The 57,671-nt window shown below is 55.9% G+C and carries 46 protein-coding genes (1 of these 46 running past the window's edge); 14 read left to right on the top strand and 32 right to left on the bottom strand.

Annotated elements, in window-relative coordinates; genetic code table 11:
* A protein-coding gene (locus tag E1J53_RS14945; RefSeq protein ID WP_134274555.1) for a prolyl oligopeptidase family serine peptidase crosses the window boundary here: on the top strand, positions 1 to 793 show its 3' portion. The gene continues 1,982 nt to the left of window position 1, outside the view; the window shows 793 of its 2,775 coding nt (coding positions 1,983-2,775); its start codon lies off the left edge, out of view; it ends in the stop codon at positions 791 to 793.
* Between the two features lie 449 nt (positions 794 to 1,242).
* Here E1J53_RS14945 and E1J53_RS14940 read toward each other — a convergent pair whose 3' ends face one another.
* Complete coding sequence (locus E1J53_RS14940) at positions 1,243 to 2,025, bottom strand: biotin--[acetyl-CoA-carboxylase] ligase (RefSeq protein ID WP_154640211.1); 783 nt, start codon at positions 2,023 to 2,025, stop codon at positions 1,243 to 1,245.
* 115 nt (positions 2,026 to 2,140) lie between these two features.
* Between E1J53_RS14940 and rsfS the strand changes: the two genes are divergently transcribed.
* The 3 genes from rsfS (at position 2,141) to E1J53_RS14925 (ending at position 5,410) form a co-directional block, all read left to right on the top strand.
* On the top strand, positions 2,141 to 2,533 hold the full coding sequence (rsfS, locus tag E1J53_RS14935; protein ID WP_154640210.1) for a ribosome silencing factor: 393 nt from the start codon (positions 2,141 to 2,143) through the stop codon (positions 2,531 to 2,533).
* A gap of 66 nt (positions 2,534 to 2,599) precedes the next feature.
* A complete protein-coding gene (ftsH, locus tag E1J53_RS14930) occupies positions 2,600 to 4,609 on the top strand; it encodes an ATP-dependent zinc metalloprotease FtsH (protein ID WP_134274553.1) in 2,010 nt (669 codons plus the stop codon).
* Positions 4,610 to 4,735: 126 nt separating this feature from the next.
* Positions 4,736 to 5,410: a nitroreductase family protein gene (locus E1J53_RS14925; RefSeq protein ID WP_134274552.1), complete on the top strand. Its 675-nt coding sequence runs from the start codon at positions 4,736 to 4,738 to the stop codon at positions 5,408 to 5,410.
* A 301-nt stretch (positions 5,411 to 5,711) separates the two neighbouring features.
* Here the strand turns inward: E1J53_RS14925 and E1J53_RS14920 are convergent, their stop codons facing one another.
* Positions 5,712 to 6,530, bottom strand: a complete 819-nt coding sequence (locus E1J53_RS14920; RefSeq protein ID WP_134274551.1) for a transposase — start codon at positions 6,528 to 6,530, stop codon at positions 5,712 to 5,714.
* Between the two features lie 36 nt (positions 6,531 to 6,566).
* Here E1J53_RS14920 and argH point away from each other — a divergent pair, with 36 nt between their 5' ends.
* Positions 6,567 to 7,910, top strand: coding sequence for an argininosuccinate lyase (argH, locus tag E1J53_RS14915; RefSeq protein ID WP_134274550.1), 1,344 nt, complete (start codon positions 6,567 to 6,569; stop codon positions 7,908 to 7,910).
* Between the two features lie 2 nt (positions 7,911 to 7,912).
* Here argH and E1J53_RS14910 read toward each other — a convergent pair whose 3' ends face one another.
* The 11 genes from E1J53_RS14910 to rnr form a co-directional block, all read right to left on the bottom strand.
* Entirely contained in the window at positions 7,913 to 8,899 is a 987-nt protein-coding gene (locus E1J53_RS14910) for an MBL fold metallo-hydrolase (RefSeq protein WP_134274549.1), read from the bottom strand.
* A gap of 5 nt (positions 8,900 to 8,904) precedes the next feature.
* Positions 8,905 to 9,912 (bottom strand): NADP-dependent oxidoreductase, encoded by a 1,008-nt coding sequence (locus E1J53_RS14905; protein ID WP_134274548.1) that lies wholly within the window; start codon positions 9,910 to 9,912, stop codon positions 8,905 to 8,907.
* 31 nt (positions 9,913 to 9,943) lie between these two features.
* Positions 9,944 to 11,086 (bottom strand): Fic family protein, encoded by a 1,143-nt coding sequence (locus E1J53_RS14900; RefSeq protein ID WP_173021503.1) that lies wholly within the window; start codon positions 11,084 to 11,086, stop codon positions 9,944 to 9,946.
* A 257-nt stretch (positions 11,087 to 11,343) separates the two neighbouring features.
* Complete coding sequence (pnp, locus tag E1J53_RS14895) at positions 11,344 to 13,617, bottom strand: polyribonucleotide nucleotidyltransferase (RefSeq protein WP_134274546.1); 2,274 nt, start codon at positions 13,615 to 13,617, stop codon at positions 11,344 to 11,346.
* A gap of 465 nt (positions 13,618 to 14,082) precedes the next feature.
* Positions 14,083 to 16,488 carry a hypothetical protein gene (locus E1J53_RS14890; protein ID WP_134274545.1) on the bottom strand — a complete coding sequence of 802 codons (2,406 nt, stop codon included), beginning with the start codon at positions 16,486 to 16,488 and terminating at the stop codon, positions 14,083 to 14,085.
* 313 nt (positions 16,489 to 16,801) lie between these two features.
* Positions 16,802 to 17,269, bottom strand: coding sequence for a DinB family protein (locus E1J53_RS14885; protein ID WP_134274544.1), 468 nt, complete (start codon positions 17,267 to 17,269; stop codon positions 16,802 to 16,804).
* 26 nt (positions 17,270 to 17,295) lie between these two features.
* Positions 17,296 to 18,129: a glutamate racemase gene (gene murI / locus E1J53_RS14880; RefSeq protein WP_134274543.1), complete on the bottom strand. Its 834-nt coding sequence runs from the start codon at positions 18,127 to 18,129 to the stop codon at positions 17,296 to 17,298.
* Positions 18,130 to 18,136: 7 nt separating this feature from the next.
* Positions 18,137 to 18,643, bottom strand: coding sequence for an OmpH family outer membrane protein (locus E1J53_RS14875; RefSeq protein WP_134274542.1), 507 nt, complete (start codon positions 18,641 to 18,643; stop codon positions 18,137 to 18,139).
* A gap of 110 nt (positions 18,644 to 18,753) precedes the next feature.
* Positions 18,754 to 19,272 carry an OmpH family outer membrane protein gene (locus E1J53_RS14870; RefSeq protein WP_134274541.1) on the bottom strand — a complete coding sequence of 173 codons (519 nt, stop codon included), beginning with the start codon at positions 19,270 to 19,272 and terminating at the stop codon, positions 18,754 to 18,756.
* Between the two features lie 281 nt (positions 19,273 to 19,553).
* A complete protein-coding gene (locus E1J53_RS14865) occupies positions 19,554 to 20,213 on the bottom strand; it encodes a hypothetical protein (protein WP_134274540.1) in 660 nt (219 codons plus the stop codon).
* Between the two features lie 1,033 nt (positions 20,214 to 21,246).
* Positions 21,247 to 23,592 carry a ribonuclease R gene (rnr, locus tag E1J53_RS14860; RefSeq protein WP_134274539.1) on the bottom strand — a complete coding sequence of 782 codons (2,346 nt, stop codon included), beginning with the start codon at positions 23,590 to 23,592 and terminating at the stop codon, positions 21,247 to 21,249.
* A 380-nt stretch (positions 23,593 to 23,972) separates the two neighbouring features.
* Between rnr and E1J53_RS14855 the strand changes: the two genes are divergently transcribed.
* A complete protein-coding gene (locus tag E1J53_RS14855) occupies positions 23,973 to 25,259 on the top strand; it encodes an NAD(P)/FAD-dependent oxidoreductase (protein ID WP_134274538.1) in 1,287 nt (428 codons plus the stop codon).
* A gap of 271 nt (positions 25,260 to 25,530) precedes the next feature.
* On the opposite strand, the gene E1J53_RS14850 is transcribed toward E1J53_RS14855, so the two are convergent.
* From E1J53_RS14850 to E1J53_RS14840, 3 genes are all read right to left on the bottom strand, one after another.
* Positions 25,531 to 28,287 (bottom strand): peroxidase family protein, encoded by a 2,757-nt coding sequence (locus E1J53_RS14850; protein ID WP_173021502.1) that lies wholly within the window; start codon positions 28,285 to 28,287, stop codon positions 25,531 to 25,533.
* A 180-nt stretch (positions 28,288 to 28,467) separates the two neighbouring features.
* Entirely contained in the window at positions 28,468 to 29,247 is a 780-nt protein-coding gene (locus tag E1J53_RS14845; RefSeq protein ID WP_134274536.1) for a TIGR02757 family protein, read from the bottom strand.
* A 32-nt stretch (positions 29,248 to 29,279) separates the two neighbouring features.
* Positions 29,280 to 29,801 (bottom strand): hypothetical protein, encoded by a 522-nt coding sequence (locus E1J53_RS14840; protein ID WP_134274535.1) that lies wholly within the window; start codon positions 29,799 to 29,801, stop codon positions 29,280 to 29,282.
* A gap of 264 nt (positions 29,802 to 30,065) precedes the next feature.
* Between E1J53_RS14840 and E1J53_RS14835 the strand changes: the two genes are divergently transcribed.
* The 3 genes from E1J53_RS14835 to E1J53_RS14825 all read left to right on the top strand — a co-directional run bounded on the left by E1J53_RS14835 (position 30,066) and on the right by E1J53_RS14825 (position 33,821).
* Positions 30,066 to 30,587 (top strand): YfiT family bacillithiol transferase, encoded by a 522-nt coding sequence (locus E1J53_RS14835; RefSeq protein ID WP_134274534.1) that lies wholly within the window; start codon positions 30,066 to 30,068, stop codon positions 30,585 to 30,587.
* 38 nt (positions 30,588 to 30,625) lie between these two features.
* Positions 30,626 to 32,257 (top strand): choice-of-anchor B family protein, encoded by a 1,632-nt coding sequence (locus tag E1J53_RS14830; protein WP_134274533.1) that lies wholly within the window; start codon positions 30,626 to 30,628, stop codon positions 32,255 to 32,257.
* A gap of 112 nt (positions 32,258 to 32,369) precedes the next feature.
* Entirely contained in the window at positions 32,370 to 33,821 is a 1,452-nt protein-coding gene (locus E1J53_RS14825) for a hypothetical protein (protein WP_134274532.1), read from the top strand.
* Positions 33,822 to 33,830: 9 nt separating this feature from the next.
* On the opposite strand, the gene E1J53_RS14820 is transcribed toward E1J53_RS14825, so the two are convergent.
* The 6 genes from E1J53_RS14820 to leuC all read right to left on the bottom strand — a co-directional run bounded on the left by E1J53_RS14820 (position 33,831) and on the right by leuC (position 38,573).
* Positions 33,831 to 34,472, bottom strand: coding sequence for a YdeI family protein (locus E1J53_RS14820; RefSeq protein WP_134274531.1), 642 nt, complete (start codon positions 34,470 to 34,472; stop codon positions 33,831 to 33,833).
* The gene (locus E1J53_RS14815) at positions 34,453 to 34,875 is read right to left on the bottom strand and encodes an SRPBCC domain-containing protein (RefSeq protein WP_134274530.1); all 423 of its coding nucleotides are present in this window, start codon (positions 34,873 to 34,875) and stop codon (positions 34,453 to 34,455) included. Before E1J53_RS14815 ends, E1J53_RS14820 begins: the two co-directional genes overlap by 20 nt.
* A gap of 84 nt (positions 34,876 to 34,959) precedes the next feature.
* Positions 34,960 to 36,015 (bottom strand): 3-isopropylmalate dehydrogenase, encoded by a 1,056-nt coding sequence (gene leuB, locus E1J53_RS14810; RefSeq protein ID WP_134274529.1) that lies wholly within the window; start codon positions 36,013 to 36,015, stop codon positions 34,960 to 34,962.
* A 54-nt stretch (positions 36,016 to 36,069) separates the two neighbouring features.
* Positions 36,070 to 36,672 carry a 3-isopropylmalate dehydratase small subunit gene (leuD, locus tag E1J53_RS14805; protein ID WP_134274528.1) on the bottom strand — a complete coding sequence of 201 codons (603 nt, stop codon included), beginning with the start codon at positions 36,670 to 36,672 and terminating at the stop codon, positions 36,070 to 36,072.
* Between the two features lie 102 nt (positions 36,673 to 36,774).
* Positions 36,775 to 37,137 carry a four helix bundle protein gene (locus E1J53_RS14800; protein WP_134274527.1) on the bottom strand — a complete coding sequence of 121 codons (363 nt, stop codon included), beginning with the start codon at positions 37,135 to 37,137 and terminating at the stop codon, positions 36,775 to 36,777.
* Between the two features lie 26 nt (positions 37,138 to 37,163).
* A complete protein-coding gene (leuC, locus tag E1J53_RS14795; RefSeq protein ID WP_134274526.1) occupies positions 37,164 to 38,573 on the bottom strand; it encodes a 3-isopropylmalate dehydratase large subunit in 1,410 nt (469 codons plus the stop codon).
* A 333-nt stretch (positions 38,574 to 38,906) separates the two neighbouring features.
* Between leuC and E1J53_RS14790 the strand changes: the two genes are divergently transcribed.
* Positions 38,907 to 39,761, top strand: a complete 855-nt coding sequence (locus tag E1J53_RS14790) for a S1/P1 nuclease (protein WP_134274525.1) — start codon at positions 38,907 to 38,909, stop codon at positions 39,759 to 39,761.
* 71 nt (positions 39,762 to 39,832) lie between these two features.
* On the opposite strand, the gene E1J53_RS14785 is transcribed toward E1J53_RS14790, so the two are convergent.
* Positions 39,833 to 40,987 carry a 2-isopropylmalate synthase gene (locus E1J53_RS14785; protein WP_134274524.1) on the bottom strand — a complete coding sequence of 385 codons (1,155 nt, stop codon included), beginning with the start codon at positions 40,985 to 40,987 and terminating at the stop codon, positions 39,833 to 39,835.
* A 201-nt stretch (positions 40,988 to 41,188) separates the two neighbouring features.
* Between E1J53_RS14785 and E1J53_RS14780 the strand changes: the two genes are divergently transcribed.
* Positions 41,189 to 42,760: a hypothetical protein gene (locus tag E1J53_RS14780; RefSeq protein WP_134274523.1), complete on the top strand. Its 1,572-nt coding sequence runs from the start codon at positions 41,189 to 41,191 to the stop codon at positions 42,758 to 42,760.
* 60 nt (positions 42,761 to 42,820) lie between these two features.
* On the opposite strand, the gene E1J53_RS14775 is transcribed toward E1J53_RS14780, so the two are convergent.
* The 3 genes from E1J53_RS14775 to E1J53_RS14765 form a co-directional block, all read right to left on the bottom strand.
* Positions 42,821 to 43,903, bottom strand: a complete 1,083-nt coding sequence (locus tag E1J53_RS14775) for a mannose-1-phosphate guanylyltransferase (RefSeq protein WP_253931829.1) — start codon at positions 43,901 to 43,903, stop codon at positions 42,821 to 42,823.
* Positions 43,904 to 44,040: 137 nt separating this feature from the next.
* On the bottom strand, positions 44,041 to 44,724 hold the full coding sequence (gene trmD / locus E1J53_RS14770; protein WP_134274522.1) for a tRNA (guanosine(37)-N1)-methyltransferase TrmD: 684 nt from the start codon (positions 44,722 to 44,724) through the stop codon (positions 44,041 to 44,043).
* 132 nt (positions 44,725 to 44,856) lie between these two features.
* Entirely contained in the window at positions 44,857 to 45,336 is a 480-nt protein-coding gene (locus tag E1J53_RS14765; RefSeq protein ID WP_134274521.1) for a hypothetical protein, read from the bottom strand.
* A 199-nt stretch (positions 45,337 to 45,535) separates the two neighbouring features.
* Here E1J53_RS14765 and E1J53_RS14760 point away from each other — a divergent pair, with 199 nt between their 5' ends.
* Positions 45,536 to 46,945, top strand: coding sequence for an ATP-binding protein (locus E1J53_RS14760; RefSeq protein WP_134274520.1), 1,410 nt, complete (start codon positions 45,536 to 45,538; stop codon positions 46,943 to 46,945).
* 30 nt (positions 46,946 to 46,975) lie between these two features.
* A complete protein-coding gene (locus tag E1J53_RS14755) occupies positions 46,976 to 48,649 on the top strand; it encodes an FAD-dependent oxidoreductase (RefSeq protein WP_134274519.1) in 1,674 nt (557 codons plus the stop codon).
* A gap of 8 nt (positions 48,650 to 48,657) precedes the next feature.
* Here E1J53_RS14755 and E1J53_RS14750 read toward each other — a convergent pair whose 3' ends face one another.
* The gene (locus tag E1J53_RS14750) at positions 48,658 to 48,912 is read right to left on the bottom strand and encodes a hypothetical protein (protein WP_134274518.1); all 255 of its coding nucleotides are present in this window, start codon (positions 48,910 to 48,912) and stop codon (positions 48,658 to 48,660) included.
* Between the two features lie 112 nt (positions 48,913 to 49,024).
* Between E1J53_RS14750 and E1J53_RS14745 the strand changes: the two genes are divergently transcribed.
* Positions 49,025 to 50,239 carry a bifunctional alpha/beta hydrolase/OsmC family protein gene (locus E1J53_RS14745; protein WP_134274517.1) on the top strand — a complete coding sequence of 405 codons (1,215 nt, stop codon included), beginning with the start codon at positions 49,025 to 49,027 and terminating at the stop codon, positions 50,237 to 50,239.
* Positions 50,240 to 50,246: 7 nt separating this feature from the next.
* Here E1J53_RS14745 and E1J53_RS14740 read toward each other — a convergent pair whose 3' ends face one another.
* From E1J53_RS14740 to E1J53_RS14720, 5 genes are all read right to left on the bottom strand, one after another.
* Positions 50,247 to 51,998, bottom strand: coding sequence for a glycoside hydrolase family 9 protein (locus tag E1J53_RS14740; RefSeq protein ID WP_134274516.1), 1,752 nt, complete (start codon positions 51,996 to 51,998; stop codon positions 50,247 to 50,249).
* Positions 51,999 to 52,236: 238 nt separating this feature from the next.
* Positions 52,237 to 53,799: a YifB family Mg chelatase-like AAA ATPase gene (locus tag E1J53_RS14735; protein WP_134274515.1), complete on the bottom strand. Its 1,563-nt coding sequence runs from the start codon at positions 53,797 to 53,799 to the stop codon at positions 52,237 to 52,239.
* Between the two features lie 434 nt (positions 53,800 to 54,233).
* A complete protein-coding gene (locus E1J53_RS14730; RefSeq protein ID WP_134274514.1) occupies positions 54,234 to 54,974 on the bottom strand; it encodes a LytTR family DNA-binding domain-containing protein in 741 nt (246 codons plus the stop codon).
* A complete protein-coding gene (locus E1J53_RS14725) occupies positions 54,898 to 56,034 on the bottom strand; it encodes a sensor histidine kinase (protein WP_134274513.1) in 1,137 nt (378 codons plus the stop codon). Before E1J53_RS14725 ends, E1J53_RS14730 begins: the two co-directional genes overlap by 77 nt.
* Before the next feature lie 903 nt (positions 56,035 to 56,937).
* The coding region (locus tag E1J53_RS14720) for a T9SS type A sorting domain-containing protein (RefSeq protein WP_154640209.1) at positions 56,938 to 57,671 on the bottom strand (734 nt) is incomplete at its 5' end.

Below are 57,671 nucleotides of genomic sequence, written 5' to 3'. Positions count from 1 at the left end.
CAACTTTGACCCCCAAAAGCAGTACCCCCTGCTGGTTAATTTTTACGAGCGCAGTAGCGAGGGTGTTTACGGGCACCGGGCTCCCTACCCTCACCGCTCTACGATCAACTACAGCTACTACGTCAGCCGAGGGTACGTCATCTTCAATCCGGACGTGATTTACCGGGTGGGTTATCCCGGTGAGAGTGCCTACGATTGCGTCATGACCGGCGTCACGAGCCTGCTCCAGCAAGGTTTCATTGACCGCGAACGGATCGGCCTGCAGGGACACAGCTGGGGCGGGTACCAGGGTGCCCACATCGCCACCAAGACGGATATGTTTGCGGCCATTGAGTCCGGTGCTCCCGTAGTGAACATGTTCTCTGCCTACGGAGGGATTCGCTGGGGTTCCGGTATTAGCCGTCAGTTTCAGTACGAGCGGACCCAGAGCCGCATTGGCGGCACACCCTGGGAATACCCCATTCGGTACCTGGAAAATTCCCCCTTATTCTTCACCGACAAGATCAACACCCCCATTCTGATCATGCACAACGATAAGGATGGGGCCGTCCCCTGGTATCAGGGCATTGAGTGGTTCAGTGCCCTACGCCGGTTGGGCAAACCCGCCTGGATGCTCAACTACCGCGGGGAGCCGCACTGGCCCCTGAAGCCCGCCAACCGCCAGGATTTCCAACGCCGGATGAGTCAGTTCTTCGACCACTACCTGATGGGCGCCCCCGTCCCCCGCTGGATGGAAGAGGGCGTCAACCCCGTCCAACGGGGCATTGAGCAGGGCTACGAGACGAAGGAGTAGGGGCTGGGTGCTGGTGGCTGGTTACTGGTTAAGACTCCATCTGCTCCTCGAAGTGTCCGCAGGACCTTTGAGCGTGCATGTGGAGATTTAGTTCTCGATGGCTGGTTGCTTGATGCTGGTTACTGGTTATGCAGGAAAAAGACTTCATCTGCTCTTCGTCCCGATAGCTATCGGGGCCGCAGGACCTCTGAGCGTGCATGTGGAGATTTAGTTCTCGATGGCTGGTTGCTGGTTGCTGGATGTCAGCTTTTGGTGGCTGGCGGTACGGGAGTTGTCGTAAATACGTAGAAGTACGACATAGTTGCCCATCGCTGGCTGCTGTCGTAAATATGTAGAAGTACGACATACCTGCCGGTGAGAGATGCCGGATCAGACCAGGATCACTAAATCCTTCATTATAATTTTGGCGTCAAGCGCAGGTGCCAGAAAGATGCCGGATGGCCAGGTACTCAGATAAACCGCACCTCCCGCAGGGCAAAGTGTTCTTCGGCTCCCGAGGCCAGTTCCAGTCGGAGGCGGCCATCGGCCGCCACCCCACGCAGGACGGCAAAGAAAGTGCTTCCGTCCTGGGTGCGCTGGTAGCGGCCCGGCTGGTCGAGTCGGTAAAGCTGGACGTGGTAGGCGCGTTGAAGTTCGGGCATCCCCGACGGCGCCGTGAGGGTGTACCACGCCCCGAGCTGCGTAAAAACCTTGTTCAGTACGGCGCTTTTGTCGAAAGGCGTCCCCGTCAGTAATCGCAGGGAGGTCGCCGTGGTGGTCAACTCCGCGGGGAAATCAGCCTCGTTGACGTTGAGTCCGACGCCGATGACCGTCCAGGCGATGGTCCGGCCCCGCAGGCCGTTCTGCACGAGAATGCCCGCAATCTTCTGGTCACCGACGTAAATGTCGTTCGGCCATTTCAGGCGTACGCTGGGTGATAAAGTGGGAGGTAACAGCTCCCGGACCACGGCCGCAATGGCCAGTGCCGGCACCTGCGTCAGCGCAAAAATCTGATCAACCGACAAATGGTCAGGATATGCGATCAGGCTAAATGACAGATTTTCACCCGGGCTGGCAAACCAGGCGTTGCTTCCCTGTCCGCGGCCCGCGCTTTGTTCGTCGGCCAGGAATACGTCACCGTGCCGGGGTGGTTCCTCCTCCCCGATGGCCCGAATGGCCCGTAGGTTGGTACTGTCCACGGCTCCGTAGTGGCGGGCAACTTTCGGAAAAAGTGTAGTGTTATTAGTGGACAAAGTCGACGGATTTTCAAGATTTGTCGATATTCCCACCTAATTCGAACCTAAAACCTTGAATTGATCGTTTCGGTGAGGAACGGTTTTTGCTATCTTTAAACGCTAAACCATCAATTTGAATACAAGCGTAAAAACGTCCACGGCACCAATAGACTCCGGTTTAGAAGAGCGGTTGGACCTCATTTTAGACAGTATCCGTGACATCAAAGGTAAACAGATCGTCCGGTTGGATCTTCGCCAACTTGATGATCGTCCCGCGGAGTTTTTCTTTATCTGTGAAGGTGATTCCACCACTCAGGTAGCTGCCATAGCTGGTAACGTTCAGAAGCGAATGAAAAACGAATTGGGGGATCTGCCAAAAACAGCTTCCGGTGGCCGACACGCCAACTGGATTTGTCTGGATTACTTCGATGTCGTAGTGCACGTTTTCTACCCCGAAACACGGACGTTCTACGAACTAGAAGACCTTTGGAGTGATGCTGTCATCACAGAATACGAAACCCTTTAATTAGGGCAGCGTCAAAAAAAGAGCGGTTAGCCAACGAATTGGCGTGCCGTGCGTTAGCCATTTAATATGAGCACGAATAAGCAAGATAATAAACCTGAGGGTGGCGGCCCGAAGTTCCAGAGTTACTGGCTCTACGCCATCATGTCCCTCGTTCTCCTTGCCCTCGTGGTTTCCAACCTGGGCACCGGATCGGACAGTAAGATCGATAAGCAGCGGCTGTTCCAGATGATGGAAGACGGGGCCGTTGAGCGGATCGACCTGGTAAATAATACCACCGCCGAGGTGTACCTGAAGTCGGAGATGAAGGAAGAAGAGCGGTACAAGGACGCCAGCGGTGGTGGTCTTAGTGGTTCCCGCTATGACTACTACCTTCCCGTTGGTGACGCTGCCGTGTTCACCAGCTGGATGACGGAAGCCCAGGAAACCCTGGAGATTCCCTTCCGGGACCGCACCCCAGTAAACTCGGTGGCCCGTCCGAATTACCTCGGCGATGCGCTGCAGTGGCTCCTGCCCCTGGCGGTTATTGCCATCATCTGGATCGTCCTGATGCGCCGACTGAGCGGCGGGGCCGGAGGCCCCGGCGGGCAGATTTTCAACATCGGTAAATCAAAGGCGACCCTCTTTGATCAAAACAGTAAGGTGAACATCACCTTCGCCGACGTGGCCGGCCTTGACGAAGCCAAGGAAGAAGTGATGGAAGTTGTGGACTTCCTCAAGAACCCCAAGAAATACACTGCCCTGGGGGGTAAGATACCCAAGGGTGTCCTACTGGTGGGCCCTCCGGGAACGGGTAAAACCCTCCTCGCCAAGGCCGTGGCCGGTGAAGCGGGCGTTCCCTTCTTTACCATGTCCGGTTCCGACTTCGTAGAAATGTTCGTCGGGGTTGGTGCCAGCCGGGTAAGGGATCTGTTTAAGCAGGCCCGGGAAAAAGCTCCCTGTATCATCTTTATCGACGAGATCGACGCCATCGGCCGCGCCCGCGGCCGCGGCAACATGCAGGGTGGTAATGACGAGCGGGAGAACACCCTCAACCAACTGCTGGTGGAGATGGATGGCTTCAGCACGGACAAGGGGGTAATCCTCATGGCCGCCACCAACCGTCCTGACGTACTGGACAGCGCCCTGCTGCGCCCCGGTCGCTTCGACCGGCAGATCGGTATCGACCGCCCGGACCTCAAGGGCCGGGAAGCCATCTTCAAGGTCCACCTCAAAAACATCAAAACGGACAACGATTCCGTTGACGCCTTCACGCTGGCCGAAATGACCCCGGGATTCGCCGGAGCTGAAATCGCCAACATCTGTAACGAAGCCGCCCTGATTGCCGCCCGTCGTAATCAAGACAGCGTTACCCTGGATGACTTCAACTACGCCCTGGACAAGGTAATCGGTGGTCTGGAGAAGAAAAACAAGCTCATCAATCCCGATGAGAAGGAAATTATCGCCTACCACGAAGCGGGCCACGCCATCTGTGGCTGGTATTTGGAGCACGCCAGTCCACTGGTAAAGGTGACCATCGTTCCCCGCGGGGTGGCGGCCCTGGGCTACGCCCAGTACCTCCCCAAGGAGCAGTACATCACCCGGACGGAGCAGATGCTCGACATGATGTGCATGACCTTCGGTGGTCGTGCCGCCGAACAGGTGTTCTTCGGAAAGATCAGCACGGGTGCCCAGAATGACCTCGACAAGGTCACCAAGCAGGCCTACGATATGATCACCGTTTACGGTATGGACGAGAAGGTGGGTCAGGTAAGCTTTTATGGCATGAGCCGTGATTCCTACCAGCGCCCCTACTCCGACGAGACTTCTACCCTCATCGACAACCGGGTACGGGAATTGTTGGAGAGCCAGTACCAACGGGCCCAGAAGCTACTTACCGAGAAACGGGAGCAAGTGGAACTGTTGGCCAAGCAGCTGCTGGAAAAAGAGGTGCTCAGTCGGAAAGACCTGGAGGACCTCATCGGCCCACGTCCCCACGAGCAGATTCACGAAGAGACCACCGACTGGGCCGGTGTCGTAGACAACGCACACGACGGCGAAACCAATAACACTAACGGTTCCGTACCGCCGCAGGCGTAGGGAACTCACCACGATAAGGAAAGGGGCCGGATGAATACCATCATCCGGCCCCTTTTATTTGTGACGCCCTGCGACCAAAAGCCTCCCCGATACGGATCGCCCACCGGAATCCTTTACTTTTGTGCCATGGCTGAAACAACGCATGGCTTCATTCCGCTGCAACACACTCCACTGGATTCCTCCACCGCGCTGGAACGCGCCCGGGAATTTTACCAATTGCTGGACCGGCGGCGCACCGTTCGGGAATTCAGCGATCGTCCCGTCGCCCGGGAGCTGATTGAGTTGATCCTCAAAACGGCCTCCACGGCCCCCAGTGGAGCCAACAAACAGCCCTGGACATTTTGCGTGGTGTCCAACCCCGAAGTCAAGGCGAAGATTCGGGAAGCGGCGGAGAAAGAGGAATACGAAAACTACCACGGCCGGATGTCCGATGAGTGGTTAAAGGACCTCGAAAAGTTTGGTACGGACTGGCACAAACCCTTCCTGACCACCGCGCCCTACCTCATTGTGGTATTCAAGAAGGCCTACGACCGCAATGCGGCCGGGGAGAAGGAAAAAAATTACTACGTAAATGAATCGGTGGGACTGGCCAGCGGCAACCTCATTTCGGCCATCCACAACGCGGGCCTGGTTACGGTCACCCATACTCCCAGCCCCATGAACTTCCTGCAAAAAGTACTGGATCGGCCCGACAACGAGCGCCCCTTTTTGCTGCTACCCGTAGGGTATCCGGCAGAGGACGCGCAGGTCCCCAAAATTAGCCGGAAAGGACTGGAGGAGATTAGCGTTTGGTATGAGTAATACCCGTTCCGGTAGCGCCGGATTTATCCATCCAAAGGTTCACATCAACGGCTGAAGCCGTCGCTACTGCATCTTTAAGCGTTCTTATCAACTTCTCACTTTTGGCTAAACTTAACCATCCTCAGTAGCGCCGGATTTATCCGGCGAAAGGTTCACATCAACGGCTGAAGCCGTCGCTACCGCATCTTTAAGCGTTCTTATCAACTTCTCACTTTTGGCTAAATTTAACCATTCTCAGTAGCGCCGGATTTATCCGGCGAAAGGCAGACCTCAACGGCTGAAGCCGTCGCTACAGAGTTAGTCAGCGATTGGGTGCTACATAGGTGAATTCGTAGTCTGAAGAATTTTCTACAATTCCTGCCTTAACGGGATTATTCAGAATGTATCCCAACGAATTTTGCAATGACCGCTCATCCCTGATGAGGCGATCATAGCTATCTTTTTGCCAAAGAGGCCCGGTTCGTCCAAGATAGAGGTTTATCTGCCTCGCAGAACCTCCCTTAATTCCTTTCATTATCTCGTGCAAAGGTTTGTATTCCTTTTCCGTTAATTCGGTAGATTTTAGTCTACCTGACTTATCATACAACTGAGTCCCAAGGCTCAGCAAGAGGTGTAAATGGTTTGGCATAATGCAGAAGGCAACAATTGAAAACCCATTCCCATCTAGGTTCAACAGGTACTTAAATAAAATCCCTGCTACAGTTGGGTCTCCTAAAACGCAACCATCTCCAGATGCACAATCCATCACCGCATCCATTCTTTGGAAAAACTTTATTTCTTGATGCTTGATTAGTCGCTGCTGTTCTGCTTTTGTTCTTTTTGAATTTCCTATTCGCTCCTGCTCCGTCCTTTTTGCATTTCGTAGCTGCCTCATCAAATTCATCGGAATAGCTCCCTTTAGTCGACAAGTGATAAAAAAGGTTCCTCCGGTTGGGACAAGATGGGGTAATCGGCTACGGTAAAATGACTTATTCAATTTTTGTTTTGAATTTAGTTGAAATATTTCACTTTCACCAACAAATGTTTGATTAATGGCGCCGGATTTATCCGGCGAAAGGTTCATCTCAACGGCTGAAGTCGTCGCTACTGCATAAGGAATTGTATTACTACAGATCAGCATCGTACACCTCAACCCCGGTTTCCGTAGCTTTGCCCCATGGCCACAAAACTTTGGGAAAAAGACTACGACCTTGATCAACGCATTGCGGATTTCACCGTGGGGCGTGACCGCGAGCTTGACCTCGAACTAGCTCCCTTCGACATTCTTGGCTCCTTGGCGCACATCAGCATGTTGCACGAGGTGGGTTTGCTGGACGAGGGCGCTCACCGCAGGTGCCAGGCGGAACTGCGGGAGCTGTATCAACGCGCAAGTAAGGGAGACTTCCTCATCGAAGAGGGGGTGGAGGACGTCCACAGCCAGGTAGAGCTCATGCTCACCCGGGCCCTGGGTGATGACGGAAAAAAAATCCACAGCGGTCGGAGTAGAAACGATCAGGTACTCGTGGATTTGCGACTGTATTTCCGGCACCGGATCAAGAATATCGTAGCGCAAACGGAAGCCCTGAGCAACTCTTTACTGGAGTTGAGCGACACCCACGCCGAAAAGCTCATCCCGGGCTATACTCACCTGCAGGTGGCCATGGTGAGCAGTTTCGGACTGTGGTTCGGGGCCTACGCAGAAGCCTTCGTGGACGACCTGAAGCTATGGCGGGGAGTGTACGACATCGTGGACCAAAATCCGCTGGGGTCCGCGGCGGGCTACGGGTCCAGCTTTCCACTAGATCGTGATCGCACGACCGAACTACTGGGCTTTTCCGCTCCGGTAGTGAACGTGGTGGCGGCCCAGATGGGCCGCGGCAAAACGGAACTCCACCTGGCCTACGCCATCGCCGGGATCGCCCAAACGCTCGGAAAGATGGCCATGGACGTATGTCTGTACAGCAGTCAGAATTTCGGTTTCCTTCAGTTACCCCCGGAGCTGACGACGGGATCCAGCATCATGCCGCACAAGAAGAACCCCGACGTATTCGAATTACTCCGGGGGCGCTGTAACCTCCTTCAGTCCCTGCCGGCCCAGATGAGTCAACTAACGACGAACCTCCCGAGTGGCTACCACCGGGATTTTCAGCTGCTGAAGGAAGCCATCTTCCCCGCCCTGGATCAACTCGAGGATGGATTGGCGATTGCATCCTATGCACTACCCCGCACCCGCGTTCACGCCCAAAAACTTCCCACCGATCCACGCTACGTCTACCTCTACTCGGTGGAGGCCGTTAATGAACTGGTGCTGCAAGGCGTTCCCTTCCGGGACGCCTATACGAAGGTGGGACGAGACATTGAGGCCGGTACCTTCGTGCCCCCCACCGAACTGAAACACACCCACCTGGGGAGCCTCGGTAACCTCGGCAACGACCGGATTCGGGAGAAACTCGCCGGGGTAATCAAGACCTTCAATTTCGCGCGGGCCGATGCGGCCCTCACCCAACTGGCAAACGGCTAAGTTTACAGCTCAAAGACGTCAAACAGCCGGGCTACGTGCATTCCGGCAGCTTCTACTCTGCGGGTTTCCTCAGCCCTCGGGTCAAGCAGGCGATTGGTGTGGTTGAAGTGGATGAAGTGGACCTTATTTCGATCTTCGGCGGACAGGGACGCGAATCGCGCCAGGCTCTCCACCACGAAGGGATGGGGAATTTGGCTGATGTCTCGGGTATTGAGTTCCGCCGCGTCAAAGAAAGTTGCGTCCAGAAAAGCGTAATCAACGGATTCGATGAGGCGATTGATATCCGTCGCGAATTTCTCCCATTTATCAATGTCGGGTAGAAAGATGGCCGTCTTTCTGGGGCCCGAAATTCGGTAACCGACCGTTTCCGAGTACTCGTCGCGATGGGGCACCAGAAAGGGAGTTACGACCACCTGACCGTCCAGGGTCACGGCACGGCCGTCCCGGAGGGGCGAGAGTTTAACGTTACCGGTGGAGACCAGCTGTCCCCAGGGTCCATTTTGGGTAAGGAATTGTTCCATCCGGGGCATGACGTAGGTGGGAACGCTATCGGCGTTCATGGCCTCCTTTCCCAGGTACATCAGGCCGGCGTAGTGCCCGATGTGCGCGTGGGTGAGAAAGATGCCAGAGGGCGTTTCGTGGTCGGTTCCGGTAAACTGCTTTAACCACTTCATCTGGATGGATAAATCCGGGCTGGCCTCGAAAAGGTAATTGGCCTCGTCAGCCGGTGCCGCCACCCCCAGGGAAACGACCCGACGGGTGGGGTCGGGATGAGCAAAAAGATCGGCACAGCAATCCTTCCGGCAGGCCGCATGGGGAGACCCGGCATCCTGCACGTTTCCCAATACGATCAGGGAAGTGGTGGTGGCCAGGGGGGGCGCCAACGTATCTTGCCGATGACCGAGTGGGAGTGCATCGGTATTTACTTGCTCCGAACAAGCATTCAGCAGGATAAATCCAAACACGACCAGCAGGAGATGGATGGTCATCTTTCCTACTCTTCGATGACCTTCAGGACTAGCTTCCCGCGTTTCTCTCCGGTGAACAGGCGCTGGAAGGTTTCGTAAAAATTCTCGATCCCCTCGTAGACGTCCTCGCGGCTTTTGAGTTTGCCCTGCATCATCCACTGTCCCATATTCATGGCGGCCTCCCGGTAGCCCTTGGCGTAATCCATAACCACCATGCCCTGCATGGTCGCCCGGTTTACGAGGAGGGATAGATAATTACTGGGTCCCTTGACCGCCGAGGTATTATTGTACTGGGATATTGCCCCGCAGATCACCACCCGGGCGTGGAGGCGGAGGCGACTCAGGGCCGCGTCCAGGATGTCTCCCCCAACGTTATCGAAGTAGACATCGATGCCCTTGGGGCAGTGCTGCTTGATTCCGGCGTACACGTTTTCGTTCTTGTAGTCGATGGCTCCGTCAAAGCCCAGTTCATCTACGAGATAAGCGCATTTTTCGGGACCACCGGCGATGCCGATCACGGTACATCCCTTGACTTTAGCGATCTGCCCGGCCACGCTACCTACGGCGCCGGCGGCGCCGGAGATCAGCACGACGTCACCTTCTTTGATCTTGCCCACCTCGAGGATCCCGAAATAGGCCGTCATTCCCGGCATACCCAGCGTACCGATGTAGGTGGGCATGGGGGCGAGCGATGTGTCGACGGCGTAGTAATTATCTCCGTTGGTCAGGGAGTACTGCTGTACCCCACCCCAGCCAGTGAGGACATCTCCGACCTTATACTTCGGGTGCTCGTTGGCGGCCACCACCACTCCGATGGTCCCCGCCCGCATGACTTCCCCAAGCTGTACGGGAGGGATGTAGGAACGGCTGTCGTTCATCCAGCCCCGCATGGCGGGGTCCAGGGAAACGTAGTGATTTTGGATAACGATTTCTCCCGGCCCGGGAGTGGGTATTTCTTCGCTGACGAGGTTCCAGGTGTCGGGGTCTGGCATCCCTACGGGACGCTTGGCGAGCAGGAGCTTTTTATTTGGCATGATTGAGCTTTGCGCCAAGGTAGGCAGCCCGTCATGATTCGTCCCATTGATAGGGATAAATTCTTTCTCCGCGGGCGGCTGAGCGCTGTACGTGGAGGCTGATTAGGAGGTGCTTTCCAAGGTAATCAAGCAGGGGTTGAAAATTTCCCTGATCGGCCACCGTCAGCGCCCGGTAGTAGGCTTCCCGTTCCTTCAGGGGAATAACGATTGGGGGATAACCCGTGCTCATCAGCGCATAATTCATGAGGATCCGCCCCATTCTACCGTTACCATCGTCGAAGGGGTGAATGGCCACAAGTTCGTGGTGCAGAATGGCCGCAATTACCAAGGGTGACAGTTTCCCTTCATCTTTAACCCGAGCATACCAATCCAGGAGCCCCCGCATTCTTGCGGGAACTTCTGCGGGGTCCGCGTAATAGTGAATACTGCCAGCGGCCGTCACGACGTGATTAGGTTGCCGCTTATAGACCCCTATATTGATGGTCCGAAATACATACTTATTATCCTCGTTCAGGAAGCGTTGTTGATAACTTTTCACCAACAAGACCTGGTGTAATTGCCGCACGGTATGCTGAGTCAGCGGGCGGTCTTCCTTAATCATCGACAGCACCATATCAACGGCTTTCTCGTGTCCCTCGACGTCCAGATGGTCCTTGAGGGGTTTACCCTTAGCCGTTAACCCCTGGCGGATTAGCATCAGGGTTTCACCGTAGGTTAGCTGATTACCTTCAATGGCATTGGAGGTGAAATTCCAGGCGTACCGAAATTTTTGTAGTAGCTGTTTCGCCCGGTGTTCCGGAATGGGTCGCAAATCGTCAATTTGCTGCTTAAGTGCTACGACCTCCCGGACGACCGGTAATTCTTGAAGGAGTGGAAGATTACTGTCGGGAAGAAATGGCGGCAGCCCGTATTTCTGCTCCTGATCTGCCACCAAGGAAGCTTGTGAGCTGCTGGGGGCATATTCCCTGGCGGGAGAACTCACCAAAGACAGTTGTGGATACTTTCCCAGAGTAACGACAATTGAAACTAACTGATCAAGGCTCTGACTTGATTTGCCGTTCAGTAACTGAGATACGTAGCCCTTGGAGACGCCCAGCTGCTTGGCCAGCTGAGTACGGTTCAGATCCGCTTCCCTCATTTGCCCTTTAATCTCCTCCAGGAGATCAATTTTCAAATCCTTCAGAAATTCATTGGAGATACTTTGGCCGGCTTGTACTGGTGGTTCCATGATCGGGAAACAAGAGGAGAGACGACAAAGTTTATCAATTAGTAAACACTTGAATTATACAGTTTACTCAAAAGTAAATACAGGGTTTTTCGGCCATCCTCTCATTTCAGGAAACTACGCCCACGGGACGTTTAATTCTGCCAAAAGAAAAACGCCCCGCAGCAGGGCTACGGGGCGCTTTTTATCGGTTACATTCCTTCGGATTAATCGCGGTCGCGACGATCACGACGGCCGCCTCCGCGGCGGTCGCCGCCGCGACGGCGGTCGCCACGATCACCACGATCCCGGCGGGGGCGATCATTGGCGGCCTTACGCTCGGCTTCCAGTTCCTCATCCGTGGGGATGGTTCCGTCGGCGCGGGGCATGATGGCCTTGCGGCTCAGGCGCAGTTTACCGGTACGCTCGTCGATGTCAACGATCTTGAAGGTTACTTCGTCACCTTCGCTGAACACGTCTTCGACGTTATCGATCCGGCTGTGGCTCATCTCACTCACGTGGAGGAGACCGTCCTTACCGCCTTCGAAACCAACGAATACACCGTAGGGCATGATGGTTTTCACGACACCAGTGTAGACACCACCCACCTCGGGGGTGAAGGTGATCTTCTTGATCCGGGCGACGGCATCATCGATGCTGGCCTTATCGCTGGAGGCGATGGCAACGTGTCCCTTACCGTCGATCTCATCAATGTTGATGTTCGTACCGGTAAGCTCCTGGAGCTCCTGAATGATCTTACCACCGGGACCGATAACGGCACCGATGAAGCTCTTGTCGATGATCAGCTTCACGATCCGGGGAGCGTGCGGCTTGAGGTCCTCGCGGGGTTCGGCGAGGGTCTTGTTCATCTCTCCGAGGATGTGCAGACGACCAACCCGCGCCTGTTCAAGGGCCTGTTCGAGTTGCTCGTAGGGAAGGCCATCGATCTTGATGTCCATCTGGCAGGCCGTGATTCCCTGGTCGGTTCCGGTCAGTTTGAAGTCCATATCTCCGAGGGCGTCCTCGTCGCCGAGGATGTCGGAAAGGATGGCGATATCGCCTCCTTCGGCGATCATCCCCATGGCGATACCCGCAACGGGACGCTTGATGGGCACACCGCCGTCCATCAGTGCCAGGGAGCCGGCACAAACGGTGGCCATGGAACTGGAGCCGTTGGACTCCATAATGTCGGATACCAGGCGAATGGTGTGGGTCATTTCTTCGGGCAGTACCTGCTTGATGGAGCGGGCGGCCAGGTTGGCGTGACCAACCTCACGACGGCCGGGGCCGCGCATCGGCTTGGTCTCCCCCACGGAGTAGGCGGGGAAGTTGTAGTGCAGGATGAAGTCGGAGTAGGTGTTTTCGTAGGCAATGTCAACCATCGCCTGATCGGTCTTCGTACCCAGGGTAAGGCTGGTCAGTGACTGGGTTTCTCCGCGGTTGAAGATGGCCGAGCCGTGGGCGGCAGGCAGGTAATCAACTTCCGTCCAGATGGGGCGTACCTGATCAAAGGCACGACCGTCCAGGCGTTTCTTTTCCTGGAGGACCATGTTCCGAATGGTGGTTTTCTGCAGCTTGTCGTAGGCCATGCTGAGTTGCTCACCATTTTCTTCGACCCATTCTTCACCCTTCGCTTCGAGTATGGCTTCTTTGTAATCCTCCTTGACTTTCTTGAAGGCGGCTTTACGTTCGGCCTTGTTGAGCTCGCCACGGGCCACCTCCAGGATGGGATCTTTGGCGATACCGGCAACGATGTTGTAGATGTCTTCGTCCAGTTCGACGATTTCCACTTCGCGGGTGATGGCCTTGTCGCCCACCATTTCGCGTAGTTTCATCTGGGCTTCGCACATCGTCTTGATGACTTCGTGACCGGCCTTAAGGGCGCCCAAGAGGGCGGCTTCGTCGACTTCCTTACCTTCTCCTTCCACCATCATGATGTTGTCCTTGTCGGCGGCAACGATGACGTCAAGATCCGCGTCGGCCAGCTTGGACCGGTCGGGGTTAACGACGTATTCACCGTCGATGCGGGCGACCCGGCATTCGGAGATGGGGCCGGCGAAGGGGATGTTGGATACCATCAGGGCCGCGCTGGCGGCCAGGCCGGCCAGGGCATCGGGCATCACCTCCTCATCGAGGGAGATCAGGTTGATGATGATCTGGGTGTCGAACATGTATCCCTTGGGGAAGAGGGGGCGGATGGCGCGGTCGACCAAACGACTGATGAGGATTTCGTAGTCGTTCAGGCGGGCTTCCCGGCGGAAGAAGTTGCCGGGGATGCGGCCGGCGGCCGCGAATTTCTCCTGGTAGTCTACGCTGAGGGGGAAGAAGGATTGTCCTTCCCGCACGGAAGTAGAGGAGACGGCAGAACAGAAAAGCATGGTCTTACCACAGCGTACGACGACGGAGCCGTCGGCCTGGGTGGCCAGCTTACCGGTTTCGATGATCACTTCGCGCCCGTTTGGCAGTTCGAAGTTCACCGTCATTGGGGTCTTATTACCCATTATTAATGTAGTGACTTGGTTAGTAATCAATTTGGGGGCGGTCGTGCCGGACAGCAAAAAACACTGCCCTACCCGACTGCACGGCACCTGCCTTCCGGCCCTAACTACTTCTCCACTGCGGGGGACGCAGAACGGACGAAGCAGCTTCGCCAAAGGTGCGGAGCAGTGCTACAAAATTCAGCCTTGAACGAGGGAGAAAACCGGCCACCGGGGGCCAGAAATGTGGAGAAATCCACGGGGATTGGTTGTCATCCCGCCGGTGGTCCGCTTTTAGACCGGCGGCCGTTGCGCGTTCGCAACAAAGTTCTTACGTCATTTTGATCGGCGCAAATATAAGGGTTTAGGCGTTAGGATTGAGGATTTAGGGCGGAGGAAGATTTATTTTTGGTAAGGGGGACAATTCTGATCAAGGTTAACGGCTCCTCACCTTCGCCTTGAGATGCGAAAAGCAAATTTCATGGTTTCTCAATCCCTCAACCACGCCCGCCATCGCTGCGCTTGTCGCCACTTATCTCGGAGCCGTAGATGCTGCAATCCATCGTTACGGATCACGAGTTCTTCAGGAGGCCCTTCCTCCATCCCTTCTTTGAAATAAATTCCATATAATTTTTCCAGAATAGAAACCATATAATCTCCCTGACGCAGGGAGTAGTGCTCGGTGAATCGGCCCTCATCCGTACGGAATGAAACGAAGCTTTTTTCTACTATGGTGGTATCTGAAGCTAAATTCAAAAGATAGGGTACCATGGCGATATCACGGTGGTGATCGACCACCTGGATAAGGCGGTACCGCACCGCTTTGGAGCTACCGGCAAAACGATCAAAAAGACTCCTCAGCGCCCCAGGAGTCAACTCCACGACAACTTGCTCCACCGGTACTGGTGCCCCCAGGGCACCAAAATCCAGGTATTCCGCTACGGAGAAATGGTCTTGACGTCGCACTTGGTCCCGCACCAAAATCCCCGTGATTTCTTTACTTATCCGCTCATCGGTTTCTTTTTCACCCAGCACCTTGAGGGTGTACAAAGCACCCGGGCCGGCTCCCTGAATTATCGTTTCAAATTTTTGCCAAATGCCCCGAAAACTTCCCCGTCGGTGCAGGGCTGATTTCAATAAATAAAGCCGCAAATCTTCCCCGCTAATGGCCTTGGTTTTCCACTGTTCTACATACCAATCATTCAACCAATCATTGAGGGCCTCCACTGCGTCAGGATAGCGCCGGGCGTGAACGTATCCCCACACTTCCAGAGCCGTAACGCTTTCTTTGGTTGGAACATTCAGCGTCGACAATATCTTATTTCGATCCGCGTCATTGGCGGCAGAGGCAAGCCGTTCTAATTGATCTTCGGCGAGCTTCGACAACCGCGTCGGGTACTCCAGGGCACGGCAAATCGCGAGTACCTCGGCGAGGGCGGGAAGTTTGGTCTTCAGGGAAAAGGGAAGGGCTTTGTTGGCTCCATGTAGGGCCGTAAAGTGACGGCCTTTGAGCCGTTCTTGTAGCGTATCTACGGGAAGTTGGATGAGTTTCTCCACGGCCCGAACGGCGGCGGCGGCGTCCTTTTGATACAAGCGTTCAATCCCTACCGCCACCGTATCCAGGGGCATTACATCATTGCCCTGATATACAAACCGGCCCATGGTGTCAGACCAGGCGTACTCACCATAGTGTTTTACCCAGTAATGTAACGCATTACGAAATTTCACCCGCTGATTTGCATCAGCGACCAACTCTCCCTGATCATTTTCCACCAATAACCGGACCCCCGTCAGACCTTCCAACCGCCTCCTGCTGGCTCTAGTTAAGCCACGGGAAGAGAAAATATTTTCGTGGAGCGGAAGCGCCGCCAGATGAACCAAAACTCTCGGGTCGTGTAGGGCTTCCAATTCCCGCAGCGCATGAAACAGCACAAAGTCTTTTTGGCCTGGCCGGACAATTAAATGCTCCAAATAGGCACCACGATCAGAAAAATCTTCGGGGCGGACGGGATCTGCCCGCTGAAGGCCCAGCGTTTGCAGTGCATGCAAGGATGGTAGCGAGTCCAGGATTCGCTGGTATTCCTCCACTAGGCTATCCTGATCGGCCCAGGGACCTGCCTCCAGGTGGATTCCGGTGATCCAGTTCATCGACTCGATGAAGCCGTTATTTCCCCAGCCTTCCAACCGCCGGGTAAGCTCCAAGACCAACTGGGCCGCTTCCAAACTTTGATGGTGAGCCAGACCTTTAATGATAGCCCCCATAATCTGATTATGCCGCGGGCTTTCTGACTTACCCCAGTGTTGGCCCGCAGCGCATTCTTTTAGATATTCGAAAGCCTCCGACGTGCCGAGCTCACCGATCTCAGGAATTAACTCAACTGGCAGGTAGAAGTCCTTTTGCGCAACGGCACGGGCAATTCTGCTCCGGTAATCTGCAAGCTGTTCTGCCTTGCCATTGGGTAATGGCGCAGGTTGGAGCTCATGCCGTACAGCCCTGGTTCCGGGAGGAACATCCGTAAACCGGCCCAAGAGTGGAGAAAAGACAATTCTACGGGAGGTATCTCGCCAGTAATTCCGGAGCATAGTACCGTTGATCGGCTCGCCCCAGGTAAGACCTTCCAGATAAGTGGATCGAAAAACCACTTTTTCGGCCAGCTGTGACACCATTACCGTGTCCTGCCCGAAATAATGTTTTTGGATGGTCAGTCGCTGATCATCGAGCAGTATCAACAGGGGCTTGATGACCGAAGAGTCTCCTGCTTCCAAAGTAAGCGAAATTTGCCACAGGGAATCCCGTAATGTCTCTTGTTCCTCCGCCGATAGCAAGGTCGACTGTCCCGGAAGATAAGCCACCCACCAACCTAACGCACAGCAGAACAATAAAAATCGAGACACTAGACCAATTACTTAATGAACAGGGAAGGTAGCATTTTTGGTATGGCGGGGTGCATTGAGTCAAGGGTAGTACCCTGCAGCCGCCCCCGGCAAAGCTTCCTCAAGGTTTGGCAGTAGGCTGTTCCGTGAAGTTTCATCAGCGATTCCTACGGAATCGCGGTTGTTCAGTAGGGCAAACGGTAGCGGCAGGTAATTACCTGCCGCTACCGAAAAACCCAAGGGCTTGATTATTGACTGATTAACTCACAGAATAACCAAGGTTTAGCTGTTCCACTACCTGAATCCTAGCGTCTCAATCCTTAAACCTCCCCCCCTACACCAGCTTCCGCATCGCCAACATCGTGCCCAGGTGCATCGCTTCGTGCATATTGTTGAAGGTCATCGCATCGCTCAGGTTACGCAGGGTGACTCCGTAGCTGGTTTCGTATTCCCGGAAGTTGGCGGCCGTTAGGTCGGACAGGTCGACCGCTAATTGGTCGACGCCCGCTTCGAGTTGTTGGAGGATGTGGTCAATCTCGGCCTGATGAACGGGGCCTTCCGGGCGGGTGCCCTTGCGGTAACGGTCGATGAATTCACGACCGGAAGGCGTTTTCATGCTTGACAATCCGTAGGTGAGTAATTCTTGGGTGGCAATGACGTGTCCGGCGTTCCAGATGAGGTTATTGTTGAACCCTTCGGGAACGGTATTTAGCTGCTCGGCACTCAGGTTGCGGCAGATGCGGAGGATGTTCTCTCGGGTGGGGCGCAGGAGGCTTAGGGCGCCCGGTATTTGTTGGCTCATGGCCTAAAGGTAATTCCCAAAGTCGATTATGCTTCCAGGGAGAAAAATGGCCGGAGCAGGCGACGATGCGCCTGCAGCGCGGGGAGTGCCGACAGGCTCCGCAGCAGGGGCATGGCCGTGCCCGTGGTGTAGAAATCATAGTGGGGCGCTCCGATATTTTCGGCGCCTTCCGGAGCGGCATTGCTCAGATCATGCCGCTCCAGTAATCGGGCGACCTGCCGCGCCGCCGCGGGCGCCGGGTCGATGATGTCCACCTCCGGCCCGCAAACCGCCTGAATATCTTCCCGGACCATCGGGTAGTGGGTGCATCCCAGCACCAGGGTGTCGATGCCCCCGGCCAGCATGGGGTCCAAAATCTGACGTAATTTTTTGCTTAGCACCGGGGATCCCGGAGCCTCAGCTTCGATGATGGGCACCAGACCGATGCAGGGGTTTTCCCATACGGGGCGATCCGCCAGGTAGCGCTCCCGTAGCGCCAGGTAGCGCGGGCTGGTGAGGGTAGCCCGGGTGGCCAGCACCCCGATCCGCCGGCCGCTGGCGGCGGGTTTCACGGCGGGCTCCAGGCCCACAAAGGGCACTTCCGGAAAGGTCTCCCGGAGGTGATCGATGGCCAGACTGGTCGCGGTATTACAGGCCACCACGATCATTTTGGCCCCTGCCGCCAGCAGATGGCGGGTAATTTGCTCGCTGAACGCAACGATCTCCTCGCGGCTCCGGGCGCCGTAGGGCGCCCGGGCGTTGTCCGCCACGTAAAGGAGCGATTCCCGGGGCAATAGCCCCGAAACAGCATTGGCGACCGAGAGGCCGCCAATGCCGGAGTCGAAGACTCCAATTGATCCGGGATGTGCAAAAAGCGACACCGACGAATTATATGCCGAGTTTGGCGCGAACCATGGCGCTTACGTCCTGGCTTTCCTGTCCGTAGAGGAGCACCTGCTGGTCAAAGATGAAGGTGTAGCCGTTCTCTTCCGCAACGGATTTGATGGCGTTGTTTACCTTTTCCAGGATGGGCTCGTAGAGTTCTGCGCGCTTTTCCTGCAGGTCCTGTACCATCTTGGCTTCGAAAGCCTGGATTTCGTTACGGCGCTTCTCCAGCTTGGCGGCTTCTTCTTCCTGCATCTTGGGACTCATGGTACCGGCCTGGGCGTCAGCCTGGAGCTTCTGTACGTCGGTCTGAAAGGTTTTCACCATATCCTGACCTTTCTTCTGCAGCTGCGTTTGCAGTCCTTCGAGGTTAGAGTCGGCGGCCTTTACTTCGGGCATATCGGCCAGAATGGCGGTGGAGTTCACGTAACCGAACTTCTGAGCGGATACCGTAGCCGTAGCGGCAAACACGAGCACGGCCATGAGGGCCAATTGAACGAACTTTTTCATTTGATCTGTTTGTGAGTAGTTATCGTTTTTGCGGGCGCAAAGATACAACTCGCCTTGCACCCGTAATAACCTTAAAGTGAAGTCCTTTTGTCCAGGACGATTGGGATGATTTAGTTTCTGAGGGCACGGAGGATATCGTCCGTCTTATCGTAGGTGTCGCTGGAGAAGATGATCCCGGCACTACCGGCACGATCAAAGATGAAGTCATACCCACGCGTACTGGCGTACTGCTCAATGGCTTCATAGACGGCATCCTGGATGGGTTTCACCAGTTCCTGGCGACGCTGAAAGAGGGAGCCTTCGGGGCCGAAGCGCTGACGCTGCATTTCCCGTACGGCTTTTTCCTTAGCGATGATCTCTTCCTCCCGCTGCGTTTTCTGCTGCTCGCTGAGGAGGACCTGCTCGGCCTGGTACTTGTTGTACATGCCCTTGATCACGTCATATTCCTGATTGATCTCCTGTTGCCACTTGGCGGTAAGCTGGTCAAGCTGCTCCTGAGCTTCCTGGTACTCAGTGATGCTACTCAGAATCCGCTCCATATCAACGGAGGCGATCTTTTGGGCAGAAAGCTGGGCACCGAAGCCAAGGAAGGCCACTAGAGCCAGCAAAATTGTATTACGAAAGCGCATGGCATTTTTCTTTTTAGGGTCCAAAAGTAAGTGCGGCCCGGCGGACCGTCTACATCTATAGACGTTTCGATGCGGTTGAAGTTACCGGGGGAAGAAAACTTTAAGACTTACATTTTGGCCACAACCTGCTGTAATTCAGCCATTAAAACCCCAAAACACCTCATCTCCCCCTCCCCTTGTTTAACGTAAGATTAACGGTACTTCCGGGGCCATCCGTCAGAAAATAAAAAACCGGACTACCCGTGAGGGCAGTCCGGTCGTGGTGGTAAACGCAATTGGTTTTATTCAACCTTCAGGCGGTAATGGGGCGTCGGGTTGAGGGGGCAGCTATACTGGTAGGTACCGGCGGAAAGGAAGACGATTCCGGAACGGCTCGTCTCGCCATTACCCACGAGTTCCTGCAGGCCGGAAGCCGTGACCTGCTCGCCATCAGCGTCCTGCAGGTAGAAGCCCAGATCCTTATCAACGCTGGTGTTGGTTACTTCAAAAACGTAATAGCCGGGAGCCAGGTTAAGGCCGGTGGTTTCGTAGACTCCCTCGCGCTGGGTGAGGGAAATTACCCGGGGAGTTCCCACGGAAATACTGTAGTGGGGCGTCGGATTGAGGGGACAGCTGTACTGAAAGTTGCCTTCCGTCAGGGTCACCACTCCGGTGCGACTCGTTTCGCCGTTGCCGACCAGTTCTTTCAGCCCGGAGTTGGGCAGCGCCTCCCCGTTCGCGTCCTGGAGGTAGAAACCCAGGTCCTTATTCACCTCGGTGTTCGTCACTTCAAAGATGTACTGGCCCGGCGTCAGGTTGAGCTGGGTGGTGGTGTAAGCCCCCTCCACCTGGTCTAAGCTGATCACCGTCGGTGCATGATCGCCCGACATTTGGGCCTGCAGCCCAAAGGAGGCCAGGAGAGCAAAAACGATCAGGGAAAGGGTGGAAAATAGATTCTTCATTGTGTAATCAATTGTATTGGATGATTTGATGACACAAATTTCGGCCCGCCTCGGGGCCATCGCTTTACCCATTCTGCCCGGTTGATGGTCAATTTTTCCCGGAAGGGAGGGTGTAAGATTGAGGTTTCAGGTTTCAGGATTCAGGAGTGAGGTACAGTCCTTTAGTCTTCTTGTACCCAGGATAGGTGCCGGATCAGGCTTGCTCTAGGTAGCAACATAAACTTTTCATTTTTCAGCCCATGAAGGAGTTCCAACTACCGCCCAATGTTACGGCATCTAAAGCTCCTTCGTCATGGAAAAAATAAAGCCGGCGGGGACCCCTCAAAGGAGCAACGCGCTGCGCTTGTTGCACGCTTCGAGGTCCCAAGCGAACGCACCCAAAACCGGTCGAGGCGTTCCACGCCGAGCCATTCCCGTAGCAGAACATCTTTCCGGAAAAGGCTTGCTCTAGATTGCAACATAGACTTTTCATTTTTCACCCCATGAAGGAGATCCAACTACCGCCCGATGTTACGAAATCTAGAGCTTCTTCACCGGTAAAAAAACTTCGCAACACGATGCTATCATTATGAAAAAATCAATGTGCTTACCTACCGCAAGCCGGTCGACCATATTTCCAGGTGCCATCAGCATAGTTCATCGATACCGATGCGGTAACGTTTCAGCTCACCCCCGGTCGGCCGGCCAGTCTGCTCGTTCCTCGCGCCTGGGCGGACGACCTTTGGGAGCATATTGGTAAACGACTTAAGGAGTCAGCCTTAAACATTGATCCTATTCATTACCGAACGCGGAGTGTTTACCGGAACAAAATTCAGCAGTACCTTGATTTTCCGCAGCGACAAGGCATGCCTTGTCGCTGCGGAGCGCCCCAGGTGATGGCTGCGATTCCCCGGGAATCGGTCCAGTCTTGCTCCCCGCCCCATCGATGATTGGTCGGGGAGCAAGCCGGCTCCAATATTTCCACTACGGCCTTAGCCTTCTCTTCAGCCTCAGCCTTAAACCTAAATCCTTGATCCTCAAGCCTAGTCCGTCCCTACTTCCGCTTCCGCGGCGTGCGCGTCTTCCGGCTGCGGGAAGAACCTGAGTTCTTGGCCGTCCGGGAAGAGCGGGCACCTGCGCTCCGTCGCCCGGAGGAACGTCCGTTCGATTTGGACTTGCGGGAAGAACGGCTCTTGCGATCAGCGTCCTTATCCTCGTGGTTGCCGTGGACTTTCAGGACCTCCACCAGCGACAGGTCGATCCGACGGCGCTCGAGGTCCACGTCTTCGATGCGCACCCGCACCGAATCGCCCATTTTGAGCTTCTTGCCCGAGCGGCGACCGGTGATGTAGAGCTTGCCGGCACCGATGTCGTAGGATTCGTCCATGTCCTCGTAGCTGATCATGCCCTCGACGTAGTTCTCGGAAAGTTCCACGAAGACGCCGAAGTCGGCCAGGCCGTTGATGACACCATCGAATTCCTCGCCGATGTTGTCCAGCATGAACTCGGTCTGCTTGTACTTGATGCTTTCCCGCTCCGCCGTCACGGCCTTCCGCTCCTGATTACTGATGTGCTTGCAGGTTTCCTCCAGCTTCATGGGGTTGGCCTTGTAGAGGCTGCCCTTTTCGAGGTTAGCGTAGAGGATGCGGTGCACCAGCACGTCCGCGTACCGGCGGATGGGCGAAGTGAAGTGGGTGTAATTTTCGAAGCCGAGGCCGTAGTGACCGATGTTTTCGGTGGTATAAATGGCCTTGGCCATCGTGCGGATGGCGATGGGGCTCAGCATTTTCACCATCGGGTCCTCGCCGGCCTTGGACAACAGCTTGGTGTAGCTCTTGGCGATGGCCGTCGGGCTACTCAGGTCCATCTCGTAGCCCAGGGCGGCGGCAAAGCGCGCCAGCTCCTCGACCTTCTCGATGTCCGGATCGTCGTGCACGCGGAATACGAAAGGAATGAGGGTTTTCAGCCGCTCAGCTTTCTTGACCATGTAGGTGGCCACCTCGCGGTTGGCCATGAGCATGAACTCCTCGATGAGCATATTGGTGTCGATGCGCTCCTTGATGTAGACGCTCAGGGGCGTACCGTCCTCGTCCAGCTTGAAGCGGACTTCGTTGGTGGCAAAGTCAATCGCGCCGTTCTTGAAGCGCCGCGCGCGGTACTTCTTGGCGATCTTATCCAGCAAGACCAGTTCTTCTTTAAAGTCCCCTTTGCCGGTGTCCAACACTTCCTGGGCTTCCTCGTACGTGAAGCGGCGGTCGGAGTGGGTCACCGTTCGACCAAACCAGCGCTTGCGCACCTGATAGGTCTTGGCGTCCAGGGTGAAGACGGCGCTGAAGGTCAGCTTGTCCTCGTGGGGGCGTAGCGAACAGAGTTCGTTACTGATGCGCTCGGGCAGCATCGGGCACACGCGGTCCACGAGGTATACACTCGTGGAGCGGGAGCGGGCTTCTTTGTCCAGGGCGCTGTCGGGACGGACGTAGTGACTGACGTCGGCGATGTGGACGCCGATCTCGATCTGTCCGTTTTCCAGGTGCTCGACGGAAAGGGCATCATCGAAGTCTTTGGCCGTCAGGGGGTCGATGGTGAAGGTGGTCACCTCCCGCATGTCGCGGCGACGGTGAATTTCCTGGGGGCTGATGCTGCTCGGCAGGCCTTCGCTTTCCTCCAGCACGGCCTTCGGGAAGGTGATCTGGAAGCCATTGTTGATCAGGATGGTCTGCATCTCGATCTCGCTGCTCCCCTCCGCGCCGAGCACGGCGGTGATCTTTCCGCTGATCTGTCCGAAGCGGTTCGTGGCCCAGTCGGTGATTTCCACCACCACCTTGTCCTTACTCTCGGCCTCCATCAATTCGGCCCGGTGCACGGCCACGGAGAGCATGTGCCCGCCGGGTTGCTCGACGACCACCTCGGCGTACTTGGCGTGCTCCACCAGCGTACCGACGAAGTGGGTGACGCTGCGTTCCAGCACCTTGGTCACTTCACCTTCCGGCTTGCGGCGGCCGGAGGGCGTCCAGTACCGCACGCGGACGGTGTCGCCGTCCTGGGCGTTGTGCAGGCGGGTGGGGGGGACGAAAATATCGTCCTGATCGCCGTCGACGACGATGTAGGCGGCACCGGAGCGGGTCATGTCGACGCGTCCTTCCAGGTAGGTCCTGGTGTGCTTCTCGGTGTAATCCTTGGCGAGTTGGTATTTGTAGTTGTCGGTGGGGCGAATTTTGCCCGCGGAGGCCAGCTTATCCAGGGCGGCCTGGACGCTGTCTTTGCTGTTTTTGATTTTCAGCTTCCGGATGAGTTGCTTGGGGTTGAATTGCTTGCGCGGGCTTAGTTTAAATTCCTTGACCAGCGCACGTTCTAAATCGCGGGCCTTGAGCTTGCTGCCCTTAATCTTATTCTTAGACATGTATTTCTTTGGGTGTGTTTCGGCACCCCGTTGGCACCGCCGCAGGTAGATGGTCTGCGGATTTTGTTCATTTGGGTTATTGTATCAACCTGAGAACGAAGGTAAATCGGGAAAAGTTCTGTGGGCATTTTTTAGCGGAGGTCCTTTTTTATCGTTGGCGGGGTTTGGGCGAGGGGCCGCAGGTGCCAGAGCAGCAGGTACGGCAGTGGTCCTTTGGTATCTCTTCGTTGCTCCCGCTGCTTTCCTTAGTCACAGTACCCTTCAGGCTGCGGGATGGTCGTTTAGAAGCGTTAAAACCGGTCCGTTATCCAGCCATTCGGTGGTCATTAGCTACATTTCTGGTTCTTCCATAATTAGCCTTCCCGCTTATCTTGCGCCCTATGTCCTCCCCCACCCCCACGAACCTCCTGATCATGGGCGCCGGTCCCGCCGGCGCGGCTACGGCCCTGCGGCTTTCCTTCCTCGGTATTCCCTGTACGCTGCTGGACAAATCCGATTTCCCACGCGATAAGGTCTGTGGTGATGCCCTGAGCGGCAAGGTCCCCACCCTGCTCAACCGGCTGGACCCCGCCATCATGGACCGGTTTCGGGCCCATTACTCCCCGACGGACGTTTGGGGCATCCGTTTCTTCCCCCCCTCGGGGAAGCTCATCGAATTACCCTTCAAGATCGGCTACGAGCGGATTCCCGACCAGGCGCCCGGCTACGTCAGTAAGCGCATGGACTTCGACAACTTCCTCCTCGAGGAATGTCGCCGCCGCCCCGACATTGACCTCCAGCTGAACACGGAGATCTCGCAATTTGAGAAAACGGACACCGGCTACACGGTAACGGCCCGCGACGGCCGCCGCTGGAGTTGCCGGCTGCTGATTGACGGTACCGGAGCCCAGAGTAAATTCAGCCGGCACGAAGCCCGGCAGGAAGTCGACCATGACCACTACGCGGCGGCCGTGCGGGCCTACTACCGGGGCGTTACGGGCTTCCACCCGGATAACTTTATCGAGCTTCACTTTCTCAAGGAGTACAATCCCGGATACTTCTGGATTTTCCCTCTCCCCAACGGGGAAGCCAACGTCGGACTCGGGATGCGATCCGACATCGTCAAACGCCGCAAAGTGAATTTGCGCAAGGAACTGGATAAAATTGTCGCCTCCCCCGCCTTCCGGGAGCGCTTCGCGGGGGCCGAGCAAATTGACCCGACGGTTGGGTATGGGCTGCCCCTGGGCTCCAAGGAGCGCATTCTTTCCGGAGATAACTATCTGCTGATCGGTGATGCCGGCCACCTCATTGACCCCCTCACCGGTGAAGGCATCGGTAACGGGGTGTACAGTGGGTTTATCGCCGCGGAACTGGCCGAAAAATGCCTGGCCGAAAATCGCTTCGACGCCGCCTACCTCCGGGCCTACGACGTGCGCATCGAACGGGTACTGCGCACCGAGCTGCGGCTGAGCTACCGGCTGCAGCAGATTATGCAGTGGACCTGGCTGACAAATTTGTTAACGGGCATCGTGGCGGCCAACCCTAAGGTCATTGAAGTACTCTGTAGGATGTACACCGATTTCGAATTGCGCAAGCAACTCGTACGGCCGACTTTCTGGTGGAAACTCTTCCGGGCCAAGACCGGCAAAGCCCCCGCAGTTACCGTTTCGGGTACGGACCAACCCTAAGGGTCTTCCTGCTGACAATAAATTTGGTGGCAGGCGTAACAAAATCCTTACTCGGGTAGTTAAAGATGTAGTTGATTAAGTTTCATATATACTAGTGAGTGTAAAGTGAGCCTCCGACCCTGCATGTGGGTTAGGAGGTTCTTTTTTTTTGGGAGGAGTCCCTCGTTGAATTTTCATTCCTTAGGCAATGCTATTACCGGAGTTGATCAAAAAAACAGGGCGACAGCACTTCCGTACCGCCGCCCTGATTTTCCGTTTTCGTTTAACCCGCTTACCGTCGTTGTAGCACCGTGGCAAACAAGGTTTCTCCCCGGGCGTCATTTAACCGCAAAGCGTAGGTACCCGCCGGGAGGTTCAGGTCATTAAGCGTAATCTGCTGCGCACCGGCCGCCACCGGCTGCTCCAGTACCCGGCGTCCCGCCACGTCGTAGAGGTACACGGTAGCTTCCGTCGTTAGCGCGGTGGGTAAGGTCAGATTTACGCTAGCGTCAAATGGGTTCGGGTAGACCCGGGTATTCGCCAGCGAAGCGTCACCGCGTTCGAGACGGACCGTTCCCGGCCGTAACCCTGCGTTGGCCGTCATCGCCGGCAGTACCGAACTGATGCTGATGACGTCGTCGAGCGTAGCCTCGCGGTATACTTCAACCTCCAGCTCCAGGGGTAAAATGTCCTCCGTTTCCAGCAGGCCCAACACCTTAAGGTTGCCCGTTTCGTCCAGTTCAACCTGCTGGCCTCGTCCTGTTTCGGCTACGGTAGCGGAAAGAATGCGTCCGCCGTCAGCGCGGAGGGCAAACTGGAAACCACTCAAGTCGTTGCCCCGCAGCTTCAACCGTACTTTTTCCACCCGACCCGGAGTAAGCTCCTCTGCGGGAATTTCCACCACCAGTCCCGGAGCCTGCAGGCTGCTGGAACCAACGGAAACGTCTGCGTTAACGTCACCAATCTTCACGGCCACGAAACCCTGATTGATGTTGTTGGGATCTACGTCCGCAAAGCTGATTTCCGTGGGGTAGTCATCCGCGAAAGGATTTTCGGCGTCCGTAAACTCGTAGGCTGCCGGGATGAACAGCCAGGGTTGTACGGGGGCGGGTTGTAATTCGGTGGTCCGGCCCAGGATGAGTCGGGAGAGGGCAACGATGTCAAAGACGTCAATGGAGGCATCTCCGTTAGCGTCGGCGGCAAGGTACTGGTAGGGGTTGGTGAAGGGAGTCAGCCCCAGGACGTGCCGCTGGATGGCGACCATGTCCAGGATGTTGATGCCGTTATCCCAGGTATCCATCCGCGCTGCGGTCAGGCTCGTCATCTGACAGGCCGGGAGGGCCTCAAAGTCATAGAAACCCAGGTCGGAGGTCAGGCTGGTGGATACCACCAGTCCGTCGTTCCCGATGGCGTCAACCGTTACTTCGGGCAGTGGAACATTGCTGGTGTGCAGATTAATCACTCCGTCGGTAGCTACGGTACCCGCTCCACACATATCGCTGAAGGGGGTGGCTTCAAAGACGTTATCCTGCATGAGGTTAATCTCCGTATTGTACATCACGACGTCCCGGAAAGAGGTGTTGGTGATCCATTCCTTTTCCTCCTCCGTCAGCAGGGGGTCATTGAGGTAGAAGAAGCGATCGCCGTCCCGCAGGTCCTCAAACTGCCGCTTCATGATGGTACGGATGGTGGGGCCAAAAATGGAACCGTCCATGGGCCGTTCGGCCAACATCCCCACCCAGGGGTCAACCTGGTTGATGTCGTCGTTGTACACTTCGGCCAGGGCCTCATATACGTCGGGATCGGGGTTGATTTGGGAAAATTCAAAGACGGGACCAAGGCCATAGGCCAGACGCACGGAGTTGTACAGGGGCAGGCCGCGTTCGCGGCCGCGCATGATGTTGATGGACGCCAGGTCCAGGCCCCCGGCCCCCGGAGGGCCGAAAAGGAAATTACGAACATCGTCCACCACGTGGTTATCCATCCGTTGTTGTACCTGTTCGGCCATCCCGCGCAGGAAGGGCTCCAGACCACCGGTGGCCGGAATCTGGTCAGGACGGAAGAAGGCTTCCCGCAACCCGAGGTCAGGCATTCTCTGTCCGTTGGCGTCCAAACGCCGGAGATTTGAGTTCAGTAGCGTATGCCCCACCCGGAAGGCCGCCGCGGAGAAAACGTTAGCGATCTGCGGCAGCAGCCGGGAATCGTATCCATCGTACGGGGCCACTTCCACGCCCATGGCGGGTAACCATTCGTCGTATACGATGGACTGGATCAGCCCCCCCACGATTTTGCGGGCGTATTCGTAGAGCTCATCATCGCTCCAGTCGGGGTGCTGTGCCTTGAGCAGGTCACACTGGCGGTTGTGCTCCCGGACAAACAGCGTGTGAAAAGTTGTCAGCAGGGGGTTTTCGTTCACCCGGACGTCTCCGGCCACGAAGAGGCGGGTAGCTACGCCTACTCCATCGGCCATATGGGGAGCATTGGGATCTACCGGACTATCAAATTCACCGTCAACGGTATTGTAGGGAAGCAGGTTTCCGGCACTCACCTTGAGCTTACCGTCTACTCCGGTACGCAACCACTGAGCGGCACTTTCTTCGGAGTGATAAACGGCAGAGCCATCGATGAATGCCGTGATTTCGTTGTCGTATTCCCGGGGGTTCCCCGGCCCCAGGCCGGTACCGAACCGCTGCCCGTTGCGGGTCATGGGAATCATCACGTTACCGGTGAAGAAGGGATCGAAATTAGGGTCCCCCATCGGTACGGGAATGGGGATGGGTTCACCGGGGATTTCCGTCAGGGTGATGTCGTGGTCAATGAATTGACCGAATACCCAGGTAAAGTCACTCAATCCTACGGGATCGTTCAGGAGTCCGTCCTGGGCGAAGATCGCGTTGGAGATAACCCTGGGGTTGGGGCGTTCGGGGCCCGCCGGAGCGCTGTAGCCGTCGGCAAAACCATTGCCCGTTACGCGGAGGATGGGCGTGTGCGTTGCCCCCCACTGTTGATTTATCCGGTTGTTGAACCGGCCGTCAATGGTTCGGTACAACTCAACATTATTCGTTTGGGCGAAACAGAATACAGTGGAAAGAAATAATGCACTTGAAAATAGTAGTCGTCTGGCCATACGCCGGGGGAGATTATGTTCGGTAGGGATATAAAAATACGACCTAAAGGTAAAAATTGTCCAGCCAGCAATAAGTGCTTTAGATCACTTTCGACCATTATTTTACAGAAATTGGTGCGGGTTGATCCCCTCTACCCCCATACCGAAAAGCGCGAAATCATACTTTACCGGGTCGCGGGCATCAATTTTTCTGACCGCGTCGGTCAGTTCCAGTACGGCTCGCCAGTCGGCCTGCTTTCTGGTCAGGAGTCCCAATTCGCGCGCTATGCGCTCAACGTGTACGTCCAGCGGCATGCACAACTGATCGGGTCGGATCCGCGTCCAGTCACCAAAATCCACCCCCCGATCATCTCGCCGGACCATCCACCGCAGGAACATGCAGAGCCGTTTACAGCGGGATTTTCTGGCCGGTGTGGCCACGTGCTTGCGGGTGCGGGCCGGCGCGGAAGGCAGCGAAAAAAACAATTCGTGAAAGCCCCGCAAAGCGGGTTCAATGGTGGCATCTTCCGGGCTCAGGTGCCGGGCGAAAGCATCCTCCAGGCTTTCGTGCTGCCGGTAGTACCACTGCAGCCATTCCAGGAAATACAGGGTATCCGTGTACGTAAACGTTCGGTGTTTCCAGTCCCGGAACCGGGCGCGGTCTTCGGGAGTATGCTCCAGCACGAAGCGGTGAGGTCTTCCCTCCATCAGTTCCAGTAACTGAGCGCCCTTATCGATGATGGTGGCGCGACGCCCCCAGGCCAGGGTCGCCACCCAAAACCCGACGATTTCCCGATCGCGCGGATCGTCAAAGGCGTGCACCAGTCCGATGGGATCGTCGGGAATAAAATCCGGCTGATTGAAGCGCTCGTGGTACTGATCAAGTAACTGGGTAATGTCCATGGTCGGCGAAGGTAGATATTGATGATCTTACCTTATTCCAGCAAGCGCAGGTAATCATCGATCACTTCCCGGGCGGCGGCCCGCTCGGGTGGTGCGGAGAAGACCCGCAGCGTATCCGAGGGGGTAATCACACGCAGGGCGTGTTGGGCGCCGAGCATCTCACGGAAGGCATGGATTTGGGCCAGCGTCATGGGGTCCGACACCGGAACAAACTCCCAGTCGGCGTCCTCCCTCCGTTCGGCCTCCAGCCGAAACGCCTGGGAAGGTTCGCCCCTCAGGTGGCAGGTCAAATAAGCCCGGTCTTCCAGCCACACGTCCTGAATGACGGGTTGCAGGACGGCATCGGAAGCGAAAAGATCGTCCAGCTTCCAGAGGATTGTTTTGTCGGCTAGTTCCTCCGTCCGGTAATCCCGGGCGCGGGTGTTTTTGAAGTACAGGTAGTTAGGGTCCGGAACGAAGTGCTCCCCACGGGAGGAACGTCGTTCCTCAGTGCGGCCCTCACAGGCGCTCAGGAGCAACATTCCAACGCAGAGCCCGAAAATTCGCAATTGCATAAAGACTTTTCTTGCCGAATAGCTTACCGCAGGGAGAGGTTCATCGCGGTTGCCATAAACTTTGCCCTACCCGGATGCATGGCACCTGCGATAGCCAAAAAATTGAATTTCTCCCTGGATCAGCTTATCCCTTCTTGGCGAAGGTTAAGCACTCCAAGTTCCCCGCCAGGCGTCTTAAGGCGACTATCCTCCATTTAACGAAGAGCAGTTCGAAAGGAAGTAGGTATTTTCGGACCGCCATTACTTCATCGACAAAATCTACTCATGTCCCTGCGATACCCCATTGGAAAATTTGAGCTTCCCGCTCCCGAGGAAGCTGCCGCCCGGCGAGTGGAATACGTTAAATCCATCGGCGGACTGCCCGACAAGCTCTCGCCGCTGGTCAACGCGCTGGAGGAAGGGGCACTACTGGACAATACTTACCGCCCCGATGGCTGGACGGCCCGGCAGGTCATTCACCATCTCGTGGACAGCCACACCAATGCCTACGTTCGACACAAACGGGTACTGACCGAGGACCACCCTACCCTCACGCCCTACGACGAAACCCGTTGGGCGGAACTGACCGACGTGGAGGTGGTTCCGGTGCGGGTGAGTCTCGACATTTTGCGGGGTCTTCACCTCCGGTGGGCGACCCTGCTGGCAACCTGCACCGACGCCCAGTGGGAAAGAACGGCCTTGCATCCGGGGAGTGGGTGGACGTATCGCCTCGATACCCTGGCCGCCCACTACGACTGGCACGGAAGGCATCACATTGGTCATCTGGAAATCATTCTTGGTCAATAAGCTGAGTTATCTTTGGCGCCAAGGGATTCCATGAAATTATGCGCGACCAGTTACTACTACTCTTTTTCCTTCTCCTCTCTTCCTTCGCTCACGCTCAACAGTCCGACAACATGGAACTGCTGGGCACGTGGACGGATGCTTCCCTGCCCGTTAGCCTGGTCCGGTTCTCGGATTTATGGGGATACGCAGACGGAGGGCGCGAGTACGCCCTGATGGGCTCCCGGCATTACGTCCACATTCTGGACGTCACCAACCCCGCCTCCATTAGTGAAATTGGTCGCTACAACAATGACGTTAACGACGGCACCATCTGGCGCGACATCAAGACCCACCAGCACTACGCATACTGCGTCGCTGACCAGCGGACGGAAGGCCTGCAGGTTATTGACCTGTCCAATCTCCCCGCTTCGGCTTCAATTATCTTCCAGGACAACACCAATTTTCACCGGGCCCACAACATCTACATTGACGAGGCGGTCAGCCCGGCAATGCTCTACGTGTTCGGTTCAAGTGGCGGAACCGCATCCCGCAATAGTGGCATTATGGTGTACAGCCTCGCCGACCCGGCTAATCCATCGTTGGTGACCGGGGTAAATTTAAACGGAGGGTACTTGCACGACGGGTTTGTCCGTAACGACACCCTCTACGGCAACCACGGCAATAATGGCCTCTACGTATACGACGTAAGTGACGCCAACAACCCCGTAGAACTGGGCAACCTCACCAACTACCAGGAGGCAGGATACAACCACAGTTGCTGGCTTTCTGCGGACGGGCGTACCCTGGTTTTCTGCGACGAAAACTTCAACCGGGGCGTAAAGGTGGCGGACGTCAGCAACCCAATTGACATCGAGGTGGTGTCCATTTTTCGGTCGGCCCTGCTGGCCCCTGCGGCCACCAACAGCATTGCCCACAATCCTTACGTGATGGGCAACGACCTGGTGGTGGTGAGTTACTACGATGACGGGGTGCAGGTGTGGAACATCAGTGACCCCACGAATCCGTACCGGGTCGCCTATTACGATACTACCCCCAACCAGTCGAGTTATGGCTCCGACGGCGTTTGGGGATCCTACCCGTACCTGCCCTCCGGTAACATCCTGGGGAGTGATCAGGAAACGGGACTGGTGGTACTAAAGGTAACGGACATCAATGCGCTGCCGGTAGAGTATTTGAGCTGGACGGCCCGGGGCGGAGAGAAAGGAGCTACGCTGGAATGGACCACGGTCACGGAAGAGCAGCATGCCGGTTGGGAGATTGAACACAGCGCTAACGGCGAACACTTTTCCTCCATTGGGTACGTTCCCGCGGTGGCGCCCGGCGACTATGCCTTCCAGCATCCCGACGCAGTAACCGGAACCAATTACTACCGCCTGCGGCAACGTGACCTGGACGGTACCGAAGCGCTCTCGGAGGTGCGCACCGTGATTATCGGGGCGATGGATGACCGTCCGTTGCGGGCCTACCCGAACCCCGGCACGGCCGGTCAGGTACTGCAGATTTCTGGCATCCTGGAGACGGACCACTGGATGCTTACCGACTTGCTCGGCCGGCGAATTATTCAGGGCCAGGGCGTTTCATTGCGGCTGCCCGCGTCTTTGTCCTACGGCACCTATCTGCTCAGCGTTAACGATGGCGTTGCCCGGGCGAGAATTGTGGTCCGCCCCTAGTGGTCTGTCGGGAAGCCCGGGATTTGTTTTTGGTGTAGTACATTAGGGTAGAATATTCATCTAAACCCGGTGTAGCCTCTTGGCGGGGCTCATCAGTACGTAGGCGAGCACTATGCTGAGAAAAAGCAATTCTTCCGGCAACTACCTGGACAACCTTCAACGGGACAGCTGGCAACTGGAACTTCTGGTGACGGGATTCGCGCTTGCGGGAATGTTGTCCGGGGTGGATGAATTCGATTCCTTCACCGATCGGCTAAAGGATATTCTCCGGGGTCACCCCAATGTATTCGGAGCGGAAGTTTTCATCATCCTGCTCATTGACTTTGCGTTTTACGTAACCCTGATGCACTTTTTCGTGCACGTGGTCATTCGCTGTTTATGGATCGGGGCCATTGGCTTGCGATCCGTTATGGGACCTACGGATTATGAAACCCTTGACCTGGCGCCTACCTTCAAAAAATTCATCTTACGGAGGAACGGAAGCTTTGATAACTACATCCGTAATCTGGATAAACTCGCCAGCGTCATTTTCGCGGTAACCTTTTTGCTCATCGCCATTATGGTGAGCACCTACCTTTCCATTGTAATCATTTCGCTCCTTTTCATTGGGTTACTTTCCCTCGGGGATGGTCCGCTCGTCGTTATTTCCGGCTTCATCATGATCATGGTGTTCTTATTGCTGATGCTGGCTTATTTGCTGGATTTCCTCTCGGCCGGAGTGGCGAAAAAAAATGAGAATATCGCTCGCCTGTACTATCCCGTTTACCGGGTTTTCGGCTGGCTTACCCTGGCCCGATTGTACCGCCCCTTCTACTATAACCTCGTCAGCCACCCACTGGGCAAAAAAATTGTCTACTTCCTGATTCCCTACCTGATCATCACCCTGATGATTTTTGGTTTCCGTTTACAACCCAATACTTTCTTTGACCACCGGCAGAGCGAGTATTCCGATGAAGATCGTCAAAACATCATGTTCTCTTACAGCTACGCCGACGAGCAACACCCCGACGATCGCAACTCCTTTATCATCCTGCCATCCCGGCAGCTGAGTGGCCCGGTAGTTGAGGTTCGGATTCCAGTCCAACCCCGACTGGAGAGCCTGGTGGTTGATCATTGCCCCGACCTTGTCCCCATCAATTCCTATTCGTTTACCATCGGTGGTCTGGAATCTTTCGTGATTGGTTTCAGCCTTGGGGCGCGGCAGGATAGTCTGGGACGCGTGCCGGAATCGATGAAAACGAGGATTCAGGAGGAGATCATTCCCTGCCTCCTCGCCCCGCTCGAACTGAAACTGGATGATGAAGAAGTAGCCCTTGATCAGTGTTTCGTCCGTCCGCCAAAAAAAGGTGAGCTGTTTACGGAGCTGATCACCTTCATTTCGTTGCGGGATCTGTCGGAGGGCACCCACAGCTTTACCCTCAACCAGTACGAAGCGTCTGAAGATGACGACAAGGAACGGGAAAAGCTCAAGCGGACCACGGTAGTTCCCTTTTACTACGTTGATGACCGGCTAGACTTGATGCCCGCTCCGGCGGACCAGTCCGAAGAGGAAAACTTACGATAAAGCACCACCTTACTTTCGCTTGCCCGAATACTTGTCGTGCAATCCAATCCCTTCCAGGATTTTTTCTTTGCTCCGTTCAATGCGGGATATCCTGGTTTCCGACTTCTTCGGAGCGGAGAAATAAATAATGTACCCCCGCTGCCGGCCGGGCGTCAGTGCCTCAAACGCCATCCGCAACGGAGGGTCTTCCTCCAGTATCCGGACCAGCTCCTCCGGCTGCTTTTCGGGGGTGCCACTGGGAGGCACTTTTCTTCCTTCCCGTTCCACCTGAATGGCCTGGGCCAGGTAATCCCTGATCGCCGGAGCCGCGGCGCTAACTGCTTCGTCGGACCGGAACCTGATCACCCGGGCTACCCGGGAATTCGCCCCCGGCTTTTCCAGCAATCCGTAGGGGTCGTTGAGGAGAGCCCCCTTCAGGAAGGACAGGACACAATTATCCCTTAAGGCACTGATCATCACGATATTCTTTCCTTCGTGGGTGTAGCAAGGAACGCCCCATTTGATCTCTTCCTCCAGGGGGCTTTCCAGGATAATCGTCCGAAGTGACCGGATAGCGGTAGTCCACTGATGCACCTTACAGTCCGGCGTATCACCGTAGGGGCACCGCATACATCCCTTGCTCAGAAAATCCTCAACGGTTGGCTTCGACATACTGCTTGAAGTTATTCAGGATGGCCTGCCACCCCTGCCGTTGCGGTTCCACCTCGTTCGTTCCTTCCACTTCAAAGGATTCCGTCAGCAAGGTAGTGCCCGCCGTTTCTTCCCGTAAGGTAATCACCACGGCCCTTCCGTCATTGATGGACTTAGATATCCGGCTAAAGGGCTGTACCATCCGGTAGGTTCCGGCGTAATCAAAGCCCATGCTTCCGTCTTTCGCTTCCATTCTCCAGCAAAACTGTCCCCCTGGCCGAACATCGTTTTCAGCGCGGGGGCATTGCCAACTATCGGCGGCAAAATTCCAGTTGACAATGTGTTTGGGATTAGTCCAGTAATCCCATACCGTTTCCGGTGCGGCCCCGATGTGTACCCGTACCGTGACGACTTCTCTTTCCATCTCCGAGTCCTTTTGGTGCCCGCAATTTCCCGGGCCCAATAAAAATACTTCCAGTGACGGACATCCATCAAAAAGACCAGGGATTTATATGGCCGCGGCAATCCGGTCCCCCATCTCGTCCGTACCCACCTGATGTTTGGGGTGCAGGTCTTCCGTACCGTACCCTGACTCGAGCGTAGCGTTTACCGCCCCGCGAATCGCGTCCCCTTCGGTCACCAGGCCGAGGTGGTCCAGCAGCATGGCTGCGGAAAGGATGGTGGCCACGGGGTTAGCCCGGTTTTGCCCGGCCCCCTCGGGCCAGGAGCCGTGGATGGGTTCAAACATACCGACCTTGGCCCCCACACTGCTGGAGGGCAGCAGGCCCAGCGACCCGGCCAGGACACTGGATGCGTCGGAAAGAATGTCGCCAAACATATTACTGGTGACGACCACGTCAAACTGCGCGGGATTAAGGATAAGCTGCATGGCCGCATTATCCACGAACATGAAATTCAACTCCACCTCCGGGTATTCCCCGGCCAGTTCCCGGGTGACTTCCCGCCACAGGCGGCTGCTTTCCATGACGTTCGCCTTGTCCACCAGGGTCAGTTTTCCCCGGCGGTTACCGGCCGCCTCAAAGCCCATGCGGACGATCCGGTCAATTTCCGGGCGGGTATACAAACAGGTGTCGTAGGCAGTGTTACCCCCGTCTTTACGCCCCTTCTCTCCAAAATAAATCCCTCCGGTCAATTCCCGGACAATGAGCATGTCAACCCCCTTCATCCGTTCCGGGCGCAGCGGACTCAGGTGGGTAAGCTGTTCGTATCCGGCCACGGGCCGCAGGTTGGCGAACAATCCGAGTTCTTTGCGTAGACGAAGCAATCCCTGCTCCGGACGGACCTTTGCCGTAGGGTCATTATCAAAGCGAGGGTGACCGATGGCACCGAAGAGCAGGGCATCAGAAGCCCTGCACAGTTCAAGGGTCTTTTCGGGGAGCGGGTCGCCGGTCTCATCGATGGCGACCGCACCAACCGGAGCAAAGTGATAATCAAATTCGTGGGAGAACTTTTTCCCGATGGCGTCCATCACTTTGATCGCCTGTTTGATGACTTCGGGTCCGATACCGTCTCCGTCGAGAACCGCAATTTTGTAAGTACTCATAAATCGTATGTCCGGGGTGGGATATTAATGTCTTTCTAAAAAAAGGGGAATTGTTTAAAGCAGGGAAAAGTCTTTCCGCTTTTGCTCAAAGGATTCGATGGCCTCCCGCTGGCTCAACAAATAATCGATATCGTCGTATCCATTGATCAGACAGGTTTTCTTGTACTCGTCAATGTCAAAGGTGGTTACCGTACCGGTTTGCTCATTCTTGAAGGTCTGCGCCTCCAGATCAACGGTAAAATTGGCCTTGGGATTTGCTTCAATCGTCCTGAACGTCTCGTCGAGTACTTCGGGAGCTACCACCAGCGGTAATACGCCGTTATTGAGGGCGTTGCCCCGAAAGATGTCCGCAAAATAGCTGGACACTACCACCCGAAACCCGTAGTCTTCAATGGCCCAAGCCGCGTGTTCCCGGCTGGACCCACACCCGAAGTTGGCTCCGGCCACCAGAATGCTTCCCCGATACAGAGGATTGTTCAGGACAAAATCCGCCTTGGGCTCGTCGTGCTTGTCGTAACGCCAGTCGCGGAAAAGGTTCTCACCAAATCCCTCCCGGGTAGTCGCCTTAAGGAAGCGAGCGGGGATAATCTGGTCGGTATCAACGTCCTCAACGGGCAGGGGAACTGCGGAAGAGGTCAACTTGGTAAATGGGGTCATAAGAATCAGGATTGAGGATCGAGGATTTAGAATTTAGAATTGAACATTGAGAATTTAAAATTTAGGATGGAACATTGAGCATTGAACATTTGGAGAAGCATCTCACACCTTTCGATCCAGCTTCTTGACAGTGGCCGTGAAAATGGCTACAAGTTCTGAAGCTTCCTGAATCAGGGGTGTGACTCTGGAATCCTCTTCAAAATAATCCATCCGCTGGATGTACATCAATTCCGATTTTGATTCGCGTAGTTCCTTTAAGAGGACCTTTATTTTGTGAATAAAATCTCTTTTTGATTCCGCAGCTCTTGCCTCAGGATAATGAAATCCAGCGTGCGTACTGGCACGAATTAATTGGTTCGCTACGTGCTTTGCGTCAAAAAACCGATCCGTCGGTAGCGCACGACACAAGTAGGTGCAGCGTACTCCGAAATCAATTAGCCGATTTTCTAACTCATTAGCGTCCATGCTCAATGGATCTACATGTTAAATTTTCAATGTTCAATGTTCAATTGTAGCATCTCCCGCACATCGGTCACCTTACCGGTGATCGCGGCCGCAGCGGCGGTAAGGGGACTGGCCAGAATGGTGCGGGCTCCCGGCCCCTGCCGGCCTTCAAAGTTCCGGTTGGACGTAGAGACGCAGTACTTTCCGGCGGGCACCTTGTCTTCGTTCATGCCCAGGCAGGCCGAACACCCGGCACCCCGGAATTCGAAGCCGGCCGCCATCAGGGTTTTATCCAGGCCCTCGGCGATGGCCTGTCGGGCTACCTGCTGGGATCCCGGCACGACGATGGCCGTGACGTTATCGGCTACTTTTTGCCCCGCCACCATCTGGGAGACGGCCCGTAAATCTTCAATCCGGCTGTTGGTGCAGGAACCGATGAATACGTAGTCGATCGGCATATCCTGCAGGGGCTTGCCCGCAGTAAGCCCCATGTACTTCATCGCCTTTTGGACGCTCGCCGCGTTGTGGATGGCATTTTCTTCCGGAATGCTTTCCGTGACGCCCATGCCCATGCCCGGATTGGTTCCGTAGGTCACCATCGGCATGATGTCTTCGGCCCGGAAGGTGTGCTCCACGTCAAAGACGGCATCTTCGTCGCTGGGCAGGCTCTTCCAGTAGTCAACCGCAGCCTCCCAGTCGGCACCTTTGGGGCTAAATTCCCGCCCTTCCAGGTAGTCAAAGGTTGTCTGATCCGGAGCAATGAGGCCGCCCCGGGCGCCCATTTCAATACTCATATTACAGACCGTCATGCGGCCTTCCATGCTCAGACTGCGGATGGCTGACCCCGCGTACTCCACGAAGTAGCCGGTCCCGCCGCCGGTCCCGAGTCGGGAAATCACGTAGAGGATGACGTCCTTGGCCGTCACTCCGGCTTGCAGCGTCCCCTCCACGGAAATCCGCATCTTCTTGGGCTTGGTCAGCAGGAGGCACTGCGTGGCCATTACCTGCTCCACCTGGCTGGTCCCGATGCCGAAGGCTACGGCGCCGAAGGCTCCGTGGGTGCTCGTATGGCTGTCTCCGCACACCATCGTGATGCCCGGCCGCGTGATGCCCAACTCCGGGCCAATCACGTGTACGATGCCCTGGTAGGGGTGCCCCAGTCCGTAAAGCTCCACGCCAAAGGCTTCGCAGTTCTCCGTCAGCATACTCACCTGCTTACGACTGAGGGGCTCCGCAATGGGTTTGTCCTGATCCTTGGTCGGAACGTTATGGTCGGCGGTGGCCACGATCCGGTCCCGTCGAAACAGCGGCAACCCCCGGCGGCGCAAGCCGTTGAAGGCCTGAGGACTGGTGACTTCGTGAATCAGGTGACGATCGATGTAAAGGACCTGGTTCCCACCGGCTACCTCGGTAACCACGTGAGCGTCCCATACTTTATCAAATAGTGTTTTTCCCATGGAATTCAGAGGAATTATTGTTGCTAGGGCAAAGTTATCATAAACCGGGCGCGGACGCAGGTGCCAGCGCCTATATCGGGAGCAAGGTTTTTTGAGTTCTACGACGTCGGAAAAGGAAGATGGCGATTTCTGCCAAAAAAAAACTCAGGACCTTTTGCCCTACACTGCTAGACAAATGATTGTTTCAGTGCCTCTCCAGCGAAGCGAAATGGAGAGCCCGCCCGGCCTGACTGCCAGTCGGACGGGGTTAGGAGAGGGAGAAACACATTTGTCTAGCAGGGTACCTTTTGCCCCCTTTGCCTGATATCTTTGTTCCAACTCAACCAATAAAACATGCTGAAAAGACTCCTCGCTGTTGCCCTGACCCTGCTCCCCGCCTTCCTCCTGGCCTGGGGGGCCAACGGCCACCGGATTGTGGCCAAAATATGCTACGACAACCTCTCCCCAACGGCCCGTGCCCGCATCGACGCAGCCCTTGGCGACAACTACCTCGAGCAGGTTGCCAACTGGCCGGATTACATCAAATCAGAAAGGGGCTGGGATTTTGCCAAACCCTGGCACTACATGACCATCCAACCCGATGAAACCATGGCCATGGTCGCCGACCGCAACCGGGGCGAAGAGAAAATCAACGACGTCCGGGAAGGCATCGAACTGATGGTGGAGATCCTGGAGGGTAAAACCATCGCCCGCCAAAGAATGAAGGATATCATGGAGAAATCAAAAGTCCAGCCACTCGCCGGCTCCCTCGACGCCACCGCACTGGCTTTTCTCATCCACTTCATCGGCGACGTGCACCAGCCCATGCACGTGGGTAAAAACCGCGACTCGGGAGGAAATAAAATTTCGGTCCTCTTTTTTGGGGAGCGTAAGAACCTGCATTCCGTTTGGGATACGGAAATCATCGAGCACGAACGGCTCAGCTATACGGAGTTCGCCAAATTCGCTTCCATCCACACGCGTTCCCGCCAGGAAGCCTGGGCCAATGATTCTTTGGAGGAGTGGATTGCGGAGAGTGTCGTCCTCCGTGAACGAATCTACAACACCCTCTACGACTACACCGACCGGGAAACGGGCCTTCCGGATTTCTCCTGGAATTACCAGCACGACTTCCTACCAGTCGTCGAAGACCGACTGGCGGCCGCCGGATACCGTGCCGCCGCGCTCCTAAACGGGATCTACAAATAAAAAAACCTGCCTCCCGGCCGGGGGCGTACGCCGCTGGCCGGGAGGCAGGTTGTGCTTGTGGATGAATTTCCTTAGGCAACCATGGCGGAGATCAGCGTCTCCAGGTCCTTGTCTTCCACTTCTTTTTTCTGATCCGCTACCCGCAGAAATTCCTGGTACAGATCGTCCAGCTGAACCTTAGTGACGTTATGCCCCAGGTTTTTGAAGCGGTAGGCCAATGCTGCCCGACCACTCCGCGCCGTCAGTACGATACGGGACTCATCTACCCCAACTTCCGCCGGGTCGATGATCTCGTACGTATCCCGGCGCTTGATGACACCGTCTTGATGAATTCCGCTGGAGTGCGCAAAAGCGTTATCGCCAACGATTGCTTTATTGGGCTGTACGACCATGCCCATGCTTTCACTGACCAGGTGGCTGGTCTCCAGCAGTAACTTGCTGTTGATGTTGGTGTCCAGTCCCAGGTGTGCGTGCTGGCGCATGATCATGACCACTTCCTCCAGGGAAGTGTTTCCGGCCCGTTCGCCAATGCCGTTTATCGTACACTCAATCTGACGGGCACCATTGCGTACGCCGGCGATCGAGTTGGCCGTAGCAAGACCCAAATCGTTGTGACAGTGGGTACTGAGCGTACACTTCTCGATGCCTCGCACATTATCCCGCAGGTAGGCAATCTTGGCCCCATACTCGTCGGGCAGGCAGTAGCCCGTGGTATCGGGGATATTGAGTACCGTCGCACCGGCGTCCACGGCCGCCTGGATTACCCGGGCCAAAAACTCGTTATCCGTACGGCCGGCATCTTCGGCATAAAACTCGACGTCCTCCACGAAGGACTTGGCCAGTCTCACCGCGCCCTTTGCGCGCTCGATGATGTCTTCCGGCGTAGTGCGCAACTTGTACCGGATATGGCTCTCGCTCGTGCCGATGCCCGTGTGAATCCGGGGGCGTTTGGCGTACTGCAGCGCTTCACCCGCCCGCTCGATATCTTTTTTAACTGCCCGACTAAGGGCACACACAACCGGTTCGGACACCGCCCGGGTGATGGCCATTACCGACTTGAAGTCACCGGGACTGGAGATCGGGAATCCCGCCTCAATGACGTCCACTCCTAATAGTTCTAACTGACGGGCGATGACCAGCTTCTGGTCAGTATCCAGCTTACAGCCGGGCACTTGTTCTCCATCCCGCAGTGTAGTATCGAAAATCTGAATTCGGTTCGTATCCATACTCAAAAGCCCGTTTAGACGGGTATTTCTATCTTTATGGCAACTGACTTGCCTAATTGGTCAGGACTATAAAATTACCCCTTCGCATTCCAACGGGCGAAGTTTCCCTAACTTTATAAACCGTAGGTTTGCGATAGCACGCGAGGCCCATAACCACCATAAACTACTGATTTTCAATTAACTGCATCAAGACATTATACAATGCCAAAACAAAAGACGGACGACCTCCTAAAGCTTGTCGCCTCCCTCAACCGGGCGGAGAAACGCCATTTTCGTCTTTTTGTCAAGCGCAATCAGCAGGCTAACGCCGACATCCTTTTCCTCCAGTTGTTCGACATCCTGGAAAGGACCGGCGAATACGATGAGGATTACATCCTTAAGAGGATTGATGGCATCAAAAAGAGCCAACTCTCCAATCTGAAAGCCCACCTGTACAAGCAACTGCTGACGAGCCTCCGGTTGCTGAATCGCAACAAGGATGAAGAAATCCTGCTGCGGGAAAATCTTGATTACGCCCGTATTCTTTACAACAAGGGGCTTTATCGCCAGGCGCTGGACGTACTGGACAAAGTAAAGAAGCGTGCCTCCCAGGTGGAAGCCAATACCGTAGTACTGGAAATCGCTCAGTTCGAAAAACTTATCGAGGGTCAATACATCACCCGCAGCATCGAGGGGCGGGCCGAAGAACTCAGTCAGGAGTGTACGGCCCTGACCAAGAAGATTACCACCAGCAATGCTTTTTCGAACCTGGCCCTCCGGCTCTACGGCCTTTACCTCAAGATCGGCCTGGTCAGCAACGAGCAGGACCTCCACATGGTGAAAACCTTTTTCCGCGGACAGCTTCCGGAGGCCCAGTTCGACGATCTGGATTTCTGGGGAAAAATTTCCTACTGCCAGGCCTATACCTGGATGCACCTGATGTGCCACGAGTTCCCGCTCTGCTATCGCTACACCCAGCGATGGGTGGATCTTTTCCGGGAAAATGAGAAGATGATTGAGGCCAATGCCCCTCTTTACCTGAAGGGTATTCACAACCAACTGGCCATCCTCTTCAATATGTGGCAGTACGATAAGTTCGTGGATGAGCTACAACACCTGGAGCTTTTCCCCCATCAGTACGACCTGACCAATAACGTAAACGTTCAGGGGCTGTATCATCTCTACCAGTTCGACCATCAGATTCGTAAACACTATATGGAGGGGACCTTCACCCAGGGCCTCGGGCTCGTCCCCCAGATCATGGAAGTCATTGACGACAACCGGTACAACTGGGACGACCACCGCATCATGATCTTTTACTACCGGATTGCCTGCCTGTACTTCGGTAGTGGAGATAACGATACGGCCATTGACTACCTCAACCTGATCATTAACCAGCGGAGCCCGAATTACCGGTCCGACATTCAGGCCTACTCCCGGATCCTCAGCCTCATTTGTCACTTCGAAATGGGCAACGTTCAACTCGTAGAGTATCAGGTTAAATCGGTGTACCGCTTTTTGGCCAAGGTGGAGCACCTGCAGGAGACCCAGCAGTTGATTTTCCGATTCCTGCGGCGCTTACCCCGGGTGCGGGAAGACCAACTCCGGGATGAGTTCATCAAGTTGAAAGCCAAGTTGGACAAGGTGGCCGAAAACCCCTTCGAGCGACGCCCCTTTACCTTCCTGGATATCCCCAGCTGGCTGGAGTCCAAGATCAACGACGTTTCCGTAGAGGAAGTCCTCCGGGCCAAGTTCGAGCGCATGCGGCAAGTCGAGGAAATCAACAACGATTAGGCTGGTAAAGTCAAGCTAAGTCCCGCGGGGACGTGGCACGCTCGGATTACTACGCGCAGATCAGACGAACTGGTCTCCGTGGGCCCCTTCCACCCGTGATCGCAGTTTCTTAATCTCCTGTTCCCGATTCTTGGGGTAAATGAGCAGTACGTCTCCTTCGTCAATGATGAGAAGATCGTCTACTCCGCCAATGACCATCAGTTTGTCCTTTGGTCCGCGAATCAGGGAGTTATGTACGTCTTCCATGAGGACCTGATTCCCGGAAACCACGTTGCCGTTTTCGTCTTTTCCACTTTCCTGATAGAGCGCTCCCCAGGCCCCCAGGTCCGACCACCCAAACTGAGCGGGGATGGTGTAAATGTTGTCGGCGTTTTCCATGATGGCATAGTCCACCGAGATCTTGGGGGTCTGGGGGTAAAATTCATCGATGAAGGCCTGCTCGTCTGCGGTATTGTAGCACGCCAGGCCCTGCTGGAGGAGGGCAAAAATTTCCGGAGCGTACTTTTCGTAGGCATCCAGGATGGTGGCCGCCCGCCAGATAAAGATGCCCGCATTCCAGAGGTAATTTCCGCTGGCCAAAAAACTCGTGGCGGTGGCCATGTCCGGCTTTTCGGTAAATCGCTTTACGGGATATACCCCGCTGTTTTCCTCCGCTCCCTCAAACTGGATGTACCCGTAGCCCGTATGTGGCCGGTCGGGAGAAATACCCAACGTCAGTAGGGCATCATTCTCGGCGGTAAAGGTGAGCGCCTTATTGATGTTGTTGGCAAACAAGCCCTCGTTGATGATCAGGGCGTCGCTGGGGGCGATCACAAAGTTGGCCTCTGGATCGAGTTGATAGAGCTTGAAGGCCGTATAGGCGACGCAGGGAGCCGTATTGTTGCGGCTGGGTTCGCACAGGATCTGATTATCGGTGACCTCGGGTAAGTGTTCCTTTACCTGCTCCCGGTATTTTCCGTTCGTAACCACAAAAATCTTATCGGCCGTGGTCACGTTCAAAAACCGGTCAAAGGTCATCCGGAGCAGGCTACGGCCGTCTCCCATGATGTCCAGAAACTGCTTTGGGCGGGCCTCCCGGCTGGCGGGCCAAAATCGGGAACCAACACCTCCCGCCATGATGGCTACGTACGTATGATTATTCATTTTTGCAAAGTTTTCCGAGTGAGTCAAAGGGTAATTCCCCGAACATTAATCCGCTTACGTTACAAAGCTAAGCGGGGTGACTCAGCCTCCCGCTGCTAATTCGATAAAGCGACGGTTTCCCGCTAATTTTGGTAGGTTTATTCCCCTGGAGGTAGCAAATCGGGCCGTCTTTCCCTCGTTCGATTCAGTGCCTGCTCTTCCCGCCAGCTTTCGATGGCCGGGAAATTACCACCCAGCAAAATCTCGGGTACCTTTCTGCCCCGCCACTCCGCCGGCCGGGTATACACGGGCGGAGCCAGCAAGTCATCCTGGAAGCTGTCCGTAAGGGCGCTCGTTTCATCGTTGATGACCCCGGGGATGAGGCGACCGATGGAATCGACAATCACCGCTGCGGCCAGCTCTCCTCCCGACAGTACGTAATCGCCGATACTCAGCTCCAGGGTAACGTAGGCATCCCGGATGCGCTGGTCGATGCCCTTGTAATGGCCGCAAATCAGCAGCAGCCGCGTACCTAGGCTGAGCCGGTTGGCCCGGCGCTGATCGTAGGTCTGCCCGTCGGGCGTCAGGTAAATGATCTCGTCGTATTCGCCCCTGGCTTGCAGGTCGTCAATGGCCGCGGCCAGTGGTTCACAGCGCATAACCATCCCGGCACCACCCCCAAATTGGTAATCATCCACGCTGCGGTGTTTGCCCAGACCGTAGGTTCTCAGGTCATGAACCGCTACCGAAAGCAGTCCCTTATCCTGAGCCCGCTGCATGATGGAATGTGACAGGGGAGATTCTAACAATTCCGGAATGACGGAAATAATGTCGATGTGCATTTCGCAAAGATAATTGATTGAAGGACGGTTCCCTTACCCGAAGGCTTGGCTGCGCGCAGCGCCACGAGATTCATGGCACCCGCCCTCCGGGCCCAAACTCCTCCACTACCCACTACAGTACTACCCACTATTCTACCTCACCCCCACCCGGTATCGCTTCCACACATTGATCAACAAACGGAAGGGCGTAATCACGGCCGCAATGACCGCCCAAACCCCGAAGAATCGGTATTCTGCGTGCATGTAGGTGTCCATGATGCCCCCGATTTCTTCCGGAAGGTTTTTCACGAGGATGTCCGGTCCGTTCTCGTCGAAAAAAGTGATGAAGTAGTTGAAGTACTGGACCATGAAGAAGATGAGGGGAATGACCGCAATGCTAATGGCTCCCTGGAGGATGAGTTTATCCCGCAACCAGCTGATGTGCAGGAAGAAGAGATAGCGAGTCAGCGTAATGGCCGCCACCACGTACACGAAGTTGGGGAAGAAAAAGGGGAAATCCGGTACGTTGACGTAGATGGGAGCCAGCACCAGGGCCGCCAGTACCAACGTAAACGCCCACCAGGTAACCTCCAGACTGATTTGAGACAATTTCTGCTTTCCTACGGTCATCATGCACTCATTTGTGCCGCAAAGCTACGTGGAAATCCTTGATTTTCTCCCGGGCTTTACCCCGTCCAGTCTTTTGGCCAATCGGGCTCGGGGTCGAAAATGTGGGGCAAACAAAATACACACTGTCTGATTACGACGGTGCCCCACATATCCACACAACCGGACGCCCCCTGGGGTGTTCCTTTGTCACAACCCACTATGCATGGAGCTCCTTGAAAAAACACCGGACCTGTTTACCCAACTACGGGAAATGGAGCTGTTCCAGCCCGTCGAGGATGATGCTCTCCGGTGGATGCTCGATAAATCCCGCTACGTTCGGTACCCTAAGGACAGTTACGTTTTTCAACACGGTGACGAAGTGAACCACATGCAGGTGATGCTGCGGGGGTCCTACCTGATCCGGAGAGAAAAGGACGGCCGAAAAAGGGAATTGGGCGTATGGGAAGGCCCCTTTGTGTTCGGTATTCTTCCGTTTAGTCGCATGACGCACGCCGGTGCGGCCGGGCTGGCCCTGGAGGATAATTACGTGCTCGAATTGCACCGGGATTGCTTCGTGGAGATGGTCAACACCAGCTACAAACTCACCCAGGTCCTGGTGAGTGTGATGACGAATCGGGTCCGGGATTTCCAGCAAATCCAGCTGATGGACGAGAAGCTGATGGCCCTGGGTAAAATGAGTGCGGGCCTGGCCCACGAGCTGAACAATCCCGCCTCGGCGATGGTGCGTTCCAGTCAGGAACTCCACCGACACCTGCAGCAGACCCCGGAACGCTTCAAGGAGGTGATCACGATGCGCGTAGACCCGGATGACGTGGATGCGGTCAACAAGATTCTCTTCAACCGCATCGCCGAGGCTCCGGACCCGGAGGATTTAAGTCTGATGCAAAGAGAGGAGATGAATGACGACCTGCTCGACTGGTTCGATGACCGTGGGATTGAGCGGGGAGACGACATTGTCGACACCCTGGTGGATTTTTCCTTCACCCCGGAGCATCTCGATGACATTGCGGCCGTTCTTCCCGAAGCGGCGGTGGCTCCCGTCCTCCGGTGGATCGAGACGAACCTGACTACGGAACGGTTGGTGGCGGAAATCCAGACGGCCAGTGGACGCATTTCTGAGCTGGTCTCCTCCATCAAGACTTACAGTCACATGGATAGTGATCCGAGCATGGAGTTCGTGGACGTGCATACCGGCTTAAAGTCCACCCTGACCATGCTTAAATTCAAGTTCAAGAAGAAAAATATCACCCTCGAAAAAGAAGTCGACAAGGACCTGCCCCACATCAAGGCGCTGGAGGGTGAGCTGAATCAGGTCTGGACCAACCTCATTGCCAACGCCATTGACGCGCTGCCCGACAAGGGAGGGAAGATTATCCTGCGTACTTACCAGCAACGCGATAACCTCTGTGTAGAAATTGAGGATAACGGCAGTGGCATACCGGAAGACATTCAGCGTAAAGTCTTTGATCCCTTTTTCACGACCAAGGGAATTGGGGAGGGGACCGGTATGGGGCTCGACATTGTCCGGAGAGTCCTGAATCGGCACGGTGGCACCATTGGACTCGAAAGCGAACCCGGGAAAACCTGTTTTCGCGTCTGTTTCCCTCTCTAATACCCTTTATCCATCCGCTAATCACGCAACATGTCTACTCCCCGAAAGCCCATAATTCTTTCCGTTGATGACGATCCCCAGGTTCTTCGTTCCCTCAAGCGGGACCTGAGGAATCAGTATAAAGATCAGTACCGGGTCATCAGCACCACTAGCGCAGAGGAAGCCCTCGATGCCGTGAAGGAGCTGAAAAAGAAGGGGGAAACGGTGGCCCTTTTCCTTTCAGATCAGCGGATGCCGGAGATGCTTGGGGTGAATTTTCTTGAGCAGGCCAAAGCGTTTTTTCCGCTGGCCAAACGGGCGCTACTTACGGCCTATTCCGATACCCAGGCAGCCATTAAGGCCATCAATGACGTGCAGCTCGACTACTACCTGCTCAAGCCCTGGGATCCACCCGAAGAAAAGCTTTACTCCGTACTCGACGAGCTCCTGGAAGACTGGAAGCTGAGCTATCGCCCCGGCTTTCAGGGCATCCGCGTGGTGGGGTACCAGTACAGCCCGAAGTCCCACAACATCAAGGACTGGTTGGCCGCCAACCTCAAGCCCTACCAGTGGGTGGAGGCCCAGAGTGAGGCCGGTCAGGAAATCCTCGGTCTGCACCAGTGCGGCAACCGGGAGCTTCCCCTGGTCATCTTTGAGGACGGGTCGAGTATGGTTGACCCCAAACTGGCCGACCTCGCCGAACGGCTCGGCATGAGCGCTTCGGTGAGTGAGGATTTGTATGACGTAGTCATTGTGGGCGGCGGACCGGCCGGAATGGCCGCCGCCGTATACGGAGGTTCGGAGGGGCTGAAAACCCTGCTGATCGAAAGGCGGGCACCGGGCGGGCAGGCGGGCACCAGCAGCCGGATCGAGAATTACCTCGGTTTTCCGAGTGGGTTATCCGGCTCGGAGCTTACCCGCCGGGCCATGGCCCAAACCCTCCGGTTTGGGGTGGAACTGGTCTCTCCGCGGGAAGTCCAGGATATTCGCATGGAACACAACTATAAAATTCTGACGTTGGACGACGGGTCCGAAGTAAAAACCCGGGCCGTAATCCTTACCACCGGGGTCCAGTACCGGAAACTTCCCGCCGAAGGCGCCGATCAATTCAGCGGGGCGGGTGTCTATTACGGAGCCGCCATGACGGAAGCCAAAGCCTGCGAAGATCGCACCATCTTCGTAGTGGGTGGCGGAAATTCTGCCGGTCAGGGGGCCGTCTACCTCTCCAAATTTGCCAAGCAGGTCAACATCCTTATCCGGAAGCCCGACCTGACCTCCAGTATGTCTTCTTACCTGATTGACCAAATTGACGGCATCGACAACATCGAAGTTCAGGGGTTCCGGCAAATTGAGAAGGTTTGCGGCGAGGAAGATCGCGTCAAACGGCTCGTCATCAGAAACCTGGAAGAAGACAGCACCTACGAAACACCCGCCGATGCGGTGTTCATCTTCATCGGTGCCCGTCCGCGGACGGAGTGGATTGAGCGCGGACAGATCGCCGTGGACAACCGGGGTTTTGTGATTACCGGGCGGGAGGTCTTCGGTGAGAACAACAACCGCCGCAACTGGCCCCTCGACCGGAGCCCCTATCTGCTGGAGACCTGTCAACCGGGTGTTTTCGCGGCCGGTGATGTTCGCTCCGGAGCCATGAACCGGGTAGCTTCGGCCGTGGGAGAAGGCGCCATGGCCATCAAATTCGTCCACCAGTACCTGGCCGAAACCTAAGGCATCGATCAGTAGGAGGCACCCGCTCCGCCACTCATCGCGGCCTGGTACAGGGCATAGGCGGCGAGGGCTACCTTCAGCAGTAGTGAGATAAACTCTAACCAGGGCTTTCTCCGCGCCAGCTGATCCGCTCGCTTCGTGGGGGTCAGTGGGTAGGTAACGATTACTACGATGATGTCGCGCAGGCGATCTCGCTCCTCCTGTCCGGGAAGGTCATTACGGGGCTTTTCCCCTAATTTCGGATCGGTCTTAGGTGCAGACATGCTTCGTGAGTTTTTACAAAGCTACGGTCGTTTTTAAAACAAAACAAACTTTTTGTTTTAAAAATAAGTCCAATTTCACCCGGTCATCAATATTTTTAAAATTTATTACTCCTTGAAAAGCACTAAAATCACCTTTGCCAACGGACGAGGCCATCAGTTATCCGCCCGCCTGGAGGTTCCCGTAAACCAGTTGCCCCATTCTTTCGCGCTCTTCGCCCATTGCTTTACGTGTTCGAGCAGTCTCGCCGCCGTCCGCAACATCAGCCGCGAGTTGAATATGCAGGGGTACGCCGTGTTGCGTTTTGACTTTACCGGATTAGGCAACAGTGGCGGAGATTTTGTGGATACCAACTTCACCACCAACATTTCCGATTTGATTGCGGCCGCCGAATGGCTTACCGAAAACCATCAGCCCCCCTCCCTGCTGGTGGGCCATAGCCTGGGTGGAGCCGCCGTACTTTGTGCCGCCGGTCAACTCCCTTCCGTAAAGGCGGTAGCCACCATCGGTGCTCCCTTCGCCCCGGACCACGTCTCCGCCCATTTTGCCGAAAGCATTGAGGAAATTGAGTCCGCCGGCGCGGCCACCGTAGATATTGGAGGAAGGCCCTTTAAAATTGCCAAGCAATTTCTTGATGACCTCGAGCAACATCGCGTCGAAGAGCACATTAAAGACCTCGACGCCGCCATCCTGATTATGCATTCCCCCCAGGACCGGACGGTAAGCATTGATGAGGCGGCCAAACTCTATCATGCGGCCCATCACCCCAAAAGCTTTGTTTCTCTGGACGGTGCGGACCATTTACTCACCGACGGTGAGGACGCCCATTACGCCGGGCAGGTGATTGCCGGCTGGTCATCCCGCTACATTAAAGTGGCCAAGAACGACCCGTTGAGAAGTCAACAGGCGGTTGCGGTGCGTCTGGGTAGTTCGGGTTTCACCACCGAAGTGATGGTGCGGCAACACCACCTGACCGCCGACGAACCCGAGAGCATCGGCGGGAATGACTTTGGCCCCAGCCCCTACGAATTACTCAGCGCGGGTCTGGGTGCCTGCACCGCCATGACCATGCAGATGTACGCCCGTAGAAAGAAGTGGCCGCTGGAGGAGGTGGAAGTACACATTGACCACCGTAAAGACTACGTCCAGGACATGGAAGCCGCGGAAGAAAGGCCGGCAAAAATCGATCTGTTCGAGCGCTTTATCGTCATGAAGGGGCCCCTGGAGGAGGCTCAGGTCACCCGACTACTGGAGATTGCCGATCGCTGTCCGGTTCACCGTACCCTCCACGAGACGGTGGAGGTCAGTACCCAACTAAAAGAAGCGTAAGCTGGGCCTACTGATTGGCTTCCAACCAGCCCAGTACGTAGACCAGCGGCGCATTCCAGTTCAAACAAATTTCATTGGAGGCATAACTCGGTTCCTGATCGGCCCAACTTTGCATCGGACGGGCCATGGTGGGATAGGTAGTGTATTGCCGGTCCTGTTGTTTGGGGTTCGGTCCGCCGGATAGTAAACCCGGCACGGGTTCCGGGATACCGTCTGCTGCACTCTGCCGGTGGTGAATGAACATGGGCGTCTTCTCCCCAAAGCCCGTCAGAAAGCTTACCCCAAGGGGGTTATGGCCGAAAATGTAGTCGACCGACGCCCGGATGGCTTCCAGGTAATCCGGCTTCGGCGCGTAATTGTGCGCGGTGGCCATCACCATCGCCGCATTGAGTACGTCCGAATTACTGCCCCATTCAAAGGTATTAATGGGTTGGCGGTAGGCGTTTGCGGCAACCTGCTCCACCAGGCTATCCGCTACCCCGATCACCTCCGCCAGGAGTGCTTCCCGGAATTCGAGGGGTACCCGGTCTTCGTGCCGTAACAGGCTGTAGACCCCCATCATCCCCATGTAGGCCGTCCAGCTTTCCCCGGCATTGTACCTGACCTTGGGTGGATTAGCTTGCAGCGCGTTCAGAAACTCCTGCTCTCCCGTCGTGCAAAACAGTTCCGCGGCGGCAAAAACCCATTCGTCGTAAGTATCCACGTCACCGTACTGTCCGGTGGAAACGTCCTTCGGGTTGACGAAGGAGACCGCCGGGTTCGCCTTCGCCCACGCCCAGGCACGACGGGCAGCGGCCAAACATTGCTCCGCGTAACCGGCATCGTATTCCCGGAAGACGCGGGCCGCCTGGGCGGCAGCGCCCGCAAAGTCCAAGGTTGCGTGGGTACTTTTTCCCACCACGTAGCGGTCACTGGTCGCCTCGTGGGGCATTACCATACCCTCAAAATTCTTGGTGGTGAACTTGTGGAACAGTCCGCCGTCTTCGTCCTGCATGGTGAGGAGCCAGTCCATCTCAACCTTCATCTCATCAAGGAAGTCACTCTTGCCGTTGCCGCTTTCGGGGATGTTCAGCGTAGCGTCTGCGGCGGGGTCGCCCACGTCTTCCCAGAGCGCCAGCATCTGACCCAGGGGGAAGGCGCCATTCACGACGTACTTGTTGTAGTCTCCGGCATCGTACCACCCACCGGGACTGTCCAGCCGCCCCGTAGTGCGCCCACTGGAGGGGTGAAAGCGCGCGCCCAGATCGGGGTGTCCCGCCGGGCGATGCCACTTTCCTGCGTGTACTTCCCTCAGCTCCTGGCTCGCCCGCTGGTAGTAGAAGCTCTTTACTGCTCCGCGAAAGGCTTCCTGGTGCAGATCATCCGCGACCGAGAAGGGATACGAATAGCCAATTCCGGGAACATAAATCCGGTATTCCCCCCGGCCGGGGCTGGACAGCTCCGTGTACCGAACCCTCGCTCCGGCATTTTCCGTCCAGTCCTCTTCGGTCCCCAATTCTCCCCGGGCGACGATACTATCTCCCGAAATCGTAGTGAGGAAGTAGACCGGTTCTTCTGGCGCAGGCGCAGGTGCCAGGGAATCCCGTACGGCATCGTAAAGACTCACACTAAAGCGCACCGGTGCACCGGGATAATATCCGATTTGGTGCAGCTGAATCTGTTCGCTCACCTCACCCGAAAAAGGGGGTGGATCCCCGTCAGAGGGGGCACAGGCAAACAACAAAAGAGCAACACAAATGGTGGCAGTTAGGTTTCTCATCGTTAGTCTTCGTTTGAAGGCGGAAGGTACCGTAAGGTCGGGGGCTACACTAAGGTAGGTAACGGTTAGTTACTCGTTTGACGTAGCCGGTCCGGCCTAACCCTCTCCGGCCAGGCAGATTAACGTCCGGGAAAATATCTTCGCCCACCGCCCGGATCCGACATACCCGTAACCTTAGCATGGCCTCCGGCGTCTCTGCACTCGATCGTTCCCATCAGGCAGCAATGGGCCATAAGCGTCATCGCTGCTCTCCCCAACTCTCCCGATCCAGGTTGCGGAAATTAATGGCCTCGGCGATGTGCTGGGGAAGGATGTTCTCGTCCCCGTCCAAATCGGCAATGGTACGGGAGACCTTCAGGATGCGGTCATAGGCCCGGGCACTTAATTGCAGCTTTTCCATGGCCGTCTTCAGCAGCTGTTGCCCAGCCGCATCCACGACGCACCACTTTCTCACCATCCGACTGGGCATTTGCGCATTGCAGTAGATGCCGTTTTGTTCCGCATAACGGCCGGCCTGAATATCGCGGGCCTTTACCACCCGCTGAGCGATCACCGCACTGGTTTCGGTCTCCGGCGGCGTACCGGTCAGCTTTTCCAGGGGAACCGGCGTCACTTCCACCTGCAGGTCGATGCGATCCAGTAAGGGGCCACTGATCTTGCTCAGGTAGCGTTTTACGGCACCCGGCGGACAGGTACACTCCCTTTCCGGGTGATTGAAGTATCCACACGGACAGGGGTTCATACTGGCCACCAACATGAAGCTCGCCGGAAAATCCACCGTCACCTTTGCCCGACTGATGACGATGCGCCGCTCTTCCATCGGTTGACGCATCACCTCCAGGGCCGTCCGCTTGAATTCCGGTAGCTCGTCCAGAAAGAGGACCCCATTATGGCTCAGACTGATTTCGCCGGGCGAAGGGTAACTCCCTCCGCCCACCAGTGCCACGTCGCTGATGGTGTGGTGGGGTGCCCGAAAGGGACGGTTAGTGATCAGGGCCGCCGATTCCGGTAAAATCCCCGCAACGGAATGAATCTTGGTCGTTTCCAGGGCCTCCCGGAGGTCCAGGGGAGGCAGGATGGTGGGTAACCTACGGGCCAGCATCGTCTTTCCCGCTCCGGGAGGACCAATCAGGATGACGTTGTGCCCGCCCGCCGCAGCGATGGTCATGGCCCGCTTGATGTTTTCCTGCCCCCGGACGTCACTGAAGTCCAGCTCGTAGCTGGCGCGTTGCTGAAAGAATTCCTCCCGGGTATTTACCTGGGTGGGCTCCAGCTTGATGTCGCCGGTCAGGAAATCGATGGCCTGGCGTAGGCTCGTCACCCCGTAGACCGGTAGGTCACTCACGATGGCCGCTTCGCGGGCATTCTCCTCGGGCACGATAAAGCCCTTGTATCGCTGCGCCCTCGCCTGGATGGCTATGGGGAGCGCGCCCTTAATCGGACGCAATTCTCCGCTCAACGACAGCTCTCCCATGACCATGTAATCCTGAAGGTCCGGCACCACGATTTGTTGGGTAGCGTTGAGGTAGCCCAGGGCGATAGGCAGATCATAAGCGGCCCCTTCCTTGCGAACGTCCGCGGGGGCCAGATTGATCACAATCTTCATCCTCCGGTTCATAAAACCACTGTTCTGGACGGCCGCCTCCACGCGGTAGGATCCCTCCCGGATGGCGCTGTCCGGCAACCCCACTACATTGTACCAGGGCTTCCCTTCGGCTACGAAGCCTCCCGCGTTCACTTCAACGGTGATGGAGCGGGCATCAACGCCCTCGACGGCGCTGGCAAAAGTCTTTACTAACATATTACTGCTCGGTTGCAGTAAGCCTTATCAAAACAAAAATAGTTTTATTGCACAAATAAAACAAAAAAGATTGCCGCGTCGTACAATCCACCAAACTACCCGAATACCCTGCTGCACCGATCTCTCCTGCACCTGCGCTTGCGCCCCCGTCGTCAGTCCCCGTCAGCCTTAGCTTTTTTCCTTGTCCTGAACGACCGGCTTGCGGAGCAAGCCTGATCCAGAGTCTCCTCCTCAGCCTTAGCCTCCTTCTCAGCCTGAACAACCGGCTTGCGGGGCGAATCTGATCCAGGGTCTTCTCCTCAGCCTCAGCCTTCTTCTCAGCCTGAACGACCAGCTTGCGGAGCGAATCTGATCCAGTGCCTTCTCCTCAGCCTTAGCCTTCTTCCCAGCCTGAACGACCGGCTTGCAGAGCAAGCCTTTTCCGGTACATTTTCCTAAAACAACAACTCCTTGATCGTATCGGCGTAACTCCGGCTGGCCCGGACGATTTCTCCGTTGGTGAGGATGACGTCAAAGCCATGTCCTTCGCGGTAAATTTCCCGGATGGCCTGCCGGTTGATGATCGTAGAGCGATGAATACGGAGGAAGAGGTCGGGATTCAACCTGCGTTCCGTTTCTCCGAGTCCGTACTGCGTCAGGAAGGTTCTTTCTGCGGTCAGGATGGAAGAGTAGTCGCCGTCGGCCCGGATGCAGAGGATATCCTTGATGGGGAGCGCCACGTATTTATTTCCCCGGCTGACCATGATCCGGTCCGGGTAATTGGCGGCAGCCTGATCGTGCAGGTGTTGGGTCAGTTTTGCCACCCCGGGCTGGGCGGAACTCATACGTTCCCGCAGTCGTGCTACCGCTTGCCCGAACCGCTCCTGGGTGTAAGGCTTGAGCAGATAATCCACGGCGTGCAGCTCGAAGGCTTCCAGGGCGTAGCGGTCGTAGGCCGTACTGAACACCACCAGCGGAAGCACTTCCAAACGGGTGAGGACTTCCAGGCCGGTGAGCCCCGGCATCTGTACGTCTAGGAAAATGATGTCGGGTTCGTGCTCGGCAATGAGCCGAAGGGCATCCACGCCATTGTGGGCTTCGCCCACGATGATCAGGTCTTCATGAGCGCCCAGATACTCCCGTAACAGGTTCCGGGCGGGAGCTTCGTCGTCGATCAGCAGTACTTTCTTGAGCATATTCCAGGGGCATATAAAATATACAACGCGTCCCTCCGTCCGCGGGCTGCTCAATGATCAACTCCTGATCGAACAGCAACCGCAAACGCCGGCGCGTATTCCGTAATCCGTAGCCTTCCCGCGGTTTGTTACGTTCTTCGGGGGGAAAGCCAACGCCGTTATCGGAGACCATAAGCCTCAAGTGGTCGTTGACTTTTTTGGCTTCCACCACTACTTCTCCTCCCTCTACTTTCGGGGAGATTCCGTGGCGGACGGCATTTTCCACCAGGGGTTGCAACAGCAATGGAGGGATGGAGGCCCGGCATAAGGGGTCATCGGCAGTGGGGGCGATCCGGAAGGTTAATCGATCCCCGAAGCGGGCGTGCTCCAGGCGCAGGTAGTCCGCCACGAAGTCAAACTCTTCGGCCAGCGTCACGCGGGAGGAACGATTGGCCGCCAGTTGGTAGCGGAAGAGGTCACTCAGCTGGGCAATCATCTGGCGGGTCTGCTCCTGCCCCGGCCCTACGCTGGCACTGATTGTATTGAAGGCATTGTACAAAAAGTGCGGATTCAGCTGGGCCTTCAGCGCCGAGAGTTCACTCTGCAGGGCCAGTCGCTCGCTTTCCGCCCGGGCGAGTTCCGTCGTGCGGAAATTCTGATAGTAGTGCCAGGCATGAAAGACCCCAAATTGCACGGCATAGAATAGGCCGGGGATGTAGATATCCCACCATTGTCCCGATCCTTCCAGGTGCCATCGATCCAGGACGTTCTCGTAAATCCAGTAGTAGGTTTGTTGCCATCCCTTCACCCAGACGGGCATCAGAGCAATGTTAAGCAGAATTTTTGCCCGTAAGCTCCAGTGGTCAAATACCCGGAAAGTCAGGTACCAAATGGGTAAGGTAAAGAGTGCCTTCAGGGGGTAGTCAAGGTAGATGATGCCCCAGCTATAGTCTGCATTGTATTCGGCGGGCAGAGAGTGCTTGAGGCTTACCATGTAGAAGATGGCAAACGCCAGGTACAGGACCGCCAGTAGGCCGATTTCCCGTCGATGTTCCCCGATGTAACTGAAGAGTGACTGCATTACTGAGTAAGGTAGCGATAAATGCGGTCACCGTAGCGCGGGCCCCGACCACAAGCATGGTCTCTGGAAGACGTAGCGGATTTGTCAACCTCATTTCCTCACCCTAAAGGTATTCCTAATCGCTGATCGTTACCTGAGAAAGTAGTTAAACGACCACAACATCCGTCGGATGTCCAAAAACGGGTCCTTCTTTTGCCCTTCAGGTGCGCCGCACTCGTCCGTACGTAGCTTAAGGAGTTATTCGGGGTTCTGGCTGAATAAGGGGGCGCAAGCGCAGGTGCCGTGTAGTGAAGTGATGGAGCCAAGATGATGGGGGTAGTACCCTGCTCATTTCTTCCTTTGGCGGAAGACCATGATGGTGAACTTTGTCGTACTTCTACATATCTACGCGGGAGCCCGAAATTCCGGCCCCAAAAACGGCTGTTGTATCGTGGAATCCAGGGACTGAGATTGGTGCACCTTGTTCCGGTTTCCCTGCTTTTGTCGTACTTCTACATATCTACGCGGAAGCCCGAAAGTCAGTCCCACAAACCAGCTTTGGTAAAGTAGGATTGGAGGATGGGGTTGGCGTATTTCGTTCCGGTTTCCCTGCTTTTGTCGTACTTCTACATATCTACGCGGAAGCCCGAAAGTCAGTCCCACAAACCAGCTTTGGTAAAGTAGGATTGGAGAATGGGTTGGCGTAATTTGTTCCGGTTTTCCTGCCTTTGTCGTACTTCTACATATCTACGCGGAAGCCCAAAATCCCGCCGTTGAAAGTGGTTGTGATGCGGGGTGACTCTCCGGCGTATAGACGTATCTATACGTTAAGCTTGCCTCCCCTCCAACCACAAAAAAACGGCCCCACCGGATCACTCCGATGGGGCCGTTCGTCTATCCGTTTCGGATAGTGGTCGGTTCGCCCTAGCGCACTACCACCATCTTCTTGCTCGCCGTAAAGTCGCCGGCCGTCAGGGTGTAGGTTAGTACACCACTGCCGCCCAGATCACTCCGCGACAGCTCCAGCTGATTGGCTCCCGCTACCGCATCCAGTTCGCGAACCAGCACGATCCGACCGGCTGCGTCCCGCAGCGTCAGCGTCGCCGGACCCGCCTGGGCCAACTCAAAGCGTACGACCGTCGTCTCCGTTACCGGATTGGGCGTGTTCTGCAGCAGTCGGTTCTGGGCGGATACTTCCAGTGCTCCTCCAAACTGCAGGCTCAGACTTCCCGCGCCGCCGTTGGCGGCCGTTCCCTCCCGATAGGTGATCGCATCCGTCATCCGGAGCACCTCACTTAAACGCAGGTCTTCGGTGGCCCGTACCTCCAGGCTGATCTGCGTGGGACCGTTGAAGGCCATCGCGATCATTCCCTCACCGGCACGGTTCAGGTTCATCGCTCCTTCGCCTTCGTAGGCTACGTTGACCAGCTCCAGTCCCGCGGCCAGCTCCAGGGTACCCTGGAAGCCCGCTAGGTTTCCGTTGCTGATTTTTACCGTGTGCGTCTGGCCCGCGGCCAGTTCGGCTTGCTCTACGTTCAGCTCAAGTGCAGCGCGGCCGCCGGCGCGCACCACGTTACCCAGCTCAACGCCCACGAAGTCAGCATCCGTCACGTTGCCCTGCAGGTTGTTCACGTTGTACACCTCGGGGAAGGTAACCA

The organism is Lewinella sp. W8, from assembly GCF_004375085.3.
GTDB lineage: Bacteria > Bacteroidota > Bacteroidia > Chitinophagales > Saprospiraceae > Neolewinella.
The sequence above is the reverse complement of the archived record's forward strand: the minus strand, read 5'-3'. Positions and strand labels throughout refer to the sequence as shown.

Excerpts from the sequence above, each read along its gene's own strand:
- ftsH (WP_134274553.1), top strand. The coding sequence starts at position 2,600 with ATGAGCACGAATAAGCAAGATAATAAACCTGAGGGTGGCGGCCCGAAG.
- E1J53_RS14925 (WP_134274552.1), top strand. The coding sequence starts at position 4,736 with ATGGCTGAAACAACGCATGGCTTCATTCCGCTGCAACACACTCCACTG.
- E1J53_RS14920 (WP_134274551.1), bottom strand. The coding sequence starts at position 6,530 with ATGCTGATCTGTAGTAATACAATTCCTTATGCAGTAGCGACGACTTCA.
- argH (WP_134274550.1), top strand. The coding sequence starts at position 6,567 with ATGGCCACAAAACTTTGGGAAAAAGACTACGACCTTGATCAACGCATT.
- E1J53_RS14910 (WP_134274549.1), bottom strand. The coding sequence starts at position 8,899 with ATGACCATCCATCTCCTGCTGGTCGTGTTTGGATTTATCCTGCTGAAT.
- E1J53_RS14905 (WP_134274548.1), bottom strand. The coding sequence starts at position 9,912 with ATGCCAAATAAAAAGCTCCTGCTCGCCAAGCGTCCCGTAGGGATGCCA.
- pnp (WP_134274546.1), bottom strand. The coding sequence starts at position 13,617 with ATGGGTAATAAGACCCCAATGACGGTGAACTTCGAACTGCCAAACGGG.
- E1J53_RS14885 (WP_134274544.1), bottom strand. The coding sequence starts at position 17,269 with ATGAGCCAACAAATACCGGGCGCCCTAAGCCTCCTGCGCCCCACCCGA.
- E1J53_RS14875 (WP_134274542.1), bottom strand. The coding sequence starts at position 18,643 with ATGAAAAAGTTCGTTCAATTGGCCCTCATGGCCGTGCTCGTGTTTGCC.
- E1J53_RS14870 (WP_134274541.1), bottom strand. The coding sequence starts at position 19,272 with ATGCGCTTTCGTAATACAATTTTGCTGGCTCTAGTGGCCTTCCTTGGC.
- E1J53_RS14865 (WP_134274540.1), bottom strand. The coding sequence starts at position 20,213 with ATGAAGAATCTATTTTCCACCCTTTCCCTGATCGTTTTTGCTCTCCTG.
- rnr (WP_134274539.1), bottom strand. The coding sequence starts at position 23,592 with ATGTCTAAGAATAAGATTAAGGGCAGCAAGCTCAAGGCCCGCGATTTA.
- E1J53_RS14855 (WP_134274538.1), top strand. The coding sequence starts at position 23,973 with ATGTCCTCCCCCACCCCCACGAACCTCCTGATCATGGGCGCCGGTCCC.
- E1J53_RS14845 (WP_134274536.1), bottom strand. The coding sequence starts at position 29,247 with ATGGACATTACCCAGTTACTTGATCAGTACCACGAGCGCTTCAATCAG.
- E1J53_RS14840 (WP_134274535.1), bottom strand. The coding sequence starts at position 29,801 with ATGCAATTGCGAATTTTCGGGCTCTGCGTTGGAATGTTGCTCCTGAGC.
- E1J53_RS14835 (WP_134274534.1), top strand. The coding sequence starts at position 30,066 with ATGTCCCTGCGATACCCCATTGGAAAATTTGAGCTTCCCGCTCCCGAG.
- E1J53_RS14830 (WP_134274533.1), top strand. The coding sequence starts at position 30,626 with ATGCGCGACCAGTTACTACTACTCTTTTTCCTTCTCCTCTCTTCCTTC.
- E1J53_RS14825 (WP_134274532.1), top strand. The coding sequence starts at position 32,370 with ATGCTGAGAAAAAGCAATTCTTCCGGCAACTACCTGGACAACCTTCAA.
- E1J53_RS14820 (WP_134274531.1), bottom strand. The coding sequence starts at position 34,472 with ATGTCGAAGCCAACCGTTGAGGATTTTCTGAGCAAGGGATGTATGCGG.
- E1J53_RS14815 (WP_134274530.1), bottom strand. The coding sequence starts at position 34,875 with ATGGAAAGAGAAGTCGTCACGGTACGGGTACACATCGGGGCCGCACCG.
- leuB (WP_134274529.1), bottom strand. The coding sequence starts at position 36,015 with ATGAGTACTTACAAAATTGCGGTTCTCGACGGAGACGGTATCGGACCC.
- leuD (WP_134274528.1), bottom strand. The coding sequence starts at position 36,672 with ATGACCCCATTTACCAAGTTGACCTCTTCCGCAGTTCCCCTGCCCGTT.
- E1J53_RS14800 (WP_134274527.1), bottom strand. The coding sequence starts at position 37,137 with ATGGACGCTAATGAGTTAGAAAATCGGCTAATTGATTTCGGAGTACGC.
- leuC (WP_134274526.1), bottom strand. The coding sequence starts at position 38,573 with ATGGGAAAAACACTATTTGATAAAGTATGGGACGCTCACGTGGTTACC.
- E1J53_RS14790 (WP_134274525.1), top strand. The coding sequence starts at position 38,907 with ATGCTGAAAAGACTCCTCGCTGTTGCCCTGACCCTGCTCCCCGCCTTC.
- E1J53_RS14785 (WP_134274524.1), bottom strand. The coding sequence starts at position 40,987 with ATGGATACGAACCGAATTCAGATTTTCGATACTACACTGCGGGATGGA.
- E1J53_RS14780 (WP_134274523.1), top strand. The coding sequence starts at position 41,189 with ATGCCAAAACAAAAGACGGACGACCTCCTAAAGCTTGTCGCCTCCCTC.
- E1J53_RS14775 (WP_253931829.1), bottom strand. The coding sequence starts at position 43,903 with ATGAATAATCATACGTACGTAGCCATCATGGCGGGAGGTGTTGGTTCC.
- trmD (WP_134274522.1), bottom strand. The coding sequence starts at position 44,724 with ATGCACATCGACATTATTTCCGTCATTCCGGAATTGTTAGAATCTCCC.
- E1J53_RS14765 (WP_134274521.1), bottom strand. The coding sequence starts at position 45,336 with ATGATGACCGTAGGAAAGCAGAAATTGTCTCAAATCAGTCTGGAGGTT.
- E1J53_RS14760 (WP_134274520.1), top strand. The coding sequence starts at position 45,536 with ATGGAGCTCCTTGAAAAAACACCGGACCTGTTTACCCAACTACGGGAA.
- E1J53_RS14755 (WP_134274519.1), top strand. The coding sequence starts at position 46,976 with ATGTCTACTCCCCGAAAGCCCATAATTCTTTCCGTTGATGACGATCCC.
- E1J53_RS14750 (WP_134274518.1), bottom strand. The coding sequence starts at position 48,912 with ATGTCTGCACCTAAGACCGATCCGAAATTAGGGGAAAAGCCCCGTAAT.
- E1J53_RS14740 (WP_134274516.1), bottom strand. The coding sequence starts at position 51,998 with ATGAGAAACCTAACTGCCACCATTTGTGTTGCTCTTTTGTTGTTTGCC.
- E1J53_RS14735 (WP_134274515.1), bottom strand. The coding sequence starts at position 53,799 with ATGTTAGTAAAGACTTTTGCCAGCGCCGTCGAGGGCGTTGATGCCCGC.
- E1J53_RS14730 (WP_134274514.1), bottom strand. The coding sequence starts at position 54,974 with ATGCTCAAGAAAGTACTGCTGATCGACGACGAAGCTCCCGCCCGGAAC.
- E1J53_RS14725 (WP_134274513.1), bottom strand. The coding sequence starts at position 56,034 with ATGCAGTCACTCTTCAGTTACATCGGGGAACATCGACGGGAAATCGGC.